Genomic DNA, 55,711 nt, shown 5'->3' with positions numbered 1-55,711 from the left:
AGGGGCTCACACCGCCCAGTTCGCTCGTGAGGGGCTTGTCGACGCGGGGAGCGTCCTCGCGGCGACGCTCACCGGCCCGCTCGTCGGTGCCCCAGACGATGGCGTCGTGGGTGCGCTCGCTGCCGGTCACATGGATGGAGTCGACGAGGTCGTGGGCGGTGAGGTACGCGCCCGTCTCCGCTCCCCCGTCGACGAAGCGGACCCAGCCGCGGTCCACGAACTCCTCGAAGATCTTCTCGAGATGGGGGCGGAGGTAGGCGTTGACCGGGTTCGTCTTGGCGAGGACGACCTCCCCCTCCGCGTACAGCTTGTGCAGGACGTCGAGCGGTGTGATCGCCGGTACGTTCCCCGCCCCGAGCACCAGGGCGACGGCCGGACGGGACGGGACTCCCCGGTACGGGCGGGCGGCCCGCTCCCGTACCTGCTCGGGTGTGGTCCCCGGGAGCGTCCACACCTGCGCCGTGAAGCCGTTGAGCAGGAGGCGGTCGGAGACGGTGGCCGGGAACACGTCGACCACGGTCCGGCCGTCCCGGTCCCGGACCGCGCCGGCGGGCAGCGGTTCCTTCCCCGCGGCTATCCGCCGCAGGACATGGAGGTACGCGCCCACGGTCTGGGCGAGCGCCCAGGGCGCGGTCACCCAGTCCTCCGCGGCCCACCCGGCCGTCACCTCGTAGCCCTTGGCACGGGCGGCGTCGGCGACCATGGCCGGCGCGGCGGCTTCGATCCGCGGGAGCAGGCGCTCCAGCAGACCGATCCGCTGCTCCACCGGGGTGGCGGTCCAGATGACGGCGTTCGCGCGCAGATCGGCGAGCGCCCGGTCGAGGGGAACGGTGTCGAGGGCCGGGGCGGTGGTCAAGGAACAACTCCTCAGGTGGGGCGGACGGTTGGGGCCGGCGGTCGGCCGTCGAGCCGGGCGATGTCCCGCTGCGGGTCGACCAGCAGGAAGGACGCCGCCGCACCGAGGGCCAGGAGCAGCCCGGACAGCACGACGGCGGTCTGGTACCCGTCGGTGCCCCGGGCGTCGACCAGGGCTCCGACGACGGCGGGCGCGGCGAGACCGGCCGCGGTGACCACCGCGTTCATGGTGCCAAGAGCGCCGCCTCCGCGGGAGGGCGGCGCGAGTTCCGTGACGGTGGTCGCGGCGATCGTCGCGTACGAGCCCCCGAGACCGAAGCCGAGGGCGACCAGGACGGTGGTCGCCGTCCTGCCGTCGGCGAGCGGCAGGGCCAGACAGCAGGCGGCACCGAGGGCGAGCAGCGCGCCGCCCACCCAGCCGCGGGCCCGCCGGCTGCCGGTGCCACGGCGCATCAGGCGTCCGGTGATGCCCGCCTGGGCGAGCAGGGCGAGGGCCCCGACGAGCCAGGGGGCGATGACGACGGTGCCCGCCAAGTCTGCTGGATATCCAAGGGCGTTGCGCAGATAGGAGGGCAGCCAGACGAGCATCAGGGCCACGGACCAGTAGCTGGTGAAGTAGGCGAGGGTGACGCCGATCCAGGTACGGCTGGCAAAGATCTTCCGGTACGGCGCGTCCGCCCGTGTCACCGACGGCCGGAGGACCTGCGCCTGCGGACCGGCCTCCGTGGCGGCGCCCGCAACGGTTTCCGTGGCGGCGCGAGGACCGGCAGCCGGCGGGACCGCCGGACCGGTGGCCGGACCGGTGGCCGGCCCCGCCTCCGCGCCGGCTTCGGAACCGGCGAAGTGACCGCCGTCGGCGCCGAAGGCCGCCCAGGCCGTGGCCCACACCAGTCCCGCGGCGGCGAGGGTCCACAGGGCCGCCCGCCATCCGTGATGCTGAATCATCCAGGACAGTCCCGGCGCGGAGACGATCACACCGAGGGTGACGCCCAGCGTGACCAGCGCGCCGGGCAGGTTGCGCCGGTCGTCGGGGAACCAGGCGAGGGCGGCCTTCTGGGCCACGGGGAACGCGGGCCCTTCCGCGGCTCCCAGGAAGACCCGCGAGGCGACCAGCACCCCGAGGCCGCCACCGAGCGCGGCGGGGACCTGGGCCACCGACCACAGGACGGCCATCACGAGGATGAGCGCCTTCGTCGACAGCCGGTCGGCGGCGAGTCCGACGGCCACCGCCGCCACGGAGAAGAACAGGAAGAACGCGCTGTTGGCGAGACCGAACCGAGTGGCACTCAGATGGAGGTCGGACCTGATCTCGTCGGCGGCCAGGCCGAGCACGGACTTGTCCGCGAAGTTGACCATCATGAAGACGACGAGCAGCGCGGTCACCGTCCAGGCGCGGGTGCCGCCGCCGGTGGCCGGGGAGATCCCGGCCGGGGGCCGGTGCACGGTGGGTACCGCGGTCATGGGAGTCCTTTCACGGGTGTCTCGTCCTTCGAATCGAAGAGGAACGCCGGTCGAGCCGGTGCGGGCCGGACGCGGTGGTGGCGGCCGGACCCGGACCGGGTTCAGGACAGCGGGACCCCCGCGATGGCGATGCGCTCCATGACGCGACGCCGCGGGTAGTAGTCGTTGATCGCGTAGTGCTGGGTCGCGATGTTGTCCCAGATCGCGATCGAGTCGGGCTCCCAGTGGAAGCGGACCTGGTACTCGGGGATGCGCGCCTGGAGCACCAGGATGTCGAGCAGTTCGCGGCTCTCCGCGTCCGACAGGCCCTTGATGCGGGTGGTGAAGGGCTCGTTGACGTACAGCGTCCTGCGGCCGCTGCGCGGGTGGCGCACCGCGACGGGGTGCTCGGCCCGCGGCCACTTCCGGCGGAAGGCCGCCTTCTGCTCGTCGTTCATGAGCGCCCCCCAGCTGGGTTCCCAGTCGTGGACGGCCGTGAGGTGCTCGATCCGCTCCTTCATGTCCTCGGGCAGGTTGTCGTAGGCGGCGGCCATGTCCGCCCACATCGTGTCGCCGCCCGCGGCGGGCACCTCGACCGCGCGCAGCACGGAGCCGAGGGCCGGGTTGGCCATGAAGGAGTGATCGCTGTGCCAGATGTTCTTGTTGCCCGCGGCTTTCGCGTCCTTGGCCAGGCGGGAGACTCCGGCGGTCTCCGTCTTCGGGAAGAAGGGGTTCGGCTCCGGGGAGCCCCAGACCGCGGAGAGCGCCAGCTGGTGTTCGGCGGTGAACCCGGTCTGGTTCCGGAAGAAGACCACCTTCCACTCCAGCAGGGCCTGCCTCAGCTCCTCGGCGAGCTCGTCGTCGATCGGACGGGTCAGGTCGACCCCGCCGAGCACGGCGCCGAAGTGCGGGGTGAGCGGGTCGATCTCCAGGCGTTCGTAGGCGGAGGGCTCGGCACCGGGGGCGAGCCGCTCCAGGACGCGGCTTCCGTAGTGCATGAGGGGCTTGTCCAGCACGGGCTTCGGGCGCTCGGCGGGACTGGTCACGACAGGGTGCACGGGGTTCCTCCCGACGGTGAACCAAATACGTAACCGGCAGTATCGATATTGAGCGGCGACGGGGCAAGGGGGTGCGACGGGTCGATTTCAGGAGGCTTTCGCGCGCCGGGAACGCCCGGAGGGCACGCCGGGGAACGCCGGGGGGGGAGGGACGCTCCGGGGAGCGGGCATGCGGGAGAACCCCCACGGGGCGCGTACGGGAGAAGGCCGGGCCGGACGCCGGGTGTCCGGGCCGGACACGTGAAGTCCGGGCCGGACGCCTGAGATCCGGGCGTCAGGGCCGGACGGCCACCGCCCGGCCGATCATGTCCACCATCGAGTCGACGAGCGCCTCGTCGGGCAGCCGCTGCTCCCCGACCATCCGGAAGACCAGCGAGGCCGCCACGAGGGTCGCGGCGTCGTCCAGGTCGACGTCGGGACGCACCTCGCCGCGGGCGACCCCGCGTTCCAGCAGGTGCCGCGTCTGGCTCATCACCCGTGCCGTGTAGGCGCGGTAGGCGGCGGGCTCGGCACCCGCCTCGGCGGCGGTGCCGATCACGCCGGCGAGCAGACGGGCGACACCGGGCTGCCGGTACGCCTCCATGCGCGCCGTCAGGACGGCGCGCAGCTCGGCACGGAAGTCGCCCATGTCCGGCACGGTCAGCGACCCGATCCGCGATTCGGCGGCGGCGATCACCAGGTCCTGCTTGGTGGACCAGCGCCGGTACATCGCCGGCTTGCTGACCCCGGCGCGGGCCGCGACGGCGTCCATGGTGAGCGCGCCCATGCCGTTCTCCGTCACCAGTTCCACGACGGCGTCCAGCACCGCCGCGGTGACGTGTTCCTGCCGCGGCCGTCCCGGCCCCCGCCGTGCGCTCTCCACTCGCCGTTCCGCCATGCCGTGACCCTAGTCGACGCGCCCGGACCGGTTCCCCGGACGCTCCCCGACCGCCGGACGGGCTCTGGCAGGAAGCTCTGAATGGTGGTTCACTTCTTCCATGCCCTACCGCAAGACCCCTTCCGAGATCCGCCGGCTGGAAGCCGCCAGGGAGCACCTCGTCGCCTGCGCCACCTCGGTCGTCGCCGAGGTGGGCTGGGCTCAGACGTCCGTGACCGCGGTCGCCGACTCGGCCGGGATCGCGGCCGGTTCGGTGTACCAGCACTTCCCGTCCAAGGCGGCCCTCGCCGTGGAGGTGTTCCGGCGCGCCGCGGGCCGTGAGGTGGAGGTGCTCGGCGAGGTGCTGGACGGCGAGGGCGACCCCGTCGAACGGCTCACCCGCGGGATCGAGGTGTTCGCGCGCCGGGCCCTGGAGAACCGCGGCCTGGCCTACGCCCTGCTCGCCGCCCCGGCCGAGGCCGCGGTGGGCGCCGAGCGCCTCGAATTCCGGCGCCGCTACCGCGCGTTGTTCGCCGAGGTGGTGCGCCAGGGCATGGCGGCGGGCCTGCTGCCCGCCCAGAACGGCGAGATCACCGCCGCGGCGCTCACCGGCGCGATCGGCGAGGTTCTCGTGGATCCGCTCGGCACCCCGTCCGGACACACCACCGACGAGCTCCTCACGGACCTGACCGCCATGGCCCTGCGATGCGCGGGCGCCCCCGCCGTCTAGGGCCGCCCGCCGGGCGGAAACGCCGCCGACGGGGCCCTGCCTCGATCCGCACCGGCCCCGACACCTCGCCCGGGCACCGCTTCCCGCCGTACCCGCCGACCCGTACACCGGAGGTTCCCGCATGTCCTCGACCACCACGGCGCACAGCCGTCCCACCGCCGTGACACACGAAGTGACCAACCAGGCACCGCCGTTGACGGGTCACGACGCCGCGGCCGACCCCGTGCTGCTGGAGGGCGTGAGCCGGGAGGGGGCGTCCTGGCACCTCGACGACCTCCACCGGTTCGGCCGGTACGTCGGCAGCGCGGAGGCACAGGCCCGGGCGGACCAGGCCAACCGCCACGAACCCGAACTGCGCACCCACGACCGCTACGGGAACCGCGTGGACGAGGTCGAGTTCCACCCCGCCTACCACTCGCTGATGCACGCCTCCGTGGAGGCGGGCCTCGCGGGCGCCGCCTGGGCCGACGAGCGTCCCGGCGCCCATGTCGCGCGGGCGGCGGGCTTCATGCTGGCCACGATGCTGGAGCCCGGCCATCTGTGCCCCGTCTCCATGACGTACGCGGTGGTCCCCGCCCTGCGGCACTCCCCCGATCTCGCCAAGGTCTACGAACCCCTGCTCACCAGCCGCGTCTACGAACCCGGGCTGCGGACCCCGGCCGAGAAGCCCGGCCTGCTCGCCGGAATGGGCATGACCGAGAAGCAGGGCGGCAGCGACGTGCGCGCCAACACCACGACCGCGACCGAGCGGGGCGACGGCACCTGGCGGCTGCGCGGACACAAGTGGTTCACCAGCGCCCCGATGAACGACCTCTTCCTCGTCCTCGCGCAGGCACCCGGCGGTCTCTCCTGCTTCCTGGTCCCGCGCGTCCTGCCCGACGGGAGCCGCAACACCTTCCGCATCCAGCGGCTCAAGGACAAGCTCGGCAACCGCTCCAACGCCAGCAGCGAGCCCGAGTTCGACGACACCGTGGCCTGGCTCGTCGGCACCGAGGGCAAGGGCGTGCGCACCATCATCGACATGGTGACCATGACCCGCCTGGACTGCGTCCTCGGCTCCGCCGCCGGTACCCGCGCGGCCCTCGCCGAGGCCGCCCATCACGCGCGTCACCGCTCCGCGTTCGGCGCCAGGCTGATCGACCAGCCGCTCATGCGCAACGTCATCGCCGATCTGGCACTGGAGTCGGAGGCCGCCACCACCCTCGCCCTGCGGCTCGCCGGCGCCGCGGACCGCGCCCGGCGCGGCGACGACCAGGAGCGCGCGTTCCTGCGCCTGGCCACGGCCGTCGGAAAGTACTGGGTGTGCAAGCGCCAGCCCGCCGCGGTCGCCGAAGCCCTCGAGTGCCTCGGCGGCAACGGCTACGACGAGGCGTCCGGCATGCCCCGGTTGTACCGCGAGGCCCCGCTCAACAGCATCTGGGAGGGCTCCGGCAACGTCACCGCCCTCGACATGCTGCGCGCGCTCACGCGCGAGCCCGATTCGCTGGAGGCGTTCCGCGCGGAGATCGAGACGGCCACCGGCGCCGACCACCGGTTCGACGCCGCCTGGCGGGAGTTGCGGGACGAACTCGTCCTCACGGAGGACGCGCCCCTGCGCGCCCGCCGGGTCGCGGAACGCGCCGCCCTCGTCCTCCAGGGGTCCCTGCTCGTCCGCCACGCACCGCCCGCGGTGGCCGACGCCTTCTGCGCGTCACGGCTGGCCGGCGACCGGGGGCAGGCGTTCGGCACCCTGTCCCCGGGGACGGACTTCGCGGGGGTGCTGGAGCGGCTTCCGGTCTGACGGTGGGCCAAGGGCTCGCAGGGCGTCACCACGTGTCGCCGGGCCGCTCGTGAACGGTGGGGGCACCGGCCGCCCCGATGCCCTCGTCCCGCACCAGGTCGGGGCAGTCGCGGACCGGTACGTCCCGGAACGGCGTTCCTCTCCGACGCGGCCCCGGAGAGGAACGCCGTCCGTTCCGTTACGGCTGTTCGACCAGGTACCGGACGGAGTCCACGACGAACTCGCCGTACCGGAGGTCCGATCCGATGGCCTCCAGCCTCGTGTACTGCCCGGAGGAGAGTGAGGCGTCAGGGGCACATGTGACGGCTCTCAGCAGCACCCGGAACGCCACGTCCGGGGTGCAGTGGGTCGCGCAGTCGGTGAGCGCCGCACGCACCTCGGCCGGCAGGAACCGTGCGCCCTCGATCTCGGCGACGACCGCGTGAAGGCGGGCCGTGCCGTCCTCGACGTCCGCCCCCGCGAGCGGGCGCACGTCCGTGTCCGCCGACAGTCGCACGTCGCACAGGGCGACGACCGTCCGCGTCCACTCGGCGCCTCCCCCCAAGGGCCCGAGGGCAGGCATGTACTGCGCTCCGGCGCCCCACAGCACCTCCAGCGTCGGTGAGGGAAGGCCGCCGAGACTCCGCGCGTCACGGCGTACGGCCAGCGCCTCCTCCACGTCGACCGCTTTCGCGAGGTGGTTGGCGACGACATCGGCGGCGGTGTCCCCGTCGTAGATCCAGTCCTGGTGGAAGAAGCCCATCACCCACGACACGCCGAAGTCGAACTCCGTGAAGCGTGACATCGCGCCTCGTCTCCTCACTCTCGGACAGCACGCCAGCGAACCCGGACGGCCTTCAGCGAACCACGCGGTGGCGGAGGTGGATCACCCCCGAACCGAAGGCGCGGGTCTCGACGAGTTCGAGATCCACCCTCCGTTCGCTCCGCGGGAAGAACGGGATGCCGCCGCCGACCAGCACCGGGTAGACCACGGCACGGTACTCGTCGATCAGACCCGCCGCGGCCGCCTCGGCGGCGAGGGTCGCGCCGCCGATCGCGATGTCCCCCTCCCCCGGCTCGGCCCGCAGCCGCTCGATCTCCTCCGCCACACCGCCGGAGGCCAGGCGGGCACTGCCCCGCACCGCCGACAGCGTGGTGGAGAACACCACCTTCGGGAGCGGATTCCAGAGCTCTGCCCACTCGCGCATGGCGTCGTCGAACGACGGATCCTGGTCGGCGGTCTCCCAGTACAGCATCGTCTCGTACAGCCGTCGTCCCATCAGGTGGACGCCGACCTCCCGGATCTCGTCGATCCAGAAGCGAAAGACCTCCGGGTCGGGCTCCGTCCAGTCGAAGCGGCCGTCCGGCCCGACGATGTAGCCGTCCAGCGAGACGTTCATCGAGTAGGTAACACTGCGCATCAGAAGTCCTCCTCGGCGACGGATTCGACACTACGACCGCCGGACGCCACAGGACTCGTCGCAACTCGCGGAATCACCTCGGATCTCCCCGGCGCACGGCGGTCGGAGGCACGGAGAGCGGACACGCGCGGGCGTCCGAACACGGCACCGCGTAAATCGCTGGTGTGCCGCCCGGTGGCACTTGTACGTTGAGATCGCGACCGCGCCTCCCGATGCGCCCGGCTGCGGCTACTTCCTTCCGAAACCAAGTGACGCCGCCGCCACCTTTGATCTCGGCAGGCGCGGGCGCGTCCGCCCCGTCGGGGCGTCTTCGCCCCGCCGCCCTTCCGGCCGGGGCCGTCCAGTCCTTCGAATCCGGGGGGATTCGCTGCCTCGTCACACCCCGCGCGTCTCCAAGATCTGGTCCGAGATGCTCGTGGCCCCGCACATCTCGGCCGCTGCCCGTTCCCTGCCCCCGCCCCCACCGCGCCCCGGTCCCGGGCGCACGCCGGACCTCCTCACCTATGAGGGCGGCCAGGCCTTCGCCCGGGAACCCCGCGAGGAACTCTTCCTGCTCGCGGTCGGCAACTTCGTCTCCCAGCGCACCTTCTACGAGAGCGGTGCGGAGCGGGACGGCCGGTACACCCGCCTCGTCGGTGAACTCGCCCTCCAGGACCCCGAGTGGACGGCCGGCCTGCTGCGCTGGCTGCGCGGCGAGGGCAACATGCGCACGGCCTCCCTGGTGGGCGCCGCCGTCTACGTGCACGCCCGGCTCGAGGCCGGGGAGTCCGGCGGCCCGTCCAACCGGTCCGTGATCGACGCGGTGCTCCAGCGCGCCGACGAGCCCGGCGAACTGCTCGCCCACTGGCTCTCGGCGTACGGGCGGAACGTGCCGCAACCGGTGAAGCGGGGCGTCGCCGACGGCGTACGCCGTCTGTACACGTCCCGGTCCCTGCTCAAGTACGACACCGCGTCCAAGGGCCTGCGCTTCGGCGACGTGCTCAACCTCGTGCACGCCTCCCCCGACCCGGACAAGCCCTGGCAGGGTGCGCTCTTCCGGTACGCCCTGGACCGCCGCCACCACCCGGAGCGGGCGGTTCCGCCGTCCTCCGACCGTCTGCTGACCGCCCACCGGACGCTGATGGAGGCACCCGCGGACGGGCGGTGCGCCTTGGTGACCGGGCCGGGCGGCTCCGAACGGCTGGCCGCGGCGGGCATGACGTGGGAGGTGCTGGCGGGTTGGCTCCACGGCCCGATGGACGCCGCCGTCTGGGAAGCCCTGATCCCCACGATGGCGCCGATGGCGCTCCTGCGGAACCTGCGGAACTTCGACGAGGCGGGGGTCTCGGACGCCGTCGCGGCCGAGGTCGCCGCCCGGCTCTCGAACGCCTCCGAGGTGGCCAGGTCCCGGCAGTTCCCCTTCCGCTACCTGGCAGCCCACCGGCACGCGCCGTCGCCGCGCTGGGCGGCCGCGCTGGAACAGGCGCTGACCCACTCCCTGGCCAACGTGCCCCCGCTGCCCGGCCGGACCCTGATCCTGGTGGACCGGTCCGACTCCATGTTCTGGGACACGGTCTCCGAGCGGTCCGAGCTGAACCGGGCGGACGCGGCGGCCGTGTTCGGTGCCGCGCTGGCCATGCGTGCCGAGCGGGCGGAGCTGGTGGAGTTCGGCTGGAGGAGCACGGAGGTGCCGTTCGAGGCGGGCGAGCCGGTGCTCGAGGTGCTGAAACGGTTCCACCGTCTTGGCGGCACCCACACCACGAAGGCGGTGCGGACCCATTACCGGGGGCACGACCGGGTCCTGATCGTCACCGACGAGCAGGCCGCCCCCCACAGCCCCGGCGGCCCGGGCGACCCGGTCCCGCCCGACATCCCGGTCTACACCTGGAACCTCGCGGGATACCGGCCCGCCCACGGCCCGACGGGCCCCCACCGGCACACCTTCGGCGGCCTCACGGACGCCGCGTTCCGGATGGCCGGCCTCATCGAGGCCGGCCGCGGGGCCGCGTGGCCGTGGACCGCCGGACCGGTGTGATCCGTACGGTCGTCCCGCGGCCGGTGGACCGGATGCGCCACCGGCCGCGGGACGGCACGCGGGGTGACCGGCCGCCAGTCCTCCGTTCGTGCCGGGCACACATCGGAACGGGGGTTCCTCGCTCCGGACGGTGGCCGAGGACCGCGACGGACGGGGCTTGTCCCGACGCAGGACGACAACGGCCTCCTCGGCCCGGCCGAGGCCGATCGACTGCCCGGCCGACTCGTGACTGTTCACGGAGGCGTGGGGCCGACGACCACGACGCCTCCCCCACGCCGATCGTCGGGGCAGCCGTCGACGGCTGCCCCGACGGCAGCGGCCGCGAGCCCCCGAGCGGCGGCCACCGACCAGAGCCTGCGACGCGGGTGTCCGGGACCGGTCCGCCGTGAACGCCACCGAACTCCGGTGCGGGGCGTCACCGGCGGCTCCGTCCCGACGCTTCGCACGTCGGGGCGGCCGCTGCGCCGGGGTGCGTACCGTGACGGCGTGTCCTTCTTCGCCCTGCACGACGCCGAACGTTTTCACGGCGAGCCGGAGCCCGCACCCGGGGCACGTGTGTCCTTCGTTCCCGACAGGCTGTCCGCTGCTCGTGAGCGCCGTACCGGGCGGCCGGCGGACCGGCAGCCGGACGGCGACGAGGGGCTGTTGGTGAACGAGATCGTCACCGATGTCCTGCGGTGGCCGTCCAGTCTGTGGCGCGTGACCGATCTCGAACCGGTGCGGCCGGTCCTGAGCCGCAGATGGGTGCGCTGCCGGGCCTTCACGGTCATGGAACGGGTGCCCACGTGGCTGGTCGCCGGACCGCACGGGGAGGCCGTGGAATGGGTGATCACCCGGACGCGAACGCTGACCGGCGCCCAGGCCGACGCCCTCGCCGCACTGTCGGACGAAGGCGAGGAGCCTCTGACACGAACCCTGTGGGCTCGCTGGATGCGGCAGCATCACACCAACTCTCCGGTCGGATGCGGCCTGACCACCCTCAACGAGGTGGTCACGGAGGCCGCTCGCCGGGTGGGCCCGCACCTGTTCGGTCCGGACGAGGAGGACGGGGCCGAGGTGCTCGACGATCCGGCCTGGCTGCGGGCCTTTCGCGCTGCGTACGCGGCCGCGCTGGCGCTCGGCGCCCCCGAGTGGCTCACCCCCCGGGAGAACGCGGTGCTCGCCCGCCGCTGGACCACCGTGTTCGGCCCGCCCGACCTGCCCGGACGATAGCGAGCGTGGAGGGCTCCACGCCCTCCACGCTCCGTGGGCAGGTCGCGGAGGGCGGCCGCTGCCGTCGCCGGCACTTCGGCCCGGGCACAGGCCTCCACCACAGCTTCTTCCGCACCTATGACCCCGAAGTCGGCCGGTATCTCACCCTGGAAAAGCAGCGGTCAGCCACCTCAGACGGTCCGCAAGCCGGCGTCCCGTCGCGTCGGGCCCGTCTGTGGATCTCGTGCTGAGCCGCGGGGTCGCCGGGCTCGACCAGAACGCCCGGCCCGGGATTCCCGGTACATCCGGTCTCTGCGGAATCCACGGCGAGTTCGTGATCACCAGGGGACGACGCCGTCGTCCTCGAAGAACGAACCGGTCGGGCCGCCGTCGGGCAGGGTGGCGAGCCGGATCGCCGTGGTCGCGCCCTGTTCAGGAGTGCGGGGCCCTTGGAAGCCTGTGAAGTCGGTCGCGACCAGGCCCGGGCAGGCGGCGTTGATCAGGATGTCCGTACCGGCGAACTGCCGGGCGTACTGCACGGTGAGGGCGTTGAGGAACGACTTCGACGGCGCGTAGGCCGCCATGACCGGACCGATCTCGATGTCCGGGTCCGCCTGCCGGGTCAGGGAACCGACGCTGCTGGAGACGTTGACGATGCGTGGCGAGGCCGAGCGCCGCAGCAGTGGCAGCATCGCGTTGGTGACCCGGACGACACCCATGACGTTGGTGTCCACGACCGTGCGGAGCACCTCCAGGTCGAGCGCGGTCGGGTCCTGCACCCACCCCGGGTCCATCTCGCCCGAGATGCCGGCGTTGTTGACCAGGGCGTCCAGGCGCCCGGCCAGCCGTTCGATCAGTTCCGCGGCATCAGTGACGCTCTGGTCGTCGGTCACGTCCAGCGGTACCCCGAACGCGTCCACGCCGACGGCGCGCAGTTTCCCGACGGCGGTTTCGCGTCGGTCCGCGTCGCGGGCTCCCACACCCACGCGGTACCCGAGGCCGCCCAGCCCGGCCGCGATCTCGTACCCGATGCCCTTGTTCGCGCCGGTCACCAGCGCGATCATCGTTTCGCTCATGCTGATGATGCTGGCTCGCGGACGAGTGGCGCGGCCAACACCGATGCGGTGTCCTGTCATACCTGCCGGGTATCACCGCGTATGCTGCGGCCGTGGACACCCTGGAGACCCGCGAGCTGAGGTACTTCGTGGCCGTCGCCGAGGAACTGCACTTCGGGCGCGCCGCCGAGCGCCTCGGCATGGCCCAGCCGCCGCTGTCGCGGGCGATCCAGCAACTCGAACGACGCCTCGGGGTCTGCCTGCTGGAGCGCAACCGCCGTGGTGTCCGCCTGACCGGTGCCGGAGAGGTGCTGTTGCACGAAGGCCGGGCGGCCCTCGACGCGACCGCTGCCGCCGCTCGCCGCACCCGGCGCGCCGGCGGTGCAGACAACCCTGGCGGCCCCCGCGGCCGGCTGGTCCTCGCGGTGAAGGCCGCCGCGTCCCACGAACTGCTGCGGAAGCTTCTCGACGCCTACGCGGCCGAGCCCGGCAGTGCCGAGATCGAGGTGCTGCCGTGCGGCATCTGCGAGCAGGAAGAGCTGCTGCGCGACGGACGCGCCGATGTCGCGCTCATGCACACGCCATGGAACTCCCTCGCCGGCTTCGACAGCGAGGCACTGACGACCGAGGGGCAGGTCGCCGTCCTGCCTGCCGGGCACCCCCTCGCCGCCCGCGCGACCTTGTCCCTGGCCGATGTCAGGGACGTCCCCGATCTGCCGCTCGCCCGCTGGCCCACCCACGGCACCTACGCACCCGGCCCGGGCCCCGAGATCCACAACCAGACGCAACTGGCCCAGTTGATCGCCCTCGGGCGTACTGTGGCGGTCGTCCCCGACTCCGCCCGCTCCTGGCTGTGGGCCGAGCACACGGCCGTCCCCTTGACCGACGCGCCTCCCGTCGTGACCCACATCGTCTGGCCCGCCCACAGCCGCTCCCTCGCCCTGGCCGGCCTGGTCCGCACGGCCGCACGACTATGACCAGGTCCTTCCTCTCCAGACGGGCTGTCAGGTTCCTGTGACGCCGTAGTTCACGGATCCGCTCGACAGGCAGCTCGCGCCAGTTGCCGCCGAGAGCGCCGGCGTCCGCCCGATCCGCACCCGCACCCGCACCCGCACCCGCACCCGACGATCTTCGCTCCAGGCCGTAGGCATACCGCGACCGGCGAATGTTTGCTTGCGGGAACATCTGTCGATCTGGGCGAACTCGTCCTCGGCGGCGGCGAGACCGGCGCGTAGTCCTTCGACATCACCGGGCCGCAATAAGGTCCACCGAATGGCGGATTTACCGGCCATCGGTGAACTGCGGGTCCTTCTCCTGATTGTAGATCTCCTCACCGGACGCGTTGTAGGCGTGGACGTAGGGGCTCGGGCCCGCATAGTGCGATCCGGGGTTGTCGACGGAGAGAGCCGCCGCGTAGACGAACGCTCCGCCCGCCATGGCCGCCGGGTACTGCTTCGGGTTATCGCCGTAGCTGATGGCGATCCTGGCAATGTTTGACGTGTAGTGCCCGGCGCCCAACACGAGATATTGACCCTTGCCGGTGGACTCGCCAAAGGAGTCGAAATACTCAATCGTATGACCGGTGCCCCACAGGCGATTGTTGATGAACGTGGGCGGGGAATCCTGACTGCTGCCCTTGTCACCCTTCGACTCGCATTGCACGTACTGATCGGCGGAGTTGACGGCGATGACCACACCGTCCCCGCGCTGCGAGGCGACGGGAGCGCGGGCCGCGATCACCGCGTGGTAGCTCGAGGCATCCGGGCCCAGACAGGAGGCAAGGATCTTGGCGACGGTCCCGGCGTCGATCGGGGTCGTCGTCCCGCTGGTGACGGCGAACGCGTCCGGGGTGGAAGTCGTGCGAGTCGACGACGGCGCCGGCCCGGCTCCGGCCGACGTGGAGCCGCGCGTTGCGATCGGACTCGGTGGCGCGGCGGCGCTCGTCGGGTTTCCGTCAGGAGCGGCGAGAAGCGGCTCGGCATCCCCCGCCCCGCTGAAGACGGCCACGGCCGCGACGCTCACCGCCACAACGCCGGTGGCAACACCCAGCGGCACTCCCCACCCGCGTCGCAGCGAAGCACGGTCGTCCTCTGAGCCGATCTTCATCAGTAGCTCCTCTCGGGTCCGCCGGTGGTCCGGCAGATCACGATCGGAAGGAGCCGCGGGAATGCCCGGCATGTCATTCATCGTGCGATCTCTTCCGCGTTGACGGGATTCACCGAACCGAATGACGCCGGAGGCGTGGATCTGCCGACGAGGTCGGCCCCCAGTCTCCGCCGCGCCCGGTGCAGTCTGGACTTCACGGTTCCGACCGCCACCTTCAGCGTTGCCGCAGCCGCCTGCTGATCCAGGCCGGACCACACGCAGAGCTCGACGACCTCGCGTTCGTGGCGCGGCAGCCGAGCCAGCGCCCGGTGGATCTCCGACATACGACGCTCGTCGTCGACCAGGACGGCGACGCGGTCCGCGTGGTCGCCCACCGACTCCTCATGCGAGACGAGCCGGCGCAGCAACGCCTCGGCCCGCCTCAGCCGCCGCCGGGTATTCGACAGCAGGCGGTCGGCGATGCCCAGCAACCACGGCAAGGCCGAGTCGCGGTCCAGTACCGTCTCCGATCGTCGACGCCAGGCATGCAAGAACACGGTCGACGTGAGGTCTTCGGCCTCGGACCAGTCGGCCGTCCGCCGGAACAGGTGGTTGTAGACGGTCCTCCCATGACGGTCGAAGATCAGACCGAACGCCTCCCGGTCGCCGTCGACGGCCCTCGCCCACAGCTCTCGGTCAGATATCCCTCCGACCGGTACGGCGGGACCAGCGTCATTCAGTTCCATGCTCTGTACGTGTCCGGCAACCGGCCGAAGGTTCCCGCTGAACCAGCTCCGTTTCGACGGACTCGGATTCAACCGGCCAGAGCGACAGTGCCGGTTGGAGGCAGACGGCGCTGACCCTGCCGGCGAAGGAGTGGTCGCCCGAACAGATCGTCGGACACTTGCGTCTGCATCACGGGGACGACCCGCGGCCGCGGATCGCCCACGAGACGGCCTGCCGGACGATCCACACCACCCGCCGGAAGGCGGTCCCCGCGAACCGTGCAAGCGCGTTCGAACTGGCCGCCCGATCCGGAAGAACAAGCACCACACGGTGAAAGGCCAGTGGCATTCACGGATCACCGACGCCCGACCGATCGAGGAGCTGCTCCGGCAGCATCCGCCCGAAGGAACAAAACTGTCGGCGTTCAGCCAGGACGAGCTCGACGCCATCGCGGCGAAGCTCGACAACCGGCCGCGCGAGTGCCCGGGATTTCGCACACCGGCCGCGAGTATCGCCTTGACAGGTCGAATCCGCATCAACACCTGCCACCTACCCGGCAACACTCCGAAGGAAGCCGCAACTCGTCTCTGTAACTCAACATCCTTCATTACAACGCCACTTGCTCTGATGAAGACTGAGTCACTACAGTCGCCATCCGAACCTTTGCCCGGTTGTTCACTCGCTGGGGGTGACAGTGAAGGATCACCGCTCGTCGGCGTTTTCGGCAGGCGGTTGGAGGAAGAAGGAGTTCGCTTTCGTGACGTCCCACCGTCGACCCAAGCAGCCGAGCCGCGCCCGTGTGACCGTGCTCACCACCGCCGCCGCAGCAGCCGTCGTGCTGAGCGCCAACGCCGCCAACGCGGCCCCGTCCGAAAAGCCCAACAAGGACGAGGTCAAGACCAAGGTCGACAAGCTCTACGAAGAGGCCGAGCAGGCCACCGAGAAGCTCGACGGCGCCAAGGAGAAGCAGCAGAAGCTGCAGAAGCAGATCAGCGCCCTCCAGGACAACGTCGCCCGCGGCCAGGAGGAGCTCAACGAGCTGCGCGACGGCCTCGGTTCGATGGCCAGCGCCCAGTACCGCACCGGTGGCATCGACCCCTCCGTGGCGCTCTTCCTCTCCTCGGACCCGGACGACTTCCTGGACAAGGCCTCGGCCATGGACCAGCTGAGCGCCCAGCAGATCGAGTCGCTCAAGAAGGTCCAGGAGAAGCAGCGTTCGCTCGCCCAGCAGCGCGCCGAGGCCTCCGTGAAGCTCAAGGGCCTCGCCGACACCCGGGCCGAGCTCGCGAGCAAGAAGAAGGAAGTCCAGAGCAAGCTGGGCGCGGCGCAGAAGCTCCTCAACACGCTGACCGCGCAGGAGAAGGCGGCTCTGGCCACCCAGGACCAGGAGCGGGCGACCCGCGCCGGCGGGCGCGTCGACCTCGGCACCACCAAGGCCGCCTCGGGCCGCGCCGCCGCCGCGTTCGCCGCCGCCCAGAGCGTGATCGGATCACCCTACGCGTACGCCCACTCCGGCCCCAGCTCCTTCGACTGCTCGGGCCTCACCTCCTGGGCCTACGCCCAGGCCGACGTGACCATACCCCGCACCTCGCAGGCCCAGGCCAACGCGGGCACCCGCATCTACTCACAGAGCGATCTACAGGTCGGTGACCTGGTCATCTTCTACGGCGACCAGCACCACGTCGGCCTCTACGCGGGCAACGGCCAGGTGCTGCACGCCCCGCACACCGGCGCGGTCGTCCGCTACGAGTCGATCGGCAACATGCCCTTCCAGTTCGGCGTCCGGATCTGATCCGTGCCTCGGGCCGGGGCTGCGGTGCGGTGTTGACGACAGCCGTGCCCGTCATAGCCCACCGCTACTGCACTTACGGCGGGTCGCGACTACCTGGCCTTGCACGGACCTAGCGCCGCACCCGGGGCATCCCCAGTCCGATCCACGAGATGATCTCCCGCTGGATCTCGTTGTTGCCGCCGCCGAAGGTGAAGATCACGGCCGATCGGTAGCCGCGTTCGAGTTCGCCGCGCAGGACGGCGCCGGCCGAACCCTCCTTGAGGACGCCGGGGGCCGCCACGATCTCCATCAGCCAGGCGTACGCGTCCCGGCGCGCCTCGGAGCCGTACACCTTGACGGCGGAGGCGTCCTGCGGGGTGAGCGTGCCCTCCTGGACGGCGTTCACCATGCGCCAGTTGAGAAGCTTCATGGCGTCCAGCCTGGTGTGCGTGCGGGCGAGGAGGCGGCGCACCCAGGGGAGGTCGACGACGCGGCGGCCGTCGGCGAGTTTGGTCTCCGTCGCCCAGCGCTGGACGTCGTGCAGGGCGCGGATGGCCATGGTGCCGTGCGCGGCGAGGGTGACGCGCTCGTGGTTGAGCTGGTTGGTGATCAGCCGCCAGCCCTTGTTCTCCTCGCCGACCCGGCGCGTGGCGGGGACCTTGATGTTCTCGTAGTAGCTCGCGGTGGTGTCGTGCGAGGCGAGCGTGTTGATGAGGGTGCACGAATAGCCGGGGTCGGAGGTCGGTACGAGGAGCATGGTGATGCCCTTGTGCGGCGGGGCGTCCGGATCGGTGCGGACCGCGAGCCACACCCAGTCGGCCGTGTCGCCGTTGGTCGTCCAGATCTTCTGGCCGTCGACCGTGTAGTGCCCGCTCTCCTCGTCGCCTTCCCGTACGGCCCTGGTCCGGAGCGCGGCGAGGTCGGTCCCCGCGCCGGGCTCGCTGTAGCCGATCGCGAAGTCGATCTCGCCGGAGAGGATCTTCGGCAGGAAGTACGACTTCTGCTCCTCCGTACCGAACCGCATGATCGTCGGCCCCACGGTGTTGAGCGCCATCAGCGGCAGCGGGACCCCGGCCTGGGCCGCCTCGTCGAAGAAGATGAACTGCTCCATCGGGGTCAGGCCCCGCCCGCCGTACTCCTCGGGCCAGCCGACCCCGAGCCAGCCGTCCGCGCCGAGCCGCCTGATCGTCTCGCGGTAGAAGCGCTTCTGCGCCGCCGGGTCGCCGTGGCGCGCGTAGGCGTCGTCCGGTACCAGCTCGGCGAAGTAGAGACGAAGTTCGGTCCGCAACCGCTGCTGCTCCGGCGTGTATTCGAGATGCACGGCGCCTCCTGCCTCCCCGGGCCCGACCTGACGGCGCACACCGTAGAACGTGTTCCAGAAATTGGGAATGGCGATGACGCGGACGCCGTGGACACGGGATCCGCGATGTGCGGTGGGCGGGCGTGCCCGCGCACGCGAAGGGGGCGGCGCCCGGAAGGCCGGGCACCGCCCCCTCGTGCGGACCGGGTTCCCGGCGTCCGCGGAAGATCGCAGCTCGCGCGTCCCCGTAGCCGTCAGTGGCAGGGGAAACCGAGCAGGTGTCGGGCGTCGTGGACCCATTCGTGGACGTTCTCGCCGGAGACGAGGGAGGTGGCGCCCTGTTCGGCGCCGACGAAGTAGAGCAGGACCAGCATCAGGACGCCGAAGAACGCCGCCCAGGGGACGATCGCGCCGATCGGCAGCTTGGCGGGGACGGCGGTGGGGGTGACGGTCGGCTGGACGACGGACTGCGCCATGGGGCAGAACCTCCTGGGGAACTCGCGTCCCATCTCGGTGGTGCACAGGACGACGGCCACGGGTCTGACTCACCCGCGTCCGTCACCCCTGGCCGGAGTGGCGTGCGCCGGGCTCACAGTGGCGCGACCGTGCCGGGATTCCACCGGGCTTCCGCCGAACCGTCGTCAATATCCACGTGACCGTACCGCGAAGCCGCACCCCGGCCAAGGGCGCACGCCCCCGCGCACTGTGAGAATGGCGGTATGACCACCCGAGTGTTCTTGATTTCGGCGGCGATCGGTGAGGCGCTGCGCGAGGCCCGCTTCGACGACGGGAGTCCGCTGGACGCCTCGGGCCTGCGGGCCGCCCGGACGGCGGCCGGCGCGGGTGCCGTTCCGGCCGGCGGGCGGCTGTGGGTCTCCCCCACCGTGAGGTGCCGGCAGACCGCCGAGGCGCTCGGGCTTCGAGACGGCCTCGAGACGGCGGAGTTGGCGCCTCTGGACGTGGGTCGCTGGCGGGGGGCGACCCTGGCCGAGGTGAGCGCGGGGGAACCGGAGGCGGTGGCGCGGTGGCTCGCCGATCCGGCGTCGGCACCGCACGGCGGCGAGTCGGTGCGGGTGTTCTGCGACCGGGTGGCGGAACACCTCGACACGGCGGCCGGGTTCGACGGCAGGACCGTCGCCGTGGTGGAACCCGAGGTCGTACGGGCTCTGGTGGTACGGGTGTTGGGGGCGCCGGAGTCGGCCTTCTGGCGCGTGGACGTACCGCCGCTCACCGTCACGGAGTTGAGCGGGCGCGCGGGGCGCTGGAACGTCCGCGCCGGGCGCCCGCTCGTCTGACCGGCCCGCTCCGGGCGGTCCGCGACCTCACCGCAGCGTGGCGATGAAGTCCGAGCACGACCGGGCACAGTCACGGCAGTTCCGTGCGGCGGCCTCCGCCCCGGGACATTCGTCGAACGCCTCGGCGCACTCCAGGCAGACGTCACGGCACCACTCCAGCCGGGCGCGGAGTTCCCGGTCGCTCGGGCCCGGATGACGGGACAGCACCTGGCAGGTCGCCTCGCACACCTCCGCGCAGAGAATGCCCGAACGCCGCGCGGCCTCCTGCTTCTTCGGCCCGCCGGGGTCCATGAGGCTCGCGCGCAGCGTGGAGGCTCTGGCGCATTCGGCGCAGGCCCGGGCGCACTCGAAGCGGTCCTCCAGGTACCGGAACAGCTCCTGCTGCGAAGTCGTCCGCGAAGTCGTCGTCACAACAGGCGGGTGGCCGCGGGGAGTCGGTTCAAACCACGCGAGCCGGGACCCTCACGCGTCGGCCGCCTCCCGGGAGATCCGCTCGAACTGCGCGCCCATCGCCTCGGAGAGCGCCTGCGCCGCCGACAACGGGCGGACCATCACCATGAATTCGTCGATGCGCCCGTCCTCGTCGAAGTGCAGGAAGTCGCAGCCGTTGATCTCCTTGTCGCCCACCTTGGCCGTGAAGACCAGCGCGTGGTCACGGCCGTCGGCCCCGGCGATCTCGCGGACGTAGCGGAAGTCGCTGAAGACGCGCCAGACGCCGCGCAGGATGGCCGCGGTGATCGGCTTGCCCGGGTAGGGCTTGAAGGCGACGGGGCTGGTGAACACGACGTCGTCGGCCAGCAGCTCCTCGACCGCGTCGAGGTCTCCGGCCTCCACGGCCTTGCGGAAGGAGTTCATCGCACCCATCTCCCTTACTCAATTAATTGATTAGGTGCAGATAAGATTAGCCCTGTGAGCGAGGGCCGTCTAGCCTTGCCGGATGGCATTGCGCAACGCGGTACTGGCCGCACTCCTGGAGGGCGAGGCGTCGGGCTACGACCTGGCCAAGGGGTTCGACGCCTCGGTGGCCAACTTCTGGATGGCCACCCCGCAGCAGCTGTACCGGGAACTGGACCGGATGGAGTCCGAGGGGCTGATCGAGGCCCGGGTGGTGCAGCAGGAACGCCGGCCCAACAAGCGGCTCTTCTCGCTGACCACGGCGGGGCTCGAGACACTGGCCTCCTTCACCTCGGAGCCCGCGAAGCCCACCGCGATCCGCGACGAACTGATGGTCAAGGTGTACGCGCTCGACATGGGGGACGCGGACGCCGTCCGGGCGGCGATCGCCGCCCGGCTGGAGTGGTCGCGCGCCAAACTGGCCCACTACGAGCGGATCGGCACCCGTCTGCTCGACGGGCGCGCCGAGGACGAGTACCTCGCCTCGGCCGAGCGCGTCGGCCCGTACCTCACTCTCCTGGGGGGACGCGCCTTCGAGCAGGCCATCATCGAATGGGCCGAGCGGGCGCTGCGGGTCCTGGAACAGCGGGCGTCCGCCGCCCGCTGAAGGTGGCGTGTTCGCACTAGCCTGGTCACGGGCCGTACCGGTTTCGGCCCGGGTCGGTGCGGTCCGGTGCGATCCGGTGCGATCCGACCGGGTTCGGTTCGGCTCGGTGCGGTCCGGTCCGGGTTCGGCTCGGCACGATGGGTTGCGGCCCGGGCCGGTGTCGGCTCGGCACTAAGGAGGGCGGTCGTGGTGCGTGCGCTCGGTGTCGCCGTGGTGGGGTTCGGCTGGATGGGGCGGGTGCACACGCAGGCGTACGCCCGCGTCCTCCACCACTTCCCGCGGCTCTCCCTGCGTCCCGAACCGATCGCCGTCGCCGACGAGGTGCCCGGCCGGGCCGAGGAGGCCGCCGCGCGGTACGGCTTCGCGACCGCCGTACGCGACTGGCGTGAGATCGCCGCCGATCCCCGCGTCGAGGCCGTGAGCATCACCGCGCCGAACTTCCTGCACCGTGAGATCGGTGTGGCCATGGCCGGGGCCGGCAAGCACATCTGGATCGAGAAGCCGGTGGGGCTGACCGCCGCCGACGCCCGGGCGGTGTCGGGTGCGGTGGCCGAGGCCGGGGTGCGGGGCACGGTCGGCTTCAACTACCGGGGCGCCCCCGCCGTCGTGGCGGCCCGTGAGCTGATCGCCTCCGGCGAGATCGGTGACGTCACCCACGTGCGCATCCGCCTCTTCAGCGACTACGCGGCCCATCCCGAGGGTGCGCTGACCTGGCGCTACGAGCGGGCACGGGGCGGCAGCGGCGTCCTCGGGGACCTGGCCTCTCACGGTGTCGACCTGGCCCGTTTCCTGCTGGGCGAGATCGAGGCACTGGCGGCGGACACCTCGGTCTTCGTGCCGCTGCGGGCCCGTCCGGCCGGCGCGACCGCGGGTCACGAGCGCGCGGCGGGCGGCGAGCCGGCACCCGTGGAGAACGAGGACTACGTCAACTGCCTGCTGCGCTTCGTCTCGGGTGCGCGCGGCGTCCTGGAGGCGTGCCGGGTCTCGGTGGGCGAGCAGAACAACTACGGGTTCGAGGTCCACGGCACCGAGGGCGCGGTGTTCTGGGACTTCCGCCGCATGGGCGAACTCGGCGTCAGCCGGGGGACGTCGTACCAGGACCAGCCGGTCAGCACCGTGTACGTCGGTCCGGGGGCCGGGGACTACGGGGCCTTCCAGCCGGGCGCGGCGAACGGCATGGGCTACGACGACCTCAAGGTCGTCGAGGCGCACACCTTCCTGCGCTCCATCGCCGACGACAGGCCGTACGGGGCCACCCTGGTCGACGCGGTCCGCAGTGCGACGGCACTGGACGCGATGGCACGCTCGGCGGCCTCGGGGACGTGGGTGACGCCGGAGACATAGCAGGCCGGGAGTGTTGCCGTCACCTGCGTGGGGCCGTGTCACCGCCATCTCGTAGGCTTCCGGCCATGAGTGAGGGTGATTCCGGCAGACGGGTCATAGAGGGGCGCTTCGAGCTGGAGACACGGCTCGGTGGCGGTGGCATGGGCACGGTGTGGCGTGCACGCGATCTGGTCCTCGACCGGGCCGTGGCGCTCAAGGAGGTACGGCCGCCCGATCCGGGGCTCGCCGAGTACGACCCGCAGGGAGCGGCGATGCTCCGGGCCCGGGTACTGCGCGAGGCACGGGCGCTCGCTCGTGTCGATCACCCCAATGTGGTGACCATCCACCACGTGGTGGACGGCGGGGAGCACACCTACCCGTGGCTCGTCATGGAACTGGTGACCGGCGGATCGCTTCAGGACCGGCTCGAGAAGGGGCCGATGGCGCCCGTCGACGCCGCCCGGCTGGGGCGCGAGGTGCTGGCCGCGCTACGGGCCGCTCACGACGCCGGCATCCAGCACCGGGACGTGAAACCCGCCAACGTGCTGCTGAGGCCCGACGGACGTCCGGTCCTCACCGACTTCGGCATCGCGACCATCAGGGACTCGACCGCGCTGACCGCGACCGGGTCCATCATCGGCACGCCCGACTACATGGCGCCCGAGCGCATCTCCGGCGGCGAGGGCGACCCGGGCTCCGACCTGTGGTCGCTGGCGATGATGCTGTACGTCGCCGTCGAGGGGCACCACCCGCTGCGCCGGGGAACCACCCTCGCGACGCTCGCGGCGATGCTGAGCGAGCAGCTTCCGCCACCCGTCCGGGCCGGAGTCCTGACCGGGTTCCTGAACGCCGTGCTCGTCAAGGACCCGGCCGACCGGGTGGACGCGCAGACCGCGGACCGGCTGCTCGCCGAGGCGATCGAGGGCGGCGACCCGGTGCGGAGCGCTCCCGCCGGGGCGGACGGGACCACGTCGTACCGGCTGGCGCCTCCGCCGGGTCCGACGCCCACGCCCTCCGCGCCGGTCGGGCCCGGGCAGGCTTCCGGTTTCGGACCGCCCGCCGGTTTCGGACCGCCTTCCGGCTTCGGGCCCGCTTCGGGCTTCGGCCCGCCGACCCCGTACCCGGCGGGCCCCACACGGCCGACGCCGGTGCGACCGGACGGCCGGGCGAAGAGGCGAGCGGCGATCGCCTCGTCCGTCCTCGGGACCGTGCTGGTGGGAGTCCTGGTGTGGACCCAGCTGCCGCCCGGAGGCGACAAGGACAACGGAAAGCCCACCGGTTCGTCCGACGCGGCCTCGGCCAGGACGACGGATCCCGCTTCCACGCCGTCCCGTTCGGCCCCGGCGGCCCAGGCCGACGCGAAGACGGATCTGCTCACGCCCGACGGCATCCGGACGGCGGTGAAGGCGATCAAGGCCGCGACCGGCACGGACCGCGCATGCGACCTCACCGTCTATCCGGAGTACGTCTCCGCGGAAATCATGGTCAAGGGCAGCGACACCAAGTACGACAGCTACACCTACCGCCCGGGCCGGGGTGTCGAGAAGGGCATCATCAGCAGCGCCATCATCGGCGGCGATCGCCCCTTCAGCCTCGACAGCTTCGACTGGGACGTCCTTCCCGCCCTGCTGAAGCGGGCGAAGAAGGACCTGAACGTACAGCGGCCGACCACGCGTTACGCCCTGGTCCGCCCTGCCGACGACACGTTCGACACCCCGCTGGGACTGGCCGTCTACCTCTCCGACGGCCACGCCACCGGCTATCTGGACGCCGACCTGAAGGGCAAGGTGACCCGGGTGATGCCGGCCGAGGACTGAGCGGTCCGTACCGGCGGCCGGCGAAGAGGAAGACCCGGAGCCGGACTCCGTCGAAAGAGCCGGACCTGCGGGGGCGTATCGTCGGGAGCGGCGAAGCCGCGGAAGCGCGTCGCCGCTCCACCGGGGACGCCGACGCCCCGGACGGAACAAGGGACGACGGAACGAGGGACGGGGGCACCATGCCAGGTCTGCCGAAGGCATCCGGGCCCGATGGCGCGACGCGAACGCCCCCGCCCGAGCCGGTCCCGTTCGCACCGGGCTCCCTTCTGTGGGACATCGCGGGTGACGTACGGATGCTGTTCGCCCTGCCCGCCGCCCTGGTGCTCCAGGTCGCGCACCCGGCCGTCGGTGCCGGCGTCGACGACCACTCGGTCTTCCGCACCGACCCCTGGGGCCGGGCGCGGCGCTCGCTGCACTCGCTGCAACTGTGGGTCTACGGCGGCGAGCAGGCCCTGGAGGAGGGGCGCCGGCTGCGGCGCCTGCACAAGACGATCTCGGGCACGGACCATCACGGCCGCGCCTACCACGCCCTGACTCCGGCCTACTACGCCTGGGTCCACGCCACCGCCTACCCGATCTTCCTGCGGGCGGCGGACTGTCTCTCCCGCCCCCTGGACGAGGACGAGCAGCGCCGCCTCTACGACGAACTCCTCCGCCTCGGTGACATTCTCGGCATCCACCGCCGTGACATGCCGCCCACACCGGAGGCGTTCTGGCAGTACTTCGACGCGATGGTCCGCGACGAACTGGAGGCGACGGCCGTCGTCCGGGAACTCCTCGACCCGCACCGCCCCGTGGCGCTGCCGGACGGATCGCCCGCCCTGCTCCGCCGCCTCTGGCCCCTGCTGCGCCCGCCGCTGGCGCGGTTGAACGTCTTCGTCACGACCGGACTGCTGCCGCCCGCGGCACGGGAACGGCTCGGTCTGGCGTGGAGCGACCGGGACGAGCGCCGGCTGCGCCGTTTCGGGGCGGTCGTGCGCAGGACCGTCCCGCTGCTCCCGGAGCGGCTGCGCTACCTCCCCCTCGCCCGCACCGCGCGCCGCTCGGCCGCCAGACCCTTTCTCCCGGACGCGCGCAGCCCGGTGAACGGCACCGCCGGGGCGTCCTGAGCGACGCAGTCGTACGGACCTTCCTGGCCTCGGTCCGCGACGGCCGGTCCCGGCGGCTGCTCCAGGTTCCCCACCGCGACGATCACGGTTCGCCGGGCCCTGCCGCTCACCACCCGCGGAAACGTCCTGTAGTCCCTCGGCCGTGGCGGCGAGGCCCGACACCGCCTCCGCCCAGCCGGGGCACTCGGCGGGAACCGGGCGGCCGGGCGGGCGATCCGCCCGGCTCGCGCCGTGCGGCCGGTGCGCTCCCCGGCCGTACGGGTCAGCGCAGTCCGGCGAAGAGGTCGTTCTCGGGCACGGGTGCACCGGTGGGGTCCAGGACGCGCACGAAGGTCTCCATGCCCATCAGCTCGCCGAACCTCTCCTTGCCCATCTTGAGGAAGAAGATGTTCTCGCCCTGACTGGCGTGCGCGGCCAGCGCGTCGAACTTCTGACCGCTGAACGCGGTGGTGTCCACCCACGTGGTGATCTCGTCGTCGGGAAGGCCGATCTCGGCCAGCGCGGCGGTCTCGGCAGGATCCGGCTCCGGCATGTCCTCGTGGAACTCGCGCATGATCTCGCCGAACCGCCGCATCGCCGAGCGGGGCATCGTGGTCCAGTACACCTTCGGCGACAGCTCGGCCGTCTCCAGCGCCGCCATCGTGATGCGGTGGGCCTGGATGTGGTCCGGGTGGCCGTAGAAGCCGTTCTCGTCATAGGTGACGACCACGTCAGGCCGGTAGTGCCGCATGAGTTCCGCGAGCCGGGCCGCCCCTTCTTCCACAGGGGTCCGCCAGAAGGATCCCGGGGCGTCGTTGCCCTGCCAGCCCATCATCCCGGAGTCGGCGTAGTCCAGCGTCTCCAGATCGCTGATCTTCAGGACCTCGCAGCTCGCCTCGAGTTCCTGACGGCGCATCGAGGCGACCGCCGCCGGATCGTGCCCGGGTTCGCCCGGCTTGACACCCCCCGGTCCGTCACCGCAACCGCCGTCGGTACACGTCACGAGAACCGTGCGGATGCCTTCCGCCGCGTACCGCGCGAGAACTCCTCCGGTTCCGGTGGCCTCGTCGTCGGGGTGGGCGTGCACGGCCATGAGCGTCAGGGGCCGGTCGGTCATGGAACAGTCCTCCAGCAAAATTCACGTCTCGGTCCAGATGCGCGGCGGGCGTACCGCGAACCTGGGGCCCGGAGCCCGGCGGGCGGACGACCTCGCTGTCTCCGTGGTCTCCGCCCGTACGGCACCGGTCCCTCGGCCGGTGCAACCGTGCGGCCGGACCGGCTGTTCCCGGCGCGGCCGCTTCGCCGTCCGGGTGTCGCTGCCGGTTCCCGTTCACGGGTGTTGCCCGTCGGTCCGATTCCGTTCGCATGCGTGATGCGCCTGCTGCTGGGGATGTACGTGAGGAGACGCACAGGCCCCGGTCGCACAGTGAGGTGCTACAGAGATGGATCGCACGTTCCACCCCCGTTCACGGAGAATCGCCCCGCTCGTCGCCCTGACCGCCGCGGCCTTATTGCTCTCCGCCGGCTGTTCCAGCGGCTCGGGCGGCAAGAAGGCGGAGGAGAGCGGGGGCGGTGGCACCACGGGCAGGGCGGACACACCGCGGATGACGGTCGCCCTGGTCACCCACCAGGCACCCGGCGACACGTTCTGGGACATCGTCCGCAAGGGCGCCGAGGCCGCGGCCGCCAAGGACAACATCAGGCTCGTCTACGCGAACGACCCGAACGCGGGCGCCCAGGCCAACCTGGTGCAGAACGCGATCGACCAGAAGGTCGACGGCATCGCCGTCACCCTGGCCAAGCCCGGCGCCATGAAGGACGTGGTGGGCAGGGCGACTTCGGCCGGCATACCCGTCGTGGGTCTCAACTCGGGCCTGAGCGACTGGAAGAAGCTGGGCCTGATGGAGTTCTTCGGCCAGGACGAGACCGTCGCGGGCGAGGCGCTCGGGAAGAAGCTGAACGCGGAGGGCGCCAAGAAGGCCGTCTGCGTGATCCAGGAACAGGGCAACGTCGGCCTGACCCAGCGGTGTGACGGCGTGAAAAGAACGTTCGGCGGGACGACGGTGAATCTGTACGTCAACGGCACCGACATGCCGTCCGTGAAGTCCACGATCACCGCGAAACTCAAGCAGGACTCCGCGATCGACTACGTCGTCGCGCTGGGCGCCCCGTACGCGCTGACCGCGGTGCAGTCGGTGAGCGACGCCGGCAGCAAGGCGAAGATCGCCACCTTCGACCTCAACAAGGACCTCACGGGCGCCATCGGCAAGGGCACCATCCAGTTCGCCGTCGACCAGCAGCCCTACCTCCAGGGCTACTTGGCGGTCGACTCGCTGTGGCTCTACAAGAACAACGGCAACTACAGCGGCGGCGGCGAGCAGCCGGTGCTCACCGGTCCCGCGTTCGTGGACAAGAGCAACGTCGACACCGTCGCCGAGTTCGCCGCGAAGGGCACCCGGTGATGAGCACGGCCGGGCCGGCGGCGACCGCGCCGCCGGCTCCCGGACCCCGGACGGCCGACGGGCGGACGGCGCGGCGTCCCCTGGCACTGCGGCTGCTCGCCCGCCCGGAGGTCGGGGTGTTCCTCGGCGCCGCCGCCGTGTTCGTGTTCTTCCTGATCGCGGCGCCGTCCGTGCGCTCCGGCGGTTCCATGGCGACCGTGCTCTACCAGTCGTCGACGATCGGCCTCATGGCCCTGCCCGTGGCCCTGCTGATGATCGGCGGCGAGTTCGACCTGTCCGCCGGGGTCGCGGTGATCACCTCGGCGCTGACGGCGAGCATGCTCAGCTACCAGCTCACCGTGAACGTGTGGGCCGGTGTCGTGGTGGCGCTCGTCCTCTCGCTCGCGATCGGGGCGTTCAACGGCTGGATGATGGTCCGCACCGGGCTGCCGAGCTTTCTGGTGACCCTGGGGACCTTCCTGATCCTGCAGGGCGTGAACCTCGCCGTCACCAAGCTGGTCACCGACAACGTCGCCACCGACGACATCAGCGACATGGACGGTTTCGGCCAGGCCAGGAAGATCTTCGCCTCGTCGTTCGACGTCGGCGGCGTGCAGGTGAAGATCACCGTCGTGTGGTGGCTCGTCTTCGCCGCGCTCGCCACCTGGGTGCTGCTGCGCACCAGGTACGGCAACTGGGTCTTCGCGGTCGGCGGCGACCAGGACAGCGCCCGCGCGGTCGGCGTACCGGTGACCTTCACCAAGATCACGCTGTTCATGGCGGTCGGTTTCGGCGCCTGGTTCGTCGGCATGCACCAGCTGTTCTCGTTCAACACGGTGCAGTCGGGCGAGGGTGTCGGCCAGGAGCTCATCTACATCGCCGCGGCGGTGATCGGCGGCTGTCTGCTCACCGGCGGCCACGGCTCCGCGATCGGTCCCGTCTTCGGCGCCTTCATGTTCGGCATGGTGAACCAGGGCATCGTCTACGCCGGCTGGAACCCCGACTGGTTCAAGGCCTTCCTCGGCGTGATGCTGCTCGGCGCCACGCTCGTCAATCTGTGGGTCCGCCGCACGGCGACCCGGAGGTGAACCGACCCATGGCAGACAAAGGAACCGGAACCGCGGACGCCGTCCGCCCGGAGACCCCTCCCGGTGACGGCGGCGCCGCGCTCGTCGAGCTGCGCGGCGCGGGAAAGTCGTACGGCAACGTCCGCGCCCTGCACGACGTCTCCCTCGCCGTACGTCCCGGCCGGGTGACCTGTGTCCTCGGCGACAACGGCGCCGGGAAATCCACCCTCATCAAAATCATCTCGGGGCTGCACCAGCACAGCGAGGGAGAGTTGCTCGTGGACGGCACGGCGGTGCGCTTCAGCACCCCGCGCGAGGCCCTCGCCCGCGGCATCGCCACCGTCTACCAGGACCTCGCGACGGTGCCGCTGATGCCGGTGTGGCGGAACTTCTTCCTCGGCTCCGAGATGACCAGGGGTCCCTGGCCCGTGCGCCGGCTCGACATCGCCCGGATGAAGCGGACCGCCGACGACGAGCTGCGCAACATGGGCATCGTCCTCGACGACCTCGACCGGCCGATCGGGACGCTCTCCGGAGGACAGCGCCAGTCCGTGGCCATCGCCCGCGCCGTGCACTTCGGCGCCCGCGTCCTCATCCTGGACGAACCGACCGCCGCGCTCGGCGTCAAACAGTCCGGTGTCGTCCTCAAGTACATGGCCGCCGCCCGCGACCGCGGCCTCGGCGTCATCTTCATCACCCACAACCCGCACCACGCGTACATGGTCGGGGACCACTTCAGCGTGCTGCGGCTCGGCACGCTCGAACTCAGCGCCGACCGCGGTGAGATCGGCTTGGAGGAGCTCACCGACCACATGGCGGGCGGCGTCGAACTCGCGGCGCTCAAACATGAGCTGGCGCAGGTGCGCGGGGTCGACGTGCAGCGGCTCCCGGAGGCGGAGGACCTCGGGTCGTCCGCACCGGCCTCCCCCGAGGAGGCTTCCTGACGCCCTCCCGTCCGGTCGGCGGCCGACGCGACCACCGGCCGGGTGCCCCGACCGCCTCTCGGCCCCCGGAGCGCCGCTCCCGCCACTCACCGGACCGGACGTCCGGGAGACCCGCCGCCCGGGTCTCCCGGACGGGATCACGCTCCTGGAGGGGCGACGGTCACGGTGAAGGAGGAACGGTTACTCTGAGATCATGCCGTCCACACGCCGCACCGCGCGCCAGACCGACCTGCTCGAGCGGCTGGTCGCGTTGCTGGCGGCGGAGGGCTTCGCGGCGTTCACCCTGGACGAGCTGACCGAACGGCTGCACTGCTCGAAGACGACGCTGTACCAACTGGCGGGCAGCAAGCAGGAGTTGGTACGGGAAGCGGTGAAGCACTACTTCCGGGAGGCCGCCCAGGCCGTCGAGAAGCAGGTGGCCGACACCTCCGCGCCCTCCGAGCGCGTGGTGGTCTATCTGAACGCGGTCGCCGAGCGGCTGCGACCGCTCTCCCGGCAGTTCCTCGACGACATGGCCCAGTTCGAACCGGCCCGCGAGGTGTACGAGGCCAATACGCGCCTCGCCGCGGGCAGGATCCGGCAGTTGATCGCGGACGGCGTGGCCGCCGGGGCCTTCCGTGACGTCCACGCCGCGTTCGTGGGCGAGGTCGTGGCCACGACCATGCAGGAGATCCAGCGCGGCGAGGTCGGCGCGCGCACGGGACTGAACGACGCCGAGGCCTACGCCGAGCTGGCGTCGCTCATCGTGCACGCCGTCTCCCCCTGACGCCCGTCACCCCGGCCTCACCCGCGGCCTCACCGCGGCGCGACGCCGCTGGGCGGGCCCGTGGCACCGTCGAGGCGGCCCGCGCGTCCGGGCCCTCCGCCTCCCCCGGTACCGCGGCACCCCGCCGCCGCGTCCACCCCTGACCCATGAGGGCAGCCGGCCGCGCGCCGGGCCCGTCCCCCGCAGAACACGGGATCCGGTCGACGGCCGGTGGATCCGTCGACGCCCCGCATGGCCTGGCGGTACCAAAAACGATACTGTTGTATCGCCTGGCGTATCGATATCGCCCGGCGAACCACCACCACCGAGGACACGCCATGCCCGCGACCCGCACGCTCCCCACGCCGGAAGCCGTCGACCTGATTGCTCTGACCCGCGAGCTCGCCGAGAAGGAGCTCGCCCCGCGCGTCGCCGAGGCGGAGGCCAAGGAACGCTTCCCCCGCGAGGTCTTCCGCACGCTCGGCCGGGCCGGGCTGCTCAGCCTGCCCTACCCCGAGGAGTTCGGCGGCGGCGACCAGCCCTACGAGGTCTACCTCCAGGCCCTGGAGGAGATCGCCGCCGTCTGGGCGAGCGTGGCGGTGGGCGTCTCGGTGCACGCGCTGTCCTGCTTCGCCCTCGCCTCGTTCGGCACCGAGGACCAGAAGAAGGAGTGGCTCCCGGACATGCTCAGCGGCGAGCTGCTCGGCGCCTACGCCCTGTCCGAGGCCCATGCCGGTTCCGACCCGGGCGCGATGCGCACCCGGGCGGTACGGGACGGCGACGACTACGTGCTCAACGGTGCGAAGGCCTGGACCACGCACGGGGGACACGCGGACTTCTACACGGTCATGGCCCGCACGTCCGACGCGGGCTCGCGCGCCATCTCCTGCTTCCTCGTCCCGGCCGACACGCCCGGCGTGGTGGCCGATCCCCCGGAGCAGAAGATGGGCCTGACCGGGTCCGCCACCGCCACCGTGCGCCTGGAGAACGTACGCGTCCCCGCGAACCGCCGGCTCGGCGAGGAGGGCGAGGGGCTCAGGATCGCCTTCGCCGGACTGGACTGCGGACGGCTCGGCATCGCGGCGGTGGCCACGGGCCTCGCCCAGGGCGCGCTGGACCACGCGCTGCGCTACTCACGGGAGCGCGAGACCTTCGGCCGGCCCATCATCGAGCACCAGGGACTGGCCTTCGTCCTCGCCGACATGGCCGCGGCCGTGCAGGTCTCCCGCGCCACCACGCTCGCCGCGGCCCGGCTCAAGGACGAGGGACTTCCGTTCCAGTCCGAGGCGTCGATCGCCAAGCTGATCGCCACCGACAACGCCATGAAGGTCACCACCGACGCGGTCCAGGTGCTGGGCGGCGCCGGATACACCCGCGACTTCCCGGTCGAGCGCTACATGCGCGAGGCCAAGGTCATGCAGATCTTCGAGGGCACCAACCAGATCCAGCGCCTGATCATCGGTCGCGGCCTGAAGGAGAGCGACCGCGGCAGCCTCCGGGTGCAGAGCGCGGGGAAGTAGCGGAAGCGGTACGGCCGCGCCGTCCGGAACCGGTGGGCGCGGCACCCGCGCCCACCGGAGAACGCCCGCGCACGTGGCCGTCGGCGCCCGTGCGCCCATGCCGGAGCGACGCTCCTCGCCTCCGAGGCACCGTTTTACCCAGGTGCCCGCCACCTGCCCGCTCTTCTACCCTGTGCCGAGGCAGCTGAGCAGGGGGAACGACGATGAGCATGTACTTCGACATCGACGACGAGACGCTGTGGAACCCGTCGAGCGGTGCCGGCCGCCTCTTCCTGCGGCAGGTCGGTGTCTTCGAGGCGGAACTCGGACTGGCCTCGGGAATCGGCCAGGGCAAGTACTGGGGCGACCCGGACACGCTCGAGGTCGATCCGGCCGTGTACGCGGAGTTCGTACGCGGCCTGGTCGCCTGGCACTGCCGGACGGGACACTCCGTGGTCCTCGCGCTCTCCGAGGGGTTCGTGGCGACGGCGGTCGCACTCGCGCGGCGCGCGGGGATCGAGGTGGAGCCGACCGAACCGGCGTCCGCCCACACGTGTGGTGACGTCCGGTGCGGCATGCGGGTTCCCGGCGATTCCCGCCCCTCACCGGCCTCCGTCGTCGACGCGCTGGACACGCGGGCGCGGGAGCTGGACCGCTGCATGGCCCGCTGAGCCGGCACGCCCGAAGCCCCCTGCCGCCCCTGCGCCCTGGGCCGGCTTGCCGTTTCCGCCTCCTGCCCACCGTGGCCGAGACGGCCTCCGGAAGCAGGAATCCCCTCTCTCAGGGGAGGGTCAAGGCGTGGCTGTCGCGGTGGAACGCGCTCCGGGTGTCGAGGAGGCGGACGGCGGCGGGTAGCTCGGGTGCAGCGCGGAAGACAGCGGAGCCAGCGACCGGCACAGCGAGGACGGAAAGGCGGGTTCCTCGCGCCGCACGTCCCGGCAGCCGCCTGCCGAGGTCCGGCTGATCGGCTCCCAGCCGGATTTCTTCGACCGGAAGAACCAGCGGTCACCGAGCCGGGCCGAGCAGGCGGGGTCCGTCGAGTCGTCGCAGGCGGGTCCCGTGCGCCAGGAGAAGTCCAGCACCAGCCACTTCCCGTCGCACCTCTCCGAGTTCCGGTAGGTGTGCTCGGGCGCGTCGACCGCCGTCAACGCCTGCTCGTAGGAGGCGGGGGTGCAGCCGGTGGCCGGCGGTGTGCAGCCCAGCTCTCCGCACAGCCGCAGCGCGGGGGGCTCGGCGCCTTCGGCGGTGAAGCGCGTGTAGTTGTCGACGATCACGTCCCGGTCACCCAGGGGCTCGGGCAGGCTGACCTTCGCCGTGGCCGTGCTCTCCCCGGTGCACCCCGAAGCCCTGTCCCCGGCCGGCGAGGTGAAGGTGACCTGCACGCGCACGAGGTCCGTCATCGGCTCGGTCAGCACGGCCTCGAGCTCGCGCACGCACGCGTGGGCGCCGCTGGGTACCCGCGCGTCGAGGAGCAGCGTGCGGCGGTCCCCGCCGAGGCGGACTCCGGTGACCGCGGAAGGCTCCGCCGTGGTCCACGGGATCGGCTCGGTCGACGCCGGTGAGGGGGTCCCGTCGCCTCCCCGGCCGGCCACCTGCGTCCCGCACGCGCCGAGGAACAGCACGGCGACCGCGCAGAGCAAGGCGACCGTGACCTCTCGACGTGTTCCGCCCGATCGTCGCAAGAGTGCCGCCCTCCCCTTGGCACACACCGATGTCTCCCGAGCCGATATTAGAACGGTGCCGGGAAGGACCAGCCATCGGCCCCTCCCGGACGGCGGTGGCCCGAGCCCGCCAAGTAGCGACGTTCACAAGGGACTTGCTCGTACCGGAGAACGCCGAGGCCGGCCGCTGACGGACCGTCGTCCGCCCGCGACCACATCCCGGCCGCCGAGCCCGGACGCCATGACCGTTCCGCCCCGGGAACCAAGATCGATTGTCAGTGGTGGGTGAGACAGTGAATGCATCGAGTCGGAACGAGGGGGACCTGTCATGGCCGGAAACCAGAACTACATCAACCACGTCGCTCTTGTGCTGGACGCCAGTTCGTCCATGTCGCACCTGAGCGGGAAGGTCGTCGAAGTCGCCGACCAGCAGATCGCGTACCTCGCCCGCCGGTCGAGGGAGCTGGACCAGGAGACCCGGGTCACGGTGTACGTCTTCGCGGACAAGGTGGAGTGCGTCATCTACGACAAGGACGTGCTGCGGATGCCTTCGCTGAAGCAGTTGTACCGGGTCGGCGGAATGACGGCTCTGCTGGCGGCCGCGCTGAAGTCACAGCACGAGCTGGCGCAGACGGCCCAACTGTACGGCGACCACAGCTTCCTGACGTTCGTGCTCACGGACGGGCAGGAGAACGCGAGCCACCGTTGTCCGGACGCCCCCTCCAGGGATCCGCGCGAACTGGTCAAGGCCGTGGCCGGGATGATCGCGACCCAGGAGGACAACTGGACGCTGGCCGTCCTCGTGCCGGACCAGATGGGCAAGCGCGAGGCCATGCAGTGCGGTTTCCCGAAGGACAACATCGCCGTCTGGGACGCCACCAGCACGCAGGGCCTGGAGGAGGCCGGGCAGGTCATCCGGGAGGCCACCGAGAAGTTCATGGTGGGGCGCGCCCAGGGCATCCGGGGATCGCGGGCGGTGTTCTCCATGGGCGCGGAGGCGGTCAACAAGGACACCATCGAGGCGGCCGGCCTCGCCGCGGTGGATCCGTCGGGGTACCGGCTGGTCCCGGTGACCCGCGACGCGGCGATACGGGACTGGGTCGTCGAGTGCGGCCACACCTACCGCACCGGCGGCGCGTTCTACCAGCTGAGCAAGTCCGAGAAGATCCAGGCGCGGAAGCAGATCGCGGTGCTGGAGAAGAAGACGGACCGGGTGTACTCGGGTCCCGAGGCCCGGGCCCTGCTCGGCCTGCCCGACGTGGAGGTGCGCGTCAAGCCCGACCACAACGACGACTTCACCATCTTCGTGCAGAGCACCAGCGTGAACAGGAAGCTCGTACCGAACACGCGCCTGCTGCTGATGCTCTGACACCGTGAAAGCCCGTCGGTCCCGGAAGTACCCCGCCGTCCGGGCACGTCGCCCGGCGGCCCCCGGACCCCGCCCTCACCTCCTGCCGCGGCCGGCCCGGTGCACGCCAGGAGCACCGCGCGCATTGCTTTCGCCGCCGCAAGGCCGATACTGCGATCGGCGTCCTCCCCTCCCCGGAGGGAGGGGATTCCCGCCCCAGGCCGCCTCTGGCGGGCAGCGACCCAGGGCCGGCGTTCATGAGACTTTCCTCGGCCTCGCGACCCGCATCGCCATTTAGCGGCGACAACGGCTCATCACTTCGGGTGGCGCACGACCAGCAGGGCCTCGACGTCTTCGGCCTGCGCCTGATACAGGTGCGGGACGTCAGCGGCCCAACTGCCGTGCGCGCCCGGGCCGATCAGGACGGGGTCGGTGAGCGGGCCGACGCACGCCGTGCCGGTGTGGACGATGATGTGCTCCGTCGTACCCGGGGAGTGGGCGGCCGACTCCTGCGTCGCTCCGGAGCGGATGCGGACCCGGTAGGTCTCCGTGACGGAGGCATCGGCCTCGAATCTCTCGACGAGGACGGCCTCGACGGCGCTACCGGAGATCATGGCGGGAGACTCGAGACCGTGCAGAGCGGTGCTCAGGGGCACCTTGAGCGCTGTCGTGAGCGCGTAGAGCGTTTCCAGGGTGGGGTTGCGCCGGCCGCTCTCCAGTTCGGAGAGCGTCCCCTTGCCGATCCTGGACCTGCGCGCCAGCTCGGACAGGGACATCCCCCGCGCCTCACGCAATTCCCGCACACGCGAGCCGACGCCGACGGCCAGATCCATGGGGTCCCTTCTCGTCTCCGGAAGCCGGTTGATCCGAGCCTCCGAGAGATCTATCGTTCCACACACAGAACGTTCCATATACGGAACGCACGACGACGCACCCTGCACGAAGGAGTCACATGGCGCCCCAGGAAGGCACGTCCCTGCCCGTCCGCAGCAAGGAGGTGGCCCGCGTCCTCGCCGAGGCCGGCGTCGCGGGTCAGGTGCGCGAGCTGACGGAGTCGGCGCGCACGGCAGCCGAGGCGGCAGAGGCCCTCGGGTGCGATGTGGGCGCCATTGCCAACAGCCTCGTGTTCATCTCCGACGACGAGCCCGTTCTGGTTCTGACCAGCGGCCGGCACAAGGTGGACACCACAGCGCTCGCCGACCGGTGGGGACGCGGCAAGCTCCGGCGCGCCACTCCGGAACAGGTGCGTCAGGCCACCGGGCAGGCGATCGGAGGCGTGGCTCCGGTCGGCCACCCCCAGGCGCTCCCCACCGTGGTCGATACGGCCCTGAGCGAATACCCCCGGCTCTGGGCCGCGGCCGGAACGCCACACACCGTCTTCCCGACCACCGCCGGGGAACTCCTCCGGCTCACGGACGGGCTCCTGCTCCCCGTCGGCCCGTGACCAGGGGTTCTCTCGACCGGACGTGCTCGCGACCAGCGCCGGAACCAGCAACCTGATGCTCGGCAGACCCTCGGAGCAAGGAGGCGCCCGGCACGGCAGAGGAGCCTTCCTCCGGGACCGCGCCGGACCGCACGCTCTCAGGCCCAGTCCTCGTCGTCGACGGGTTCGGGTTCCCTGACGCAGGCGAGGTCCAGGACGTACCGTTCGGTGACGGGACAGTCGTTCCAGGCCTCGGCCGGCCTGAAGGGACGGACCGCGATGCCCCCGTACCCGAGCCGAGGGAGGCCTTCGAGGAGCTCCGCCGGGCGGGCCTCCGCCCGGGCCCGCGGGGAGTCGTCCCCGTACGGGTGCCGCTGCTGCTCGGCCCATGTTCCGGCGCACCAGATGTCCGAGCGGACGTGCCGCCCCTCGGGGTCGAAGACGCGGCTCGCGTGGAGCGGGAGTCCTGCCGGGGAACACGGGGTTTCCCGCCGGATCGCGGTACGCCGACCGGGAGGACCGCACGACAGGTACCGTCTGACCGGTCTTTCCGCCACGGGGAGTTGACGTGTCCGGACGAGCCGCTGGGGCCATGGCCGACCGCCGCACGCCACCCGCTAGCATTCCTTCGCATGATGAGGCGGGGGTGGCGGCTGGGTGCCGTGGTGGTACTGGCCGCGCTCTGCACCTCCGGTGCGCACCGCCCGGAGGTCGTCCGCACGGCGTCGGACCTCGGCCCCCTCCCGGCCGACCGCTACGACTACACGCCGCAGGACTACCGACGATCGCAGCGGGCGTCGGCGTTGCTGGTCCGGCAGTGCATGGCGGAGCACGGCCATCCGGACTTTCCGCTCGACCCCCGCTACCCGGGCGACCCCGTCGTCGCCGTCGCGGTCGGCACCGGCTACGGCGTCCTGGATCTCGCCGCCGCCCGCCGCTGGGGCTACGGCTGGGACCCGGCGAAGCCCCTGGCTCCCCGGCCGAAGGGCCGCCGGATGACCGACGCCGAGTTCGCGGACTTCCCCACCTGCAACGCCGACGCGAACCGGCGGCTGCTGCGCGGCATCGACCTCGAGCGGGACTGGCTCTACGCGAACACACGGATGATCGAGGTCGACAAGGCGGTCAAGCGCGACCCGCGCCTCCGTGCGGCTTGGCAGGTGTGGTCCCGCTGCGTGGCGGAACAAGGGTTCCCGCGCTATCCCGACCCCGTCGCGGCGTACACGGACGCCGCCTGGCGACGGGACGGTGACGGCAACACCGGGCACACGCGGCGGGAGCGGGCCACCGCCGTCGCGGACGTCACCTGCAAGCGCCGCCACCGCACGGCCGAGCTCTGGCACTCCGTACGGGCGCAGAAGCAGGCCGCGGACATCGCACGGCACCGCGACCGCTACGCCGCCGGGCTGCGGGCGCTGCGGACGTACCGGGTCACCATCGCCGACGTGCTGCGAAAGCTCGGCTGACCTCCTGCGCCGGAGGTTCCGGGCGAGCCTGCGCCGGATGCACGGGGAGCCTGGCCCGTAGGGCGCCGGGAGGAACGGCCCGCGCCCGTCCCGGCGGCAGCCGACCGCGGTGCGGCCGGGCGTTCCGGACCGGCTGACGTGGTCGCGCCCGAAGGGCATCCGGCGCACATGGCGCCCCGGTTTCCCGGACGTGTCCGGGAACGAGTCTGGATCGGGCGAAGCCGGGGCACTCGGCAAGGCGAACGCCGGTGGTGGGCTTCCTGCCGGCCGACAGGAAGCCGCCGATCAGCAAGGGGACGAGGAATGGCAGTGCCGGAACACACGGAGCCCGACGAGAACGCCGCCCCGGATGCGCTCGCTGTCACGCTCGCAGGAACGCTGGGAGCCATAGGGGCCGGAGCGTACGTCGTCGACGAGCGGGGCCGCATCATCGCGGTCAACGCCTACGCCGAAGACCTGCTGGCCCGGTCCGCCGACGATCTGCTCGGCCATGACGCGCACGACCTGCTGCACGGGGACGCCCACGGCCAGCCCCTGCCGAGGACCCGGTGCCGTATGCGGCAGGCCTTCCACCTCGGCCGCATCGCCCAGACGGAGAAGGACCATTTCGTCCGTGGGGACGGCTCCGTGCTGCCGATCTCCTGGATGATCGCCCCCTACGACATCGGTGGCCCGAAGAGCGGCACGCTGGTGGTCTTCGAGGCCCTCGCCCGACTGCGGAAAACGGATCCGCGGCCGGAGACCGCGGCCGGACCGCTGCCGGAACTGGAGCGGCTCGCGCTGCTGGCGGAGACCACCACTCGGCTGACCTCCACCCTGGACGTCGAGGAGGCGCTGCGCCGGCTGGTGGCCCTGGTGGTGCCGCGACTGGCGGACTGGGCCGTCATCGACCTGATCACCGAGCGCGACGAGGTGTGGCGCAAGGCCGTCGTCCACGCCGAGGGCGACGCCCTGGTGTACCACGAGGAGCTCCAGGGCCCGATGCCTCCGATCCCGGAGGAGTCCCCGATGCCGCTGTCCCGGGCGCTGCGCGGAGTGGCCTCCACTCTGGCCGGACCCGAGACCTACCGGCGGGAGCCGGACTCCGGCATCGCGGTGGAACAACGCGGCCTGTTCGACGCCACCGGCATCCGCTCGGCGGCCATCGCCCCCATCCGCAGCACCCGCGAGGTCCTCGGGGCCCTCACCCTGGGCCGCGCCGGGTACCCGGGAGACTTCACCCCCGCCGATCTGCCCCTGCTCGAGGACATCGCCCGCCGTGCCGGCCTCGCCCTGGACAACGCCCGCCTCTACCAGCGCCAGCGCAAGGTCGCCGAGACCATGCAGAACCACCTGCTGCCCCAGATGCCTCGAGTGCCGGGGCTGGAGATGACCGTCCGCTACCTGCCGGCACCCGACGCCTCGCAGGTCGGCGGCGACTGGTACGACGCCTTTCCCCTGTCCGACGGCTCCACCGCCCTCGCCATCGGTGACGTCGTCGGACACGATCTGGAGGCCGCGGCGGGCATGGCGCAGGTCCGCAACATGCTGCGCGCCTACGCCTGGTCCCAGACCATGCCGCCCAGCCGGATCGTCGAACGGCTCGACGAGGCGATCCGGCACATCACCGACGTCACCATGGCCACCATGATCCTCGCCCGTGTCGAGGAGACGGAGGGCGACGAGTGGAAACTGTCCTGGAGCAATGCCGGCCATCCACCGCCCCTGTTGATCAGCCACGACGGCCTGGCCGACTACCTCACCGACGGCCACGGCATACTCCTGGGCGTCCAGGCGGGCCGCCGCCCCGACGCGACCACCCTGCTGCCCCCCGGATCCACCCTCGTGCTCTACACCGACGGCCTCGTCGAAGAGCTCGGCCACACCCTCGACGACGGCCTCCAGCGACTGCGCCGGCACGCCTCCGCCCTCGCCCACCGCCCCCTGGCCTCCTTCACCGACCAGCTGCTGCGCCGCGTCCGGCCCGCCGGCAACGACGACGACGTCGCCCTCCTCGCCCTACGGGCACCCGCCCGAGGGCGACCCGGCCGGTACGGCAGGACCGGACAGCCGTAGCCGCCGGTCGCCGCGGGTACGGCCGAGGGCACCTTCCTCGCCGTGGCGCCCGCCCTTCGGCCCTCGTCTCCGCCCGGGCCGGGAGCACCTCCCCTCGCACCGGCTCCGTCCGCCGGTGCGAGGGGAGGTGCGCCGCCTCGTCCGACGCAGCTCCACGGGTGTCAGGTCTCGTCCAGGCGGCGCAGGTCCTCCTCGTCCCACTTCCGGGTGTCGCGCGGCTGGGTGTACGGCTCCTTGCCCGGCGGCTGACCGCCGGCGATCGCCCGCTGGCGAACGGTCTCGGCGTCGAACTCCAGGCCCAGCAGGATCGCCAGGTTGCTGATCCACAGCCAGACCAGGAACACGATGACGCCGGCCAGGGTGCCGTAGGTCTTGTTGTACGAGCCGAAGTTGGCGACGTAGAACGCGAACGCGGCGGACGCCACCAGCCAGATGACCAGGGCGAGGACGCTGCCCGGGGTCACCCAGCGGAATCCCTTCACCCGGGCGTTCGGGGTTCCCCAGTACAACAGCGCGATCATGATGACGACCAGGACCACCAGGACGGGCCACTTGGCGATCGACCACACCGTCAGGGCCGTGTCGCCGATCCCGAGGGCCGAGCCCGCCTGACGGGCCAGGGCGCCGGTGAAGACCACGATCACGGCACTGACGAGGGCGAGCACCATCAGCGCGACCGTCAGGCCCACCCGCACCGGGAGGATCTTCCACGCCGGGCGGCCCTCGGGCATGTCGTAGACCGCGTTGGCGGCGCGCATGAACGCGGCCACGTACCCGGAGGCCGACCACACCGCCAGGAGGACGCCGACGACCGCCGCGACCGACCCGAGGCCGGCGTTGTTCTGCAACTGATGGACGGAACTGGTGACGATGTCGCGGGCGGAGCCGGGGGCGAACTCGCCGACGTTCTTCAGCAGTGCGTCCGTGGTGGACTTCCCCGTCAGCCCCAGCACCGACACCAGGACCAGCAGGGCCGGGAAGAGCGACAGCAGGCCGTAGTACGTCAGCGCCGCGGCCCGGTCGGTCAGCTCGTCGTCCTTGAACTCGCGCAGGCTGCCTTTCAGCACGGCTCGCCACGCCGGCTTCGGCAGGTCGGTCGGTGTGTCCGGCGCGCGCCGTTCCACCTCGGGCCCGGGGCCGACTTCTTCGGGTGGCGGCACGGACACGCGATCGCGCCGTCGGGCCTCGTCGTCGGCACGATGATCGTTCCGGCCGGGGAGATGCGGTTTCATGTCCGCGGGGTACCCGTCCGAATTCCAGCTATTCGAGGCACTTCGCCCCCGGCAGTTCCACGGGCCCCCGCGCCGTGGCCGACATGCGACAGGTCGCCTTCACGGACTCCGACGGGCAGGGACCTGACACGCGCGTTCCGAGGACGGGCACCGGAAGCAGGGCCGTCGCCCTCGCCGTGGGCGCATAGCCATGGCCGTGCCATGGCTATGCGCCGGGCGGGGAGGCACCCGCGCCTGAGCCCGCGGGCGGTCCGTCCGTGGCGACGGTGCCCCACGCCCGGCGGCTCTCGCCGGACTTCCGGGTGAGCACCCCGGAACTGCCCGGCCACGGAGCCCGACCTCATGCTCAAGCCCGCGCGGCGCGCGAAGCCCTCGAGGCGTGCCCGTGAGGTGTCGAAGCGAAGGAGCCGAGAAGCGCCGCGACGGCTTCGTCCCGAGTGCGGTCGGCCCATGAGGTCCGGTGGTCTCGTGCTCTTCGAGCGGGAAGTCATCGAGCTCGAACCCAGCGGCTGCCGGTTGCCGCGTCCAGTGGTTCGACCGACTCGTGGCCGAGTACCCGGCCGGCCGGACCGGCTCCCGATGGAAAACCCAGGCCGCAGAGCCCGTACCGACGGCCGGTAGTGTGACTGCCCGACAGTCACACACGTTTCTTCGGAAAAGAAGTTCAGGATGCACATCCTGGAAGATCCCTCCGAGCTCTCGACCCGCGCACAAGACCTCCTGCGCCGCACAGCCCGGCGCGAGCGCCCCTCTCGGTTCGGGCTGCCGATCGAACTCTGGCGGGTGCGCGACCGCACGGGGAGACTCGTCCCCGCTCCCATGGACCTCATCATCCGGTGCGAGGGGTTCGAGCGGAGATTCGGAGGCCTGCGCTACGAGGTACGCCGTAGCCGGGTTGTGAACGGGGACCGGCACGAGACCGCCCGCGGGTGGGAGTACGACCACCTCGGCCCGCGGACGGCAGCGTGGCAGGACCCGGGAAGAGGAGGCTGGTACTTCGAATGGACCGGCGAGCGCGTGTCGAAGCCGTGCCGGGACTTGATCCACACCGACGGCAGTGTGGGCACCGACGTCGACGGCGGCAGTCCCTACCTCCCCATTGCCCCGTCGCTCCTGCACCTGATCGAATCGCATGCCCTCACCGACGCCGTCGCGACATGGAAGCCGTGGCCCGTGGACAGCCTTGCCGTGTCGGCCCTCGAACTCCTCGACGGCCTGGTGGTGGTGCCTGAGGCCTCATGGGGTTCCTCCCGGTGGCGGCTGTCGGACACCGTTGCTGTCATGGATCACGACAGCTGGGACCACGAGAATCCGCGCCGTCGGACGCTCGTCTGGTCGCGCGAGGAGACCGGTCACCGTCAGGTGCAGGCAGCCCTGAACGGAGATGACGCACCGACTCCGCGGCTGCGCCGATGACCGCGCCGGCCTGAAGTGGTTCGAAGGGGACAGCCTCCTTCACACGAAGCGGGACTCCCGTGAACTCAACTTTCTGAAGCAGGAGTTGCTCGTTCCGCCACCGAGTGACCGGAACCAACCCACCAACGACGCAAGGAGCCTGAATGCGTGATGCCGGTCAGCCGCCCATGGCCGGGCCGGTCGCGGTCGTCCGGCCGGGGATCAAGCCGGCGTGGTCCGTGGACGAGTGACCAGGGCGTGGTTGCGGGCCCGGAGAGCCCGGCGCTCCCCGGCCTCGGCGAGCACCGCGGTCCTGGCTTCCTCTCCGGCGTCGAACGGCGCCGGAGAGAAGCGGTCGCCGACTCTGACGTGCTGTTCCCAGTCGTCCTGCCAGAACTCCACCGTCCAGCCCGGCCACAACTCCGGTACTTGATGAGCCTGTGGCGAGGAATAGAGGGACCACCAGCCCAGACGGCGGCGTTCCGGGTCGAGGTGGATGCCGGAGTTGACGTGCAGGCGGCAGACCCGGTGCCCGGGGGCGTCCGCCAGGCGGTCGAGCAGGGCGGCGCCCTCGCGGACCGGGTGGTCGAAGGCGTCGGAGGCGACGTGGCAGCGGTCGGCGCCGACCGTGATCACCACACCGCCCGGATCGGACCCGGTCAGGTCCTCGTCGTCGGGGGCCAGGAGCGGGGCCGAAGAGAGGTCCGCATCGCGGCGGCGGACGTACTCCGGGTCCAGTCCGACGTACTCGCGCAGTTCGGCCGGACCGTCGTACAGCCAGCGGACCTCCCAGCCCGGCCACGCCGCTCGGATCGACTCGAACATGGCCGCGCGGTGGCGGAGTTCAGTGCTGGGCCCCTCCCAGGCGAAGAACAGGAGCACCTTCCGGCCGAGGTCGAGCAGTATCCCGCCCTGGGCCATGGTGTCGTCCAACCACCAGCCGTCCTGGCGGAGTCCGGGAAGCATGGCGAGAACTGGCGTCGGCCCGTCCAGCAGGTCGAGGTCGATTCCGACCGCCCAGCCGGTCCGGTACAGCTCATGTGTGCCGTTCTCACGGACCACGATGACGTTGGCTCTGTCTCCCATCCGGTCAGCATGGCCGGGCGGGAGGCTGACGGCCATCCGTTTTCGGCGGCTTCGGGACACCGGTGTCCAGAGAGTGAAGGCTTGTCGACAGGGCGGGGGCCGAGGTCGTGGTCATGCCCCTCGGAGCGGTGCGGTGATCACGCTCCAACGACCGTGCGGTGTGCGGTGCCGACTCCGAACGCGTGATGCCGGTCGGTCGTCCATGCTCAGGCCGGTGCTGGTCAGGCAGTCGTCGGCCAGGTCCGGACGGTGCGCCGGTCGTCCGCGCAGGGCCCGGCGATGCGCTCCTTGCCCGTTCGGGTGCGCAACGTCCATCGATCGGGCCGGGCCAGGGGCGCGCTGTCGGGGCCGTCGGCCTCGGAACGGCAGCATGCGGCCCGGCCGCCACCACCATCTCTACCCTCACGTTAGAGTAGAGATCGACGCGGCCGCGCGCGGGTGCGGTCGAGACGAGAAGGGCCGGAGGACCACGGGCGTGGACGGCAAGCACATGCAGATCGGAGAGGTCGCCGCGCGGACCGAGCTGTCCCTGCGCACCATCCGGCACTACGAGGAGGTCGGCCTCGTCGTCCCCTCCGCCCGCTCGCGGGGCGGCTTCCGTCTCTACACCGAGACCGACGTCGCCCGTCTCATGGTCATCCGCCGCATGAAGCCCCTCGGCTTCACCCTGGACCAGATGCGCGACCTGCTCGACGCCACCGACCGGCTCGATGCCGAGGACGCGCTCGGTGCCGACGAGCTCGAGACCCTGCTGGACCGCGTCCGCACCTACCAGCAGGCCGCCGCCGAACAGGTCGAGAAGCTGCGGGTCCAGCTCGCACGCGCCGAAGACTTCGAAGGCACCCTCCGCAGGCGCCTGTCGGCATCCGCACCCTCCAGCGACTCCTGACGAACGACCGGCGGACGGGGGTCCGTCCGCCCAGGTCGCCCGCTCGGCGAGGACCTGGGCGTCCGCACGCGTGACCTTCGCTACCGCAAGGTCAATACTGGGGGTGACAGCCCTCTCACCGATTCGCGTTCCATCACTCCACGCATCCGACAGGCCGTCACGAAAGTCGGCATCGGGTCGGCACCAGCACCGCCGCGGCCCGACGGCGAGCACCGCGAAAGATCAAGGTCAAAACCATCCGCACCAGGTTTGACCAGGGAAGACACAGGCCAGGAACCCGTCCGTCAATCCCATCGGGAGGTACCCATGAAGATGCTCATCAACGTCTTCTAGTTTGGCGCGGCCGCAGGTCAGTCCCATGCTGAGAGGCCCTTGGTCAGCAAACTCCCAGCATGAGTCAGGAGACGCGCACTTGGCGACCCAGCTCGTCCGCGGAATGGGCAGCTTCTTCAAAAGCTGCGCCTGCGCCCGCCAGAACCGTTGCAGCCACCCGTACGCCATTCGCTACCGCGACGCGGCAGGTCGGCAGCGTGAGGAGACCGGCTACTCCACGCAGCAAACGGCGCTCGACCGGCTGACCAAAGTCTACGAGGAGAAGCGGTCCACTCCCCGCGCCCAGGCCGAACTGAAAAGAGAGCTCGGAAAACAGCGTTTCGGTCAATACGCCGCCGCCTGGCTGACCCGGCAACGGCACTACGCCCCGGGCAGCACTCGCTCAGTCACCCAGGTCCTCAACAGCCAGATTCTGCCCGTGCTGGAGTCTCGGCGGATGAACACATTCACGGCGACGGCGGTCGACGACTTCATCATGTCGATGGAGGAACGTTCCGTCGGTCTCGCGGCTCAGCAGAACGCGTTCGACACCTTGAAGAAGATTCTCCTCGACGCGCGCCGCCGTGGCGGCATCGCCGAGGATCCGTTCGACGGCGTCGTACCGCCCGAGTATGTCCCGCGGGAGATCACCATCCCCACGCTGGACGAGATACACGCCCTCAAGGCCGTCAGCAGCGACGGGCTTCGGATCATCATCGACCTCATGTCGGGCTCCGGGCTCCGTAACGGAGAGGCATTCGCCGCAAATCTGGAGCGGATGGTCGCGGACGACGTCTACCGCATCACCGAACAGATAGAAGGAAAGACGCGCGAACGAGCGCCCCTCAAGCACCGCAAGGCCGGAGAGTTCCGTGAGACTCCGATGCCGTGGACCGTACGGGAGTCCCTGCTCCGCTACGAGAAGGAGCACGGCGCCGACGCGAACGGATACCTCCTACGAACCCAGCGGTCTCCTTACTGGGCCCATACGACGCTCAACTACCAATGGGGCGCCGCCAAGAGACAGGCAGCGATCAACAAGAAGCTGACCACGTACTCGCTGCGCCACTTCTTCGCCTCCAACTGCCTGGCCGGGGGCATACCCATCACCGATGTCGCGGAGTGGATGGGGCACAGGAACATCAACATGACCTTCAAGATCTACCGGCACCTCATGCCGGCCTCCATCGGCCGTGCCGCGAAGCTCTTGAACGAGGGCTTGTAGCGAGAAGGGGGGCGGGTCGCTACCCGCCCCCCTTCAGGAGACCTTCTGTTGCTTCGCCCACGCGTCCAGCTCAGCAATGCTGAATCTCAGCTTCCCACCGAAGTAGTACCTCGCTACCCCATGACGCTGGGACTCCCGATACATCCAGCGTCGGCCTACATTGAGGTACGCGGCCGCTTCGTCGACTCCCAGGTACTGGATCCCTCGCTCACCGCACGCCCCGGTGACTGATTCAGCTCGGCTCATATCAGGGCGACTTCAGCAACGGCCCGCCCGATGCACGGACTTTCTGGGTGTTCAGCGCAGGACCTCAACTCCCGCCGGATGAGCTTCTTCACGTGCGCCTCGGACACCTTGAGGACTTCGGCCAGCCGCAAAACAGACGTGCCGGACTCGGCAGCTCGCCGGATCAACTCATGTCTCTCGGGTCTGGTGAGATACACGTCCCTCCCGACCAGCGCCGCCTCGACCCTCACAGGATCACATCGCAGCTCAAAGCGGTTCCGCATGACCCTGCGCTCCGCCTCCGTAAATCCGCCCCGAACACCAGCGGCGTCACCACTTTCCAGGGCGGCCTCAAGGCACATCTTCCTGACCGTGCAGGATGAACAGATCCCCTTGGCGAGACGCACGCGCTGTTCGTCCACAGGCGTTCCGGGAAAGAAGAGATCGGGATCCTTGAGTACCTCAACCGCCTCTGCGCATGCCGCTCTTCCTTGCCAAGTTTGATCTCCTCTGGCTCGAAGCCTTGGGTGCCCTTCACGCATCGTCGACCGCCTCCTGCTCGGTACCTGCACTGAGCCTGTGGTCCGCCATGGGACCAACAGAGGTACGAGCATCCGTACAAACACCGGTTTCCCTAACCGGCGATCGTCGGCTATGTTGCCCGGCTCGCCTATCCCAGGTGATCCGACAACGCGGTGAGGTCGCCAGCGCCGGACTTGGAAAATTCGCATCGCGGCCGGTTCTCGTGGCACTTCTGGTTCACCCCGATGACCTGCCCACCCCCATAGCGCGGCAACATGTCGGAGACGTGGCCCTGGAGTCATTCGGCGGCTCCGGCATGTTGGCTTCGAGCGGCCCCAGTTGGTGGGGAATTGGAGGCTTCCGGACGTCCTGAAGTGGCCCCGGGGATTGGCTTGCGTTGGGACCACCTGCGGCATCTTCCCGCTGGGCGGCCAACGAAATCCCTCGGCGTCTGTGATCTCGGGGTGGCAGGATCGGCTGATGGCTGTTGATCCGTTGCTGAAGCAGGCTCAGGGTGTGTGGGAAACGTTGGCTGCTGTGCCGGTGTCGTTTCCCTTGGTGGAGGGCTTGAACGTGGTCACGTCGCCCGCCTCGCAGCTGGCTCCGCCTTCGTGGGCTGGGATTGTGGTGCTGGGTGACTCGGCGATCGTCACGGCGCCGACGGACAGGGATGCGCAGGTTCTGCGTCGGCTCCTGGCCGTGATGCCGACCAGCTCACTGACGTCTTCAGAAGCGGTTCGGGCCGTATTGCCTGTTAATGAGATGCTCGGTCCGGCAGTCTTGGGATACGTGTCACGTGACAGCTTCCGCCCGGTGCCGGCGAGCCGTTCCGTTGAACGGCTTGCCCCTGGGCATCAGGACTTGATGGCGTTGGTGAAGTCGGTGTCGCCCGAGGACGCCGGCGAGAGCGGGATGGACGAGATCACCTCCGCTGCGTTCGTCGTGCGCAAGGGCGCGAACGTGGTGGCCGCGGCGGGGTTTCAAGCCTGGCCCTCAGCAGCGGCCCATCTGTGCGTGCTCACCGCGCCGGGGGAAAGAGGCCGCGGGCTGGCGCGACAGGTCGCTTCTGCGGCGGTGGCGCAGGCACTCGCCGACGGTCTGCTCCCGCAGTGGCGTGCCCGTCCAATGGCCTCCCGTAACGTTGCACGGGCGCTGGGGTTTCGCGAGCTGGGAAGCCAGCTCAGCATCCGCTTGGACCAGGAGGAGCTTCGCCTGGAAGGCTGACCGGAGCGTGTCACCCTGCGGCTTTGTTCTTCTGGGCTTTGGAGCGGGCCAGGCGATATGACTCGATACCGGTCTCGATGATGGAGGTGTTGAAGGTGAGCCGGTCCACGATCGCCGCACAAAGCCTCGGATCGGTGAAGGGGTCTGGTGCAGGTCAGACCCCAATGCCCAGAGAAGGAAAGGAAATTCAGCAGACTCGGGCTGAGCCGGCTGGGTACCATTTCCGGCCATGCCCCTCAGCGACACCCCAAAGCGGGAACGGGATCCATTCCTCGAAGCCGTTGGTCGGATCACGCTCGCCGCCGGAGAGCTCGATCACTCTCTCCGGAGCCTGCTCGGCTCCATCGCCTTCGAACCGACGCTTATCAAGTACGCCAACGCCGCGAAGACCGATCAGCTCATCCAGTTCTGCAAACTGGCTCTGACGAACGGCGTCATCGAGCCCGAGGGCGTCGATGAGATCACCAAGTGTCTGGAGCGCGCCGACAGGTTCCGCGACCGGCGAAACAAGATCGTCCACGCCATCTACTCGCAGAACGAGTCGGGCACCGGGATCGAGGGCTTGAACCCCGTCAGGAAGAACCTGGGGTATAGAGCGACCCCTATCTCCGTCGAGGAGATGGAGGCGTTGGCTGACGAGGTCGCCCTGCTCCGAAGCGACATGTTCCGCGCTGGGTGGAACGCAACCGCAGGCAAGGCCCCTGGCTTGGGGACAATCCCAGCCCCCAAGCCCGGGGAGTTCGTCAACGGTGTCCGAATCATCGCCACTCCGGCGACGGAGGCATAACGGCCCGTCCGGCGCAGTGGCTACTCCGCGGGATCCTCGCCCGTATGCCACACCGCCTTCTTGACGGCCATTTCGACGCCGACCCGGGACATCCCCTCCGTCGACGCGGCGTGCTTGGTGATCGCGGCTTGGACCTTCCCAGCCTCGGTACACCAGGCTCGCTACTGCTCTTCGTACTCATCACCGGTGAGGCCAGCAAGGCGGACGCGCGCTTCTTCCGCAGCGCGCTCGAGTTCAACCAGATCATCGGGAATTTCCACGACCGGTGGTCTTACGTTCGGGCGCGGCAGTTCACCTTCGGCGCACGGATCGCACCGCGCACCAGGCGTGGGCCTCGCTACCAACGGCCATCGACCGTGCGGGGCGCTTCCATTGCATTCGGCGGCACGGCAGGATCCACTCCATGAGGATTCTGGTCATGGGCGGTACGTGGTTCCTGGGCAAGCGCATCGCAGAGGACGCACTGGCGCGAGGCTGGGAGGTCGCCACGTTCAACCGTGGGCTCTCGGGCCGCGACGTGCCAGGCGTGGAGACGTTCCGCGGCGACCGTACGAACATCACCGACCTGAACCGCCTTGCGGCACAGGGGCCGTGGGACGCGGCGATCGACACCTCCAGCTCCGACCTCGCACCCCGAGACGTCCTGGCGGCCGCGACCGCGCTGCGCCCGGTCGTGCACCGATGGGTGCACATCTCCACCGTGTCCGTCTATCAGGGCTGGCCGCACCTGTCGCTCACCGACGACTCACCGCTCCTCGAATGTCCACCGGACGCCGACGAGTCGTACGGCTACACCGGCGCTGACGGCTCGCCTACCCAATACGGGTTCCAGAAGGCCGGCGGCGAGCGGGCCGTGACCGAAGTCTTCGGTGACGCTGCGGTGTTCCTCCGCCCTGGAGTCATCCTCGGCCCCGGCGAGTACGTGGGCCGCCTGCCTTGGTGGCTGGAGCGGGCCAAGCGGGGCGGTCGCATCCTCGCCCCGGCTCCTGCCGAGCAGCGCATTCAGCCGGTCGACGTGCGCGACGTCGCCCGCTTCGCTCTCACACAGGCGACAGGCTCGGCGCGCGGCGGCTTCAACGTCACCCACCCCGATGGCATCTCGTTCCGCGACTTCCTGGAAGCGTGCCTGACGGAAACGGGCGGTGCCGGAGCACCGGTCTGGGTTGATCCCTCAGTACTGGTCGAACAGGGCGTCAAGCAGTGGACGGAGCTGCCTCTGTGGCGCACTCACGCCGGGGTGTGGGCGGTCGACTCCAGCCGCGCAGTGGCGGCAGGGCTGGAATGCCGCACCATCGCCGAGACGGTCCGTGACACGTGGCGATGGTGGGCGGCCGACGGGCGGCCCGTGGACCACCCGCGGTGGGCGGAGCACGGGATCGCCCCGGAGACGGAGGCGAAGATCCTCGCCTCGTTGTGAGTCAGCCCTCGATCGCGTGGAGCCCTATGTGCGGGCCGATCCGGTGGGGTGGAGACACTCGGTTGTAGTCCTCGATCCGTTCCACCAGCGCCGTCGGCGTCTGTGCGCCGTGGTACTCGGGCCTGGCCAGATGCCGCGCGATGCGTGCCGTACGGACGACGATCCCTGTCTGCCGGTGTTCCGTCGGCACTGCCCACACCGGTTGGAGGGCGTCGGCTGCGCCGTCCACGTCGTCGGCCAGGATCCGGGCATAAGCGAGGTCTGCCGCCGCACCGGCACGCACGTGTTCCGACTGCTGCTCGCTCGGCCGCTGCTCGATGAGCTCCAGAGCGCGCCGAGCGTCAGTTTCGGCTTGCGCTGCATCACCCATGAGCAATGCCGTCGTGCTGGTGGACATGGCCAGCCGTTCCGGCGAGAACGCGAATTCCCCGCCGATCTCGTCGTGGAGCTCGTCGCAACGGCCCGTGCCGTCTTCCGCGGACAGCAGTATGGCCCGTCGGGCACTGCCCACATCGCCGAGATGCGCATGCGCTCGGGCCTTGATGGCGTGCAGACGCCGGTGGGCCGTGTCTCCGAGGCCGCCGTACGTCAGCGCGCGCGTGGCCTTCGCCACCGCCTCGGTGGCGCTGCCCGTGTGGTAGGCGATGTAGGCCAACGTGCCGTCGGCGTAGGCCTGGAGGGGGGTGAATCGGGTGGTCTCGCCGAACATGGCAGCCGTACGCGCAAGGCTGCGGGCGCTCGGGAAATACCCGAGGTCGAACGCTGCGACCGACAACAGAGCAGCCGACTGCCCGTTCAGGATCATGAGCTGCTGCAGTTGGACGGGGACCTGCGTCCGGTCCCGCTGCCGCTCGATCAGCAGGCGCAACCGATCGGCCTCTTCATAGGCCTGTGCCGGTGACACCAGGTGATATCGCTGGGCGATACCTGTCACCTGGTCGCGCAGCTCATCGATGGTGTTGTCTGAGATGGACGCCGATGCGGTTGCATCGGCGCCTTGGAGGGCGTCATCTGCGGTCATTCGAACTCGCTCTTCCAGGTCATTCGCGGGTGCCTGGGGATCGGTCTGCGGCGGCGGCCCGAACAGTTCCTCGGCCTTGTACTGGGGCCACATCGCTTCCAGAACCTGGCAGGTCGCCGGGCCGGGGGATGTCGCTAACTTGCCGCCCGTCCACCGCCGGAACTGCGTTTCACCGCACGTCGGGTTGTTGGGACTGTTCCCGAAGAGCCGCACACCGGCCTCGGTGAACCGCTCCTCGAACCGCCGGTAAGGAAGCCTGTCCCGGTCGCACAGCCACGCGAGCAGTGTCCTCGGCTCAGCACTTCTCATCCCGTCCCCAGTCCGCGGTGCCACGATCAGCCGGCCTACGCGCCGATCCCTTCTCCGGGAAGGGGATACCGCAACCGCACACCGCCGCAACCCAGCCCGTGCAGAAGGTACTTCAAAGCTACCCGGAGGCCACCTGCACCGCCCGGAAGAGGCGAAGAGGCCATGTTGCAAGCCATGGTGAAGGCACGGGCCACGGGTGAACGCTGATCGCCTACTAGCTGAGAGTACGCAACCGAGCACAATCGTGAACCTGGGAGTTCCCCGTGAATCCGCGCGCAATCGAACCCGCAGCCCCAACGGACCCCCCGCCAGGGGGAGCAACCGTCACCGTGCTGCGCCCGACCGACACTGCGACCGCACTTCTGCCGCTGCCCGCGGAGCGGTCCCCGTTTCGGTGGACTGCCCGCCTGGCCGCCAACGACGGGGCGGCAGCGAACGCACGGCTGCGCGCCCGCCCCCGCCTCACCATGTCCAAGTGGCCCGGCAACATCGACGCCGCCGCCCGGGTCGCCTCCCACCTGGCCGACAATGCCGTCCGGCACGGGAAGCCGTTCCCCGACGACAAGATCGTCCTTCGGCTGCTCGCCCACGGCGAAACTGACGAACTGCTCGTCGAGGTCGACGACGCGTTCCCCGACTTCCCGCGCTTCGACCAGGTCGCGAACCAGAGCCCCGAGTCCCGCCTCTCACCCCCTGGGCTGTGGTGGCCTGCCCACTACCGCGGCACGATCTCGTGGGACCTGAAGAGGGATGGCGACGGGATGGTCATCGGCAAGACCGTACAAGCCCTCCTCCCAGCGACCTGGGACGGTTCCGCATGACGCCCGCCCCCCTTCCCCAGCGGGCGGCGAAACCGCTCCGCGGAATGCCGAACAGCGTCGAATTCACGACACGCGTCCTGGACATCGCATCCGAGGACGTCACCACGGGCATGGGCAGCCTCGCCGCACGCGTGCGGAACCTGATGAACCTCCAGCAGGGGAGACCGTTCCGCTTACCGTTAGGCGGCCTGTTCTTCGACATCGTCGTCACCGCCGCCGGCCCCGACGCCTACGCCGTCGTGGACCTCATGGACATCGCCCAGCACGCCCCCGGCCACCGCCTCGACGCCTGCGGCCCCGTGATCGAGGACCCGGAGCGCGGCTGGCTCATCTGGCTCGTCCCCCCGGGCACACACGCGGCCTGGGAGCCCCACCGCTACGGCACCTGCCTGGGCGCCCCGTACGAACTCGCCCTGCCACCGCTGCTCCAGACGGAGCCGCCGGGCCCGTACTGGCTGCGCCCGTGCCGCGGTGACCGCCTCGTGCCGCACTGGCCACTGGCCGACTTCCTCGGCCGGTTCAAGCCGGGCCCGATCCCGCACGAGGAACTCCTCGGAGCTGTTCTCAGCACCATCTCCTGATCTCCGCGTGCGGCGGTGGCGTACGCCCTGGTTCCCTCCGCCGCACGCGGTTCCACTCCCCGCCGCCGCCGGACACCTGACCTGGCACCCGGCGGCAGGGAATCAACCGCGAGGGGGAACACCATGCGCCAGCTTGTTGCCACACCGTTCGGAGAGCACCGCCTCCTCTTACGCCGAGGCAGCCCGAAAGCCGTACAGCTTCCCCACTCCAAGTTCGAGGAGTTGCGGACTCTGATCACGGTGCCGGGCAGCGTACCCGGGTGGCTCGTCGACGCCGTGGCCGCCCAGTGGCAGATGGACGTCTCCGGCCAGGCCCTCGACGAGGTCCTCCTGCTGCGGGAGGCGGGACCGTACGAGTTCAGCCGGGCAACGTGGGAGATCAATCTCGGCTGTGACTACGACTGCGAGATGTGTTACCTCGGCGAGAAGCGGTTCGAAGGCCTCGACATGCAGGGCAAGCGCACGCTGCTGACGGTGATGCGCGACGCCGGGGTGCTCTGGCTCCAGATCACCGGCGGAGAGCCGCTGATCGACCCCGACTTCCTCAAGTCCTACCGGCTCGCCAACGAGCTGGGCATGCAGCTCGAAGTCCTGTCCAACGGCTCCCAGCTACGCAGGGACCGTGTCCTGGACGTGCTGCGCACCTACCCGCCGACGAAGCTGACGCTGAGCCTGTACGGGGCGACGGCCGACACGTACGACGCGGTGACCCGCCGGCGCGGCGGCTTCGACCGGTTCCGCGAAGGGGTGCACAAGGCCCTCGAAGCCGGCCTCAGGATCGATCTGAGCCTGATCATCGTGCGGACCAACGCGCACGAGGTCGACGCCATGCGGGCCTGGGCCACCGAGCTCGGGGTGCCGTTCCGCGAGTACGCCAACATCTCGCCCACGATCCACGGCACCACGGAAACCCTGCCGTCCCAGTCGCCCGAATACCTCACCGACCGCAAACCGTTCACGGGCTGCCCGGCGGGTGTGACCTTCTTCCACGCCGACCCGTTCGGCCGCGCCTCGATCTGCAAGGTCGGCCGGGAGCCCAGCATCGACCTGACCGCCGAAGGTGTGCCAGGCCTTGCCCGACTCGGCCGGATCGCCGAGTCCCTCATGCTTCGCACCGGAGGATGCAGCGGCTGCAAACTCTCAGCCACCTGCCGCGTGTGCCGACCGATGGCACGGGTCTTCCAGGAAGCGAAGGCACCACTCAGAAACTACTGCCAACACGGAGAGAGGTCGTCATGACTGCTGTCATGGTCGAGATCACACCCGCACCCGCGCCCGCTGACCCGGCCGAGATCGTCCTGGTCGGCGACATCGCCGAGCTGACCGCAAGCATTGAGTCCGGCTGCAACGACGACAACCCGTACAAGTAGCTCAACCGTCGGGGGCGCGCATCACCCCCGGCCCCCCCCTACGCCCGTACCTCTGGAGAATTCATGCCCACTCCGCGTATCACCGAGCTGCCGGACGAAGTGCGCTCGCTGATCGAGAAAGCCAGCGGCCGGATCACCGACATCGGAACCGTCCACGCGGGCCTCAACAGCTCCATCGCCGCCGTCGTGCGAACCAGCACCCGCACCCTGTTCGTCAAGGGCCTGCCGCTCGACCACCCCCGCGTCTGGACGCAGCAACGCGAGGCGGACATCGCCCCGTACGTGCGCGACATCGCCCCCGAACTGCGCTGGCTCGTGGAAGCCGACGGGTGGAGCCTCCTCGGGTTCCAGTACGTCGAGGGAAGTCACGCCGACTTCACCCCCGGCTCCTCCGACCTGCCCGCCATCTCCGCGGCCATGGCACAGCTCGCCGAGCTCCCGGCCCCCGACATCAAGCTGAAGGAGATGGCGCACCGACTCCGCGGCTACGTCGACGACCCGGCCGACCTGAAATGGTTCGAAGGCGACAGTCTCCTTCACACGGAGTGGAACCCGCACAACGTCCTCATCACGAAGGCCGGCGCCCTGTTCGTCGACTGGGGGTGGGCATCGACCGGCGCAGCGTGGATCGACCCCGCGCTCTGGCTGCTGTGGCTGATCGCCCACGGCCACACCGCGGAACAGGCCGAGAACGTGGCCGCCGCACACCCGGCGTGGAAACGCGCCCCGCGCGCCGGACTCGACGCCCTCGCCCGTGCCCAACAGTGCCTGTGGGACTCCATCGCCGAACAGAGCCCTGACAAGTGGGCGCAGCCGATGCAGGCCGCGGCCCGGGTCTGGAACATGTACCGGCAACACCAGCACTGACCCGATACACCCCCCGTTCGCCCGCCCCTGAGACGGACGAACGGGGTTTCCGCTGCCCCAGCAAGTCGCTGAGATAGGTGTCCCAAGTCGGACTCTCTTGGGCAAGGACGAAATGGGTCACCTCCGTGCTGCGGCTGCGCAGCAGGTCCATCAGGATGTCCTGTTCGGCACGGACGGTGGCTGGGGCGTACGGCCTCCAAGAGCTGGCGGCCTTCTGGCGGGTCAGAACAGGGTGGACTTCGGTGCCGTCGAGGCCATGGGTGATGTTGCTGGCATAACGCATGGCAACGTGGCGCAGAGCGCCGTACTCGCTGGCGGCGTGCGGGGTGAGCACCACGAATCCTCCAGAAACTGCTGCTGGACGAGTCGGACGCGGCACAGACAGCCCCAGGCAGGACGGCCCCGGGGCTGTCGAGTCAGGGCTGCTGGCCCCCGGAGGTCTCGCGGCTGTCAGTCGACTGGGCTGGCCTGGGTGCTCGGGACCTGCGACAGCC

55 protein-coding genes and 1 pseudogene (1 of these 56 cut by a window edge) are annotated in these 55,711 nt (G+C 70.6%); 32 read left to right on the top strand and 24 right to left on the bottom strand.

Annotated features, from left to right (window positions below; genetic code table 11):
• From CW362_RS15410 to CW362_RS15395, 4 genes are all read right to left on the bottom strand, one after another.
• Positions 1–856 carry the 5' end (the start) of an aldehyde dehydrogenase family protein gene (locus tag CW362_RS15410; RefSeq protein WP_103550020.1) on the bottom strand. Its footprint begins 857 nt before the window's first position, so only the first 856 of its 1,713 coding nucleotides appear in the window; the start codon lies at positions 854–856; its stop codon lies off the left edge, out of view.
• 11 nt (positions 857–867) lie between these two features.
• Complete coding sequence (locus CW362_RS15405) at positions 868–2,316, bottom strand: MFS transporter (protein WP_103550019.1); 1,449 nt, start codon at positions 2,314–2,316, stop codon at positions 868–870.
• Positions 2,317–2,417: 101 nt separating this feature from the next.
• Positions 2,418–3,293, bottom strand: a complete 876-nt coding sequence (locus tag CW362_RS15400; RefSeq protein ID WP_103550053.1) for a TauD/TfdA dioxygenase family protein — start codon at positions 3,291–3,293, stop codon at positions 2,418–2,420.
• 334 nt (positions 3,294–3,627) lie between these two features.
• On the bottom strand, positions 3,628–4,230 hold the full coding sequence (locus tag CW362_RS15395) for a TetR/AcrR family transcriptional regulator (protein ID WP_103550018.1): 603 nt from the start codon (positions 4,228–4,230) through the stop codon (positions 3,628–3,630).
• Positions 4,231–4,330: 100 nt separating this feature from the next.
• On the opposite strand from CW362_RS15395, the gene CW362_RS15390 reads away from it, so the two are divergent.
• Entirely contained in the window at positions 4,331–4,939 is a 609-nt protein-coding gene (locus CW362_RS15390; RefSeq protein WP_103550017.1) for a TetR/AcrR family transcriptional regulator, read from the top strand.
• A 121-nt stretch (positions 4,940–5,060) separates the two neighbouring features.
• The gene (locus CW362_RS15385; protein ID WP_103550016.1) at positions 5,061–6,719 is read left to right on the top strand and encodes an acyl-CoA dehydrogenase family protein; all 1,659 of its coding nucleotides are present in this window, start codon (positions 5,061–5,063) and stop codon (positions 6,717–6,719) included.
• 178 nt (positions 6,720–6,897) lie between these two features.
• Here CW362_RS15385 and CW362_RS15380 read toward each other — a convergent pair whose 3' ends face one another.
• A complete protein-coding gene (locus tag CW362_RS15380; protein ID WP_103550015.1) occupies positions 6,898–7,503 on the bottom strand; it encodes a hypothetical protein in 606 nt (201 codons plus the stop codon).
• A 52-nt stretch (positions 7,504–7,555) separates the two neighbouring features.
• Positions 7,556–8,119 (bottom strand): dihydrofolate reductase family protein, encoded by a 564-nt coding sequence (locus CW362_RS15375; RefSeq protein WP_103550014.1) that lies wholly within the window; start codon positions 8,117–8,119, stop codon positions 7,556–7,558.
• Positions 8,120–8,528: 409 nt separating this feature from the next.
• On the opposite strand from CW362_RS15375, the gene CW362_RS15370 reads away from it, so the two are divergent.
• Positions 8,529–10,133 (top strand): TROVE domain-containing protein, encoded by a 1,605-nt coding sequence (locus CW362_RS15370; protein ID WP_103550013.1) that lies wholly within the window; start codon positions 8,529–8,531, stop codon positions 10,131–10,133.
• Positions 10,134–10,619: 486 nt separating this feature from the next.
• On the top strand, positions 10,620–11,345 hold the full coding sequence (locus CW362_RS15365; protein ID WP_162684089.1) for a hypothetical protein: 726 nt from the start codon (positions 10,620–10,622) through the stop codon (positions 11,343–11,345).
• Between the two features lie 317 nt (positions 11,346–11,662).
• Here the strand turns inward: CW362_RS15365 and CW362_RS15360 are convergent, their stop codons facing one another.
• The gene (locus CW362_RS15360) at positions 11,663–12,400 is read right to left on the bottom strand and encodes an SDR family oxidoreductase (RefSeq protein WP_103550011.1); all 738 of its coding nucleotides are present in this window, start codon (positions 12,398–12,400) and stop codon (positions 11,663–11,665) included.
• Between the two features lie 92 nt (positions 12,401–12,492).
• Here CW362_RS15360 and CW362_RS15355 point away from each other — a divergent pair, with 92 nt between their 5' ends.
• Positions 12,493–13,356, top strand: a complete 864-nt coding sequence (locus tag CW362_RS15355) for a LysR family transcriptional regulator (protein ID WP_103550010.1) — start codon at positions 12,493–12,495, stop codon at positions 13,354–13,356.
• A 27-nt stretch (positions 13,357–13,383) separates the two neighbouring features.
• Here CW362_RS15355 and CW362_RS43300 read toward each other — a convergent pair whose 3' ends face one another.
• The 3 genes from CW362_RS43300 to CW362_RS15345 all read right to left on the bottom strand — a co-directional run bounded on the left by CW362_RS43300 (position 13,384) and on the right by CW362_RS15345 (position 15,210).
• Positions 13,384–13,671: a hypothetical protein gene (locus tag CW362_RS43300; RefSeq protein WP_162684088.1), complete on the bottom strand. Its 288-nt coding sequence runs from the start codon at positions 13,669–13,671 to the stop codon at positions 13,384–13,386.
• Positions 13,661–14,485, bottom strand: a complete 825-nt coding sequence (locus CW362_RS15350) for a hypothetical protein (protein ID WP_103550009.1) — start codon at positions 14,483–14,485, stop codon at positions 13,661–13,663. Before CW362_RS15350 ends, CW362_RS43300 begins: the two co-directional genes overlap by 11 nt.
• 77 nt (positions 14,486–14,562) lie before the next feature.
• Positions 14,563–15,210 carry an RNA polymerase sigma factor gene (locus CW362_RS15345; RefSeq protein ID WP_162684087.1) on the bottom strand — a complete coding sequence of 216 codons (648 nt, stop codon included), beginning with the start codon at positions 15,208–15,210 and terminating at the stop codon, positions 14,563–14,565.
• A gap of 737 nt (positions 15,211–15,947) precedes the next feature.
• Between CW362_RS15345 and CW362_RS15340 the strand changes: the two genes are divergently transcribed.
• Positions 15,948–16,982, top strand: a complete 1,035-nt coding sequence (locus CW362_RS15340) for a C40 family peptidase (RefSeq protein ID WP_103550008.1) — start codon at positions 15,948–15,950, stop codon at positions 16,980–16,982.
• Between the two features lie 109 nt (positions 16,983–17,091).
• Here the strand turns inward: CW362_RS15340 and CW362_RS15335 are convergent, their stop codons facing one another.
• Both CW362_RS15335 and CW362_RS15330 read right to left on the bottom strand, forming a co-directional pair.
• Positions 17,092–18,282 (bottom strand): acyl-CoA dehydrogenase family protein, encoded by a 1,191-nt coding sequence (locus CW362_RS15335; RefSeq protein ID WP_103550007.1) that lies wholly within the window; start codon positions 18,280–18,282, stop codon positions 17,092–17,094.
• A gap of 233 nt (positions 18,283–18,515) precedes the next feature.
• The gene (locus tag CW362_RS15330) at positions 18,516–18,737 is read right to left on the bottom strand and encodes a CbtB domain-containing protein (protein WP_103550006.1); all 222 of its coding nucleotides are present in this window, start codon (positions 18,735–18,737) and stop codon (positions 18,516–18,518) included.
• 243 nt (positions 18,738–18,980) lie between these two features.
• Here CW362_RS15330 and CW362_RS15325 point away from each other — a divergent pair, with 243 nt between their 5' ends.
• The gene (locus CW362_RS15325; protein ID WP_103550005.1) at positions 18,981–19,556 is read left to right on the top strand and encodes a histidine phosphatase family protein; all 576 of its coding nucleotides are present in this window, start codon (positions 18,981–18,983) and stop codon (positions 19,554–19,556) included.
• 27 nt (positions 19,557–19,583) lie between these two features.
• Here CW362_RS15325 and CW362_RS15320 read toward each other — a convergent pair whose 3' ends face one another.
• Together CW362_RS15320 and CW362_RS15315 are read right to left on the bottom strand one after the other, a co-directional pair.
• Positions 19,584–19,967, bottom strand: coding sequence for a four-helix bundle copper-binding protein (locus CW362_RS15320; RefSeq protein ID WP_103550004.1), 384 nt, complete (start codon positions 19,965–19,967; stop codon positions 19,584–19,586).
• Between the two features lie 51 nt (positions 19,968–20,018).
• The gene (locus CW362_RS15315) at positions 20,019–20,411 is read right to left on the bottom strand and encodes a nuclear transport factor 2 family protein (protein ID WP_103550003.1); all 393 of its coding nucleotides are present in this window, start codon (positions 20,409–20,411) and stop codon (positions 20,019–20,021) included.
• 82 nt (positions 20,412–20,493) lie between these two features.
• On the opposite strand from CW362_RS15315, the gene CW362_RS15310 reads away from it, so the two are divergent.
• The 4 genes from CW362_RS15310 to CW362_RS15295 all read left to right on the top strand — a co-directional run bounded on the left by CW362_RS15310 (position 20,494) and on the right by CW362_RS15295 (position 25,306).
• Positions 20,494–21,057, top strand: a complete 564-nt coding sequence (locus CW362_RS15310) for a PadR family transcriptional regulator (RefSeq protein WP_103550002.1) — start codon at positions 20,494–20,496, stop codon at positions 21,055–21,057.
• Between the two features lie 186 nt (positions 21,058–21,243).
• The gene (locus CW362_RS15305; RefSeq protein WP_103550001.1) at positions 21,244–22,401 is read left to right on the top strand and encodes a Gfo/Idh/MocA family protein; all 1,158 of its coding nucleotides are present in this window, start codon (positions 21,244–21,246) and stop codon (positions 22,399–22,401) included.
• A gap of 65 nt (positions 22,402–22,466) precedes the next feature.
• Entirely contained in the window at positions 22,467–24,197 is a 1,731-nt protein-coding gene (locus CW362_RS15300) for a serine/threonine-protein kinase (RefSeq protein WP_103550000.1), read from the top strand.
• A 179-nt stretch (positions 24,198–24,376) separates the two neighbouring features.
• Positions 24,377–25,306, top strand: coding sequence for an oxygenase MpaB family protein (locus CW362_RS15295; protein ID WP_103549999.1), 930 nt, complete (start codon positions 24,377–24,379; stop codon positions 25,304–25,306).
• Between the two features lie 262 nt (positions 25,307–25,568).
• Here the strand turns inward: CW362_RS15295 and CW362_RS15290 are convergent, their stop codons facing one another.
• On the bottom strand, positions 25,569–26,402 hold the full coding sequence (locus tag CW362_RS15290; protein WP_103549998.1) for a PIG-L family deacetylase: 834 nt from the start codon (positions 26,400–26,402) through the stop codon (positions 25,569–25,571).
• Positions 26,403–26,727: 325 nt separating this feature from the next.
• Here CW362_RS15290 and CW362_RS15285 point away from each other — a divergent pair, with 325 nt between their 5' ends.
• The 6 genes from CW362_RS15285 to CW362_RS15260 all read left to right on the top strand — a co-directional run bounded on the left by CW362_RS15285 (position 26,728) and on the right by CW362_RS15260 (position 32,652).
• The gene (locus CW362_RS15285; protein WP_103549997.1) at positions 26,728–27,747 is read left to right on the top strand and encodes a sugar ABC transporter substrate-binding protein; all 1,020 of its coding nucleotides are present in this window, start codon (positions 26,728–26,730) and stop codon (positions 27,745–27,747) included.
• Complete coding sequence (locus CW362_RS15280; protein WP_103549996.1) at positions 27,747–28,814, top strand: ABC transporter permease; 1,068 nt, start codon at positions 27,747–27,749, stop codon at positions 28,812–28,814. Before CW362_RS15285 ends, CW362_RS15280 begins: the two co-directional genes overlap by 1 nt.
• Before the next feature lie 8 nt (positions 28,815–28,822).
• Positions 28,823–29,737, top strand: coding sequence for an ATP-binding cassette domain-containing protein (locus CW362_RS15275; RefSeq protein ID WP_103550051.1), 915 nt, complete (start codon positions 28,823–28,825; stop codon positions 29,735–29,737).
• Positions 29,738–29,930: 193 nt separating this feature from the next.
• Positions 29,931–30,503, top strand: a complete 573-nt coding sequence (locus CW362_RS15270) for a TetR/AcrR family transcriptional regulator (RefSeq protein WP_103549995.1) — start codon at positions 29,931–29,933, stop codon at positions 30,501–30,503.
• A 317-nt stretch (positions 30,504–30,820) separates the two neighbouring features.
• The gene (locus tag CW362_RS15265; RefSeq protein WP_103549994.1) at positions 30,821–32,002 is read left to right on the top strand and encodes an acyl-CoA dehydrogenase family protein; all 1,182 of its coding nucleotides are present in this window, start codon (positions 30,821–30,823) and stop codon (positions 32,000–32,002) included.
• A gap of 203 nt (positions 32,003–32,205) precedes the next feature.
• A complete protein-coding gene (locus tag CW362_RS15260; RefSeq protein WP_103549993.1) occupies positions 32,206–32,652 on the top strand; it encodes a DUF6086 family protein in 447 nt (148 codons plus the stop codon).
• Between the two features lie 120 nt (positions 32,653–32,772).
• On the opposite strand, the gene CW362_RS15255 is transcribed toward CW362_RS15260, so the two are convergent.
• Positions 32,773–33,663, bottom strand: coding sequence for a hypothetical protein (locus tag CW362_RS15255; protein WP_206300962.1), 891 nt, complete (start codon positions 33,661–33,663; stop codon positions 32,773–32,775).
• Between the two features lie 307 nt (positions 33,664–33,970).
• On the opposite strand from CW362_RS15255, the gene CW362_RS15250 reads away from it, so the two are divergent.
• Entirely contained in the window at positions 33,971–35,011 is a 1,041-nt protein-coding gene (locus CW362_RS15250) for a vWA domain-containing protein (RefSeq protein ID WP_103549992.1), read from the top strand.
• A gap of 293 nt (positions 35,012–35,304) precedes the next feature.
• On the opposite strand, the gene CW362_RS15245 is transcribed toward CW362_RS15250, so the two are convergent.
• Positions 35,305–35,823 carry a helix-turn-helix domain-containing protein gene (locus tag CW362_RS15245; protein ID WP_103549991.1) on the bottom strand — a complete coding sequence of 173 codons (519 nt, stop codon included), beginning with the start codon at positions 35,821–35,823 and terminating at the stop codon, positions 35,305–35,307.
• Between the two features lie 119 nt (positions 35,824–35,942).
• Between CW362_RS15245 and CW362_RS15240 the strand changes: the two genes are divergently transcribed.
• Entirely contained in the window at positions 35,943–36,434 is a 492-nt protein-coding gene (locus CW362_RS15240; RefSeq protein WP_103549990.1) for a YbaK/EbsC family protein, read from the top strand.
• Positions 36,435–36,571: 137 nt separating this feature from the next.
• Here the strand turns inward: CW362_RS15240 and CW362_RS15235 are convergent, their stop codons facing one another.
• Positions 36,572–36,970, bottom strand: a complete 399-nt coding sequence (locus CW362_RS15235) for a hypothetical protein (protein ID WP_103549989.1) — start codon at positions 36,968–36,970, stop codon at positions 36,572–36,574.
• A gap of 75 nt (positions 36,971–37,045) precedes the next feature.
• On the opposite strand from CW362_RS15235, the gene CW362_RS15230 reads away from it, so the two are divergent.
• Together CW362_RS15230 and CW362_RS15225 are read left to right on the top strand one after the other, a co-directional pair.
• Complete coding sequence (locus CW362_RS15230; protein WP_240657805.1) at positions 37,046–37,879, top strand: hypothetical protein; 834 nt, start codon at positions 37,046–37,048, stop codon at positions 37,877–37,879.
• Positions 37,880–38,182: 303 nt separating this feature from the next.
• A complete protein-coding gene (locus CW362_RS15225) occupies positions 38,183–39,934 on the top strand; it encodes a SpoIIE family protein phosphatase (RefSeq protein ID WP_103549988.1) in 1,752 nt (583 codons plus the stop codon).
• 161 nt (positions 39,935–40,095) lie between these two features.
• On the opposite strand, the gene CW362_RS15220 is transcribed toward CW362_RS15225, so the two are convergent.
• Positions 40,096–41,166: a YihY/virulence factor BrkB family protein gene (locus tag CW362_RS15220; RefSeq protein ID WP_103549987.1), complete on the bottom strand. Its 1,071-nt coding sequence runs from the start codon at positions 41,164–41,166 to the stop codon at positions 40,096–40,098.
• 669 nt (positions 41,167–41,835) lie between these two features.
• On the opposite strand from CW362_RS15220, the gene CW362_RS15215 reads away from it, so the two are divergent.
• Entirely contained in the window at positions 41,836–42,582 is a 747-nt protein-coding gene (locus CW362_RS15215; protein ID WP_103549986.1) for a hypothetical protein, read from the top strand.
• A gap of 201 nt (positions 42,583–42,783) precedes the next feature.
• Here the strand turns inward: CW362_RS15215 and CW362_RS15210 are convergent, their stop codons facing one another.
• On the bottom strand, positions 42,784–43,647 hold the full coding sequence (locus CW362_RS15210; protein WP_103549985.1) for a hypothetical protein: 864 nt from the start codon (positions 43,645–43,647) through the stop codon (positions 42,784–42,786).
• Between the two features lie 475 nt (positions 43,648–44,122).
• Between CW362_RS15210 and CW362_RS15205 the strand changes: the two genes are divergently transcribed.
• Together CW362_RS15205 and CW362_RS15200 are read left to right on the top strand one after the other, a co-directional pair.
• Entirely contained in the window at positions 44,123–44,536 is a 414-nt protein-coding gene (locus tag CW362_RS15205) for a MerR family transcriptional regulator (protein ID WP_206300961.1), read from the top strand.
• Positions 44,537–44,948: 412 nt separating this feature from the next.
• On the top strand, positions 44,949–46,073 hold the full coding sequence (locus CW362_RS15200) for a tyrosine-type recombinase/integrase (protein ID WP_240657804.1): 1,125 nt from the start codon (positions 44,949–44,951) through the stop codon (positions 46,071–46,073).
• Between the two features lie 33 nt (positions 46,074–46,106).
• Here the strand turns inward: CW362_RS15200 and CW362_RS45630 are convergent, their stop codons facing one another.
• Both CW362_RS45630 and CW362_RS43295 read right to left on the bottom strand, forming a co-directional pair.
• Positions 46,107–46,319, bottom strand: coding sequence for a helix-turn-helix domain-containing protein (locus tag CW362_RS45630; RefSeq protein WP_103549983.1), 213 nt, complete (start codon positions 46,317–46,319; stop codon positions 46,107–46,109).
• A complete protein-coding gene (locus CW362_RS43295) occupies positions 46,316–46,840 on the bottom strand; it encodes a WhiB family transcriptional regulator (protein WP_162684086.1) in 525 nt (174 codons plus the stop codon). Before CW362_RS43295 ends, CW362_RS45630 begins: the two co-directional genes overlap by 4 nt.
• A gap of 460 nt (positions 46,841–47,300) precedes the next feature.
• Between CW362_RS43295 and CW362_RS15185 the strand changes: the two genes are divergently transcribed.
• Entirely contained in the window at positions 47,301–48,044 is a 744-nt protein-coding gene (locus tag CW362_RS15185) for a GNAT family N-acetyltransferase (protein WP_103550047.1), read from the top strand.
• Between the two features lie 10 nt (positions 48,045–48,054).
• On the opposite strand, the pseudogene CW362_RS44045 reads toward CW362_RS15185, so the two are convergent.
• Positions 48,055–48,183 (bottom strand): annotated as a pseudogene (locus CW362_RS44045) (IS21-like element helper ATPase IstB); the annotation flags it as partial.
• 90 nt (positions 48,184–48,273) lie between these two features.
• On the opposite strand from CW362_RS44045, the gene CW362_RS15175 reads away from it, so the two are divergent.
• Together CW362_RS15175 and CW362_RS15170 are read left to right on the top strand one after the other, a co-directional pair.
• A complete protein-coding gene (locus CW362_RS15175; protein ID WP_240657803.1) occupies positions 48,274–48,831 on the top strand; it encodes a hypothetical protein in 558 nt (185 codons plus the stop codon).
• A gap of 403 nt (positions 48,832–49,234) precedes the next feature.
• Positions 49,235–50,248 (top strand): NAD-dependent epimerase/dehydratase family protein, encoded by a 1,014-nt coding sequence (locus tag CW362_RS15170; protein WP_162684085.1) that lies wholly within the window; start codon positions 49,235–49,237, stop codon positions 50,246–50,248.
• A gap of 1 nt (position 50,249) precedes the next feature.
• Here the strand turns inward: CW362_RS15170 and CW362_RS15165 are convergent, their stop codons facing one another.
• On the bottom strand, positions 50,250–51,578 hold the full coding sequence (locus CW362_RS15165; protein ID WP_103549981.1) for a DNA-binding protein: 1,329 nt from the start codon (positions 51,576–51,578) through the stop codon (positions 50,250–50,252).
• A gap of 329 nt (positions 51,579–51,907) precedes the next feature.
• Here CW362_RS15165 and CW362_RS43290 point away from each other — a divergent pair, with 329 nt between their 5' ends.
• The 5 genes from CW362_RS43290 to CW362_RS15150 all read left to right on the top strand — a co-directional run bounded on the left by CW362_RS43290 (position 51,908) and on the right by CW362_RS15150 (position 55,217).
• Positions 51,908–52,399, top strand: coding sequence for an ATP-binding protein (locus CW362_RS43290; RefSeq protein WP_162684084.1), 492 nt, complete (start codon positions 51,908–51,910; stop codon positions 52,397–52,399).
• Positions 52,400–52,443: 44 nt separating this feature from the next.
• The gene (locus CW362_RS15160; protein WP_103549980.1) at positions 52,444–52,980 is read left to right on the top strand and encodes a hypothetical protein; all 537 of its coding nucleotides are present in this window, start codon (positions 52,444–52,446) and stop codon (positions 52,978–52,980) included.
• Positions 52,981–53,202: 222 nt separating this feature from the next.
• Positions 53,203–54,219 carry a radical SAM protein gene (locus CW362_RS15155; protein WP_338069058.1) on the top strand — a complete coding sequence of 339 codons (1,017 nt, stop codon included), beginning with the start codon at positions 53,203–53,205 and terminating at the stop codon, positions 54,217–54,219.
• Positions 54,216–54,350, top strand: coding sequence for a hypothetical protein (locus CW362_RS45260; protein ID WP_276313668.1), 135 nt, complete (start codon positions 54,216–54,218; stop codon positions 54,348–54,350). The genes CW362_RS15155 and CW362_RS45260 overlap by 4 nt, the downstream gene beginning before the upstream one ends.
• 63 nt (positions 54,351–54,413) lie before the next feature.
• Positions 54,414–55,217, top strand: coding sequence for an aminoglycoside phosphotransferase (locus CW362_RS15150; protein ID WP_240657802.1), 804 nt, complete (start codon positions 54,414–54,416; stop codon positions 55,215–55,217).
• The last annotated feature ends 494 nt before the right edge of the window (positions 55,218–55,711 follow it).

Source organism: Streptomyces populi, from assembly GCF_002911015.1.
Classification (GTDB): Bacteria; Actinomycetota; Actinomycetes; order Streptomycetales; family Streptomycetaceae; genus Streptomyces; species Streptomyces populi.
Note: the sequence above shows the minus strand (reverse complement) of the source record. Positions and strands in the feature narration are given on the sequence as shown.

Excerpts from the sequence above, each read along its gene's own strand:
- CW362_RS15370 (WP_103550013.1), top strand. The coding sequence starts at position 8,529 with ATGCTCGTGGCCCCGCACATCTCGGCCGCTGCCCGTTCCCTGCCCCCG.
- CW362_RS15165 (WP_103549981.1), bottom strand. The coding sequence starts at position 51,578 with ATGAGAAGTGCTGAGCCGAGGACACTGCTCGCGTGGCTGTGCGACCGG.
- CW362_RS15225 (WP_103549988.1), top strand. The coding sequence starts at position 38,183 with ATGGCAGTGCCGGAACACACGGAGCCCGACGAGAACGCCGCCCCGGAT.
- CW362_RS15330 (WP_103550006.1), bottom strand. The coding sequence starts at position 18,737 with ATGGCGCAGTCCGTCGTCCAGCCGACCGTCACCCCCACCGCCGTCCCC.
- CW362_RS15285 (WP_103549997.1), top strand. The coding sequence starts at position 26,728 with ATGGATCGCACGTTCCACCCCCGTTCACGGAGAATCGCCCCGCTCGTC.
- CW362_RS15290 (WP_103549998.1), bottom strand. The coding sequence starts at position 26,402 with ATGACCGACCGGCCCCTGACGCTCATGGCCGTGCACGCCCACCCCGAC.
- CW362_RS43295 (WP_162684086.1), bottom strand. The coding sequence starts at position 46,840 with ATGCGTGAAGGGCACCCAAGGCTTCGAGCCAGAGGAGATCAAACTTGG.
- CW362_RS15220 (WP_103549987.1), bottom strand. The coding sequence starts at position 41,166 with ATGAAACCGCATCTCCCCGGCCGGAACGATCATCGTGCCGACGACGAG.
- CW362_RS45260 (WP_276313668.1), top strand. The coding sequence starts at position 54,216 with ATGACTGCTGTCATGGTCGAGATCACACCCGCACCCGCGCCCGCTGAC.
- CW362_RS15295 (WP_103549999.1), top strand. The coding sequence starts at position 24,377 with ATGCCAGGTCTGCCGAAGGCATCCGGGCCCGATGGCGCGACGCGAACG.
- CW362_RS15350 (WP_103550009.1), bottom strand. The coding sequence starts at position 14,485 with ATGAAGATCGGCTCAGAGGACGACCGTGCTTCGCTGCGACGCGGGTGG.
- CW362_RS15360 (WP_103550011.1), bottom strand. The coding sequence starts at position 12,400 with ATGAGCGAAACGATGATCGCGCTGGTGACCGGCGCGAACAAGGGCATC.
- CW362_RS15380 (WP_103550015.1), bottom strand. The coding sequence starts at position 7,503 with ATGTCACGCTTCACGGAGTTCGACTTCGGCGTGTCGTGGGTGATGGGC.
- CW362_RS15345 (WP_162684087.1), bottom strand. The coding sequence starts at position 15,210 with ATGGAACTGAATGACGCTGGTCCCGCCGTACCGGTCGGAGGGATATCT.
- CW362_RS15260 (WP_103549993.1), top strand. The coding sequence starts at position 32,206 with ATGAGCATGTACTTCGACATCGACGACGAGACGCTGTGGAACCCGTCG.
- CW362_RS15270 (WP_103549995.1), top strand. The coding sequence starts at position 29,931 with ATGCCGTCCACACGCCGCACCGCGCGCCAGACCGACCTGCTCGAGCGG.
- CW362_RS15280 (WP_103549996.1), top strand. The coding sequence starts at position 27,747 with ATGAGCACGGCCGGGCCGGCGGCGACCGCGCCGCCGGCTCCCGGACCC.
- CW362_RS15240 (WP_103549990.1), top strand. The coding sequence starts at position 35,943 with ATGGCGCCCCAGGAAGGCACGTCCCTGCCCGTCCGCAGCAAGGAGGTG.
- CW362_RS15275 (WP_103550051.1), top strand. The coding sequence starts at position 28,823 with ATGGCAGACAAAGGAACCGGAACCGCGGACGCCGTCCGCCCGGAGACC.
- CW362_RS15170 (WP_162684085.1), top strand. The coding sequence starts at position 49,235 with ATGAGGATTCTGGTCATGGGCGGTACGTGGTTCCTGGGCAAGCGCATC.
- CW362_RS15245 (WP_103549991.1), bottom strand. The coding sequence starts at position 35,823 with ATGGATCTGGCCGTCGGCGTCGGCTCGCGTGTGCGGGAATTGCGTGAG.
- CW362_RS15325 (WP_103550005.1), top strand. The coding sequence starts at position 18,981 with ATGACCACCCGAGTGTTCTTGATTTCGGCGGCGATCGGTGAGGCGCTG.
- CW362_RS15405 (WP_103550019.1), bottom strand. The coding sequence starts at position 2,316 with ATGACCGCGGTACCCACCGTGCACCGGCCCCCGGCCGGGATCTCCCCG.
- CW362_RS15315 (WP_103550003.1), bottom strand. The coding sequence starts at position 20,411 with ATGAACTCCTTCCGCAAGGCCGTGGAGGCCGGAGACCTCGACGCGGTC.
- CW362_RS15215 (WP_103549986.1), top strand. The coding sequence starts at position 41,836 with ATGCACATCCTGGAAGATCCCTCCGAGCTCTCGACCCGCGCACAAGAC.
- CW362_RS15310 (WP_103550002.1), top strand. The coding sequence starts at position 20,494 with ATGGCATTGCGCAACGCGGTACTGGCCGCACTCCTGGAGGGCGAGGCG.
- CW362_RS45630 (WP_103549983.1), bottom strand. The coding sequence starts at position 46,319 with ATGAGCCGAGCTGAATCAGTCACCGGGGCGTGCGGTGAGCGAGGGATC.
- CW362_RS15300 (WP_103550000.1), top strand. The coding sequence starts at position 22,467 with ATGAGTGAGGGTGATTCCGGCAGACGGGTCATAGAGGGGCGCTTCGAG.
- CW362_RS15175 (WP_240657803.1), top strand. The coding sequence starts at position 48,274 with ATGCCCCTCAGCGACACCCCAAAGCGGGAACGGGATCCATTCCTCGAA.
- CW362_RS43300 (WP_162684088.1), bottom strand. The coding sequence starts at position 13,671 with ATGGCCGGTAAATCCGCCATTCGGTGGACCTTATTGCGGCCCGGTGAT.
- CW362_RS15385 (WP_103550016.1), top strand. The coding sequence starts at position 5,061 with ATGTCCTCGACCACCACGGCGCACAGCCGTCCCACCGCCGTGACACAC.
- CW362_RS15400 (WP_103550053.1), bottom strand. The coding sequence starts at position 3,293 with ATGCACTACGGAAGCCGCGTCCTGGAGCGGCTCGCCCCCGGTGCCGAG.
- CW362_RS15210 (WP_103549985.1), bottom strand. The coding sequence starts at position 43,647 with ATGGGAGACAGAGCCAACGTCATCGTGGTCCGTGAGAACGGCACACAT.
- CW362_RS15375 (WP_103550014.1), bottom strand. The coding sequence starts at position 8,119 with ATGCGCAGTGTTACCTACTCGATGAACGTCTCGCTGGACGGCTACATC.
- CW362_RS15395 (WP_103550018.1), bottom strand. The coding sequence starts at position 4,230 with ATGGCGGAACGGCGAGTGGAGAGCGCACGGCGGGGGCCGGGACGGCCG.
- CW362_RS15390 (WP_103550017.1), top strand. The coding sequence starts at position 4,331 with ATGCCCTACCGCAAGACCCCTTCCGAGATCCGCCGGCTGGAAGCCGCC.
- CW362_RS15250 (WP_103549992.1), top strand. The coding sequence starts at position 33,971 with ATGGCCGGAAACCAGAACTACATCAACCACGTCGCTCTTGTGCTGGAC.
- CW362_RS15185 (WP_103550047.1), top strand. The coding sequence starts at position 47,301 with ATGGCTGTTGATCCGTTGCTGAAGCAGGCTCAGGGTGTGTGGGAAACG.
- CW362_RS15160 (WP_103549980.1), top strand. The coding sequence starts at position 52,444 with ATGCCGAACAGCGTCGAATTCACGACACGCGTCCTGGACATCGCATCC.
- CW362_RS15150 (WP_240657802.1), top strand. The coding sequence starts at position 54,414 with ATGCCCACTCCGCGTATCACCGAGCTGCCGGACGAAGTGCGCTCGCTG.
- CW362_RS15230 (WP_240657805.1), top strand. The coding sequence starts at position 37,046 with ATGATGAGGCGGGGGTGGCGGCTGGGTGCCGTGGTGGTACTGGCCGCG.
- CW362_RS15265 (WP_103549994.1), top strand. The coding sequence starts at position 30,821 with ATGCCCGCGACCCGCACGCTCCCCACGCCGGAAGCCGTCGACCTGATT.